Below are 57671 nucleotides of genomic sequence, written 5' to 3' on the forward strand. Positions count from 1 at the left end.
CCTGTACTTTCCCATTTTCGTAGTGTTACTGGGTCTGTACCAAGTAAACGAGCTGCCTCACCTATCTTCACTAATCTCTTATCCATTCTTGAGATTGTATTAGATAGTTTTAGATTATAATAGATTACTGCGAACTGTTTTTAACCCCTGACCCTGTGCGCTTCTGCCAAGGTTCATCAAACCTGTCCTCAAACTATCCTGACGCTGTGCTGCCCCTTCCCGGACGGTATTGGCGGCGACAATACTGGCACCGTTCCAGCTCAATGACCTCATGCGCTCCCGGGCCTGTTTCTGCGCCCCTGTCAGTCCGGCACCATTCTTACGCATCACCTGCCCGGCAAAATAACTTGAGCGCATCAGGGCATCGGGAATGTCGTGAACTTTTAAGCTAAAACAGAGTCTATCTTCCAGAATCAATTTTGAATATCGCTACTCACCAAAGTGAAATAATAACGATTGAAAAACAAACTATGAATTCCATAAAAAACCTTTCCTGTTTTGGTACTTCACTCCCATCAACACCGGATCAAGCTCGATCAGAAAGAACCAGTGGTACCGCTATGGGCAGGAACGTCATGGTACGTGACAATAAAGAGTTTTCATTATTGCTCGACTTACCAGTGGATATACAATCCAAAATATATTCCTATTTGCAGGCTCATGATATTACCCGTTTAACACGGGTAAATTCATACATGAACAGTACAATCAAAAACGATACTTCAATAGCAAGGGCCTGGTATCGCCAATTTCCTTCATCACAGCAGGCTCTGATGGAGACAATCGTCACTGCAAAAGATAAAGATCAACTCGAGGATTGGTTGAGGCGCTTTACAAAGGATGAGGCATTAATCAAGTCAATCATGGATTGCCAAACGAGTGTTTATTTTCCTGCGCTGTTCTTTTCCTCTATCACTAAACTGATGTCTGAATGTAAAACATTTAAATTGGAGACAAAAGCCACTCTCCCCATCTTTGCTACACGGAACTTGCACACCACTGCTACAAAGAAATTGGCAAGCTTCGGCCTCGATAGTCGCCATATTTTGATCGTCAGTGACAATAAAACGTTGAAAATCTATTGCTGTGAATCATGGACAGTAAAAGGCACTATTTCCCATGATAACACTATCAATGAGGCCACCTTCAGTGCCAGTGGCCGCCATGTGGTGACCGCAAGTAACGATAAAACCGCAAAAATTTATGCTCTGAAGACCGATGGATCATGGGAAGAAAAAGCCACTATTACCCATGATGAGACAGTCTCCTCAGCTACCTTCAGCGCCGATGAGCGCTACGTGGTGACCGCCAGTAGAGATGGCAAGGCGAAGATCTATGGCAAGCAAGACGATGAGTCATGGGTAGAAAAAGTCATTATTTCCCATGATAGACCTGTCAAATCAGCCACCCTCAGCGCCGATGATCGCTATTTATTGACTGCCTGTATGGATGGCAAGGCGAGAATTTATAGCATAGAGGACGATGGGTCATGGGAAGAACAAGCCATGATTTCCCATAATAAACCTGTCTACTCAGCCACCTTCAGCACCGATAACCACCATGTGGTGACCGCCAGCTTCGATCAGGCGAAAATCTATAGCCTGGAGACCGATGGATTATGGGAAGAAAAAGCGATCATTACCCATGAGGATCTGCTCTTCTCAGCGGCATTCAGCGCCGATAACCGCCATTTGGTGACCGCCAGTGTGGATGGCAGGGCGATAATCTATGGCAGGAAGGACGACGGATCATGGGAAGTAAAAACCACTATTTCCCATAATAATAATCTGGTCTTCTCAGCCACCTTCAGCCCCGATAGCCGCTTTGTGATCACTCACGGTCGCGATGAAAAGTCGAGAATCTATGGCCAGAAGGACGATGGATCATGGGAAAAAAAAACGACCATTTCCTATTATTTTGCGGGCATTAAATCAGTCACCTTTAGCGCCGATAGCCGCAATGTGATCATCCACAGTGGAGATAAAAATTTGAACATCTATGGCCAGAAGGACAATGGTTCCTGGGGAAAAAAAGCGACCATCTCCCATGTTTTTGGTGTCGCATTAGCAGCCTTTAGCGTCGATGGCCGCCATATGGTCACAGCCAGAGGAGACGATAATAAGGCAAAAGTTTATGGCCAGCTACGTGATGGATCGTGGCAAAAAAAAGCCACCATTTACCATCATTGTGTGATCAAATCAGCCGCTTTCAGTCCCGATGGCCATGTGTTTACCATACACGACGATAATACGGCGAAAATCACTGAACTAAGGATGGATGACTGATTATTTGCTGTCACTTATTAGCCCGGGCCCACATTATTCTTATGCATCACCAGCTCGACAAAATAACTTGAGCGCAACAGGGCATCGGGAATGTCGTGAACTTTTAAGCTAAAACAGAGTCTATCTTCCAGAATCAATTTTGAATATCGCTACTCACCAAAGTGAAATAATAACGATTGAAAAACAAACTATGAATTCCATAAAAAACCTTTCCTGTTTTGGTGGTTCATTCCCATCAACACCGGATCAAGCTCGATCAGAAAGAACTAGTGGTACCGCTATGGGCAGGAACGTCATGGTACGTGACAATAAAGAGTTTTCATTATTGCTCGACTTACCAGTGGATATACAATCCAAAATATATTCCTGTTTGCAGGCTCATGATATTACCCGTTTAGCACGGGCAAATTCATACATTAACAACCTACTCATAAATGATAATTCAATAGCAAGGGCTTGGTATCACCGGTTTTCTTCATCACGCCAGGCTCTGCTAAAGAGAATCGTGACTACAAAAGATAAAGATCAACTCGAGGGTTGGTTGAGGCGTTTTACAAAGGATGAGGCATTAATCAAGTCAATCATCGATCGCCAAAAGAGTATTTATTTTCCTGCGCTGTTCTTTTCCTCTATCGCTAAACTGATGTCTGAATGTAAAACATTTAAATTAGAAACAAAAGCCACCCTCCCCGGTGGTAAAGCTATCTACCGCCGTGATGGTCGCCATATTTTGATCTTTAGAAACAATAAAACGTTGAAAATCTATTCCCGGGAGGACGATGGATCATGGACAGCAAAAGCCACTATCTCCCATGATAACAAAGTCAACAAGGCCACCTTCAGCATCAATGGCCGCCATGTGGTGACCGCAAGTAACGATAAAACCGCAAAAATTTATGCTCTGAAGACCGATGGATCATGGGAAGAAAAAACCACTATTTCCCATGATAAGCGAGTCTCCTCAGCGACCTTCAGCGCCGATGACCGCTATGTGGTGACCGCCAGTGCAGATGGCAAGGCGAAAATCTATGGCAAGCAAGACGATGAGTCATGGGTAGAAAAAGCCATTATTTCCCATGATAGACCTGTCAAGTCTGCCACCCTCAGTGCCGATGGTCGCTTTTTATTGACTGCCTGTATGGATGGCAAGGCGAGAATTTATGGCATGCAGGACGATGGATCATGGGTAAAAAAAGCCATAATTTCCCATGATAATCCTGTCGAGTCAGCCACCTTCAGCATCGATGGCCGCCATGTGGTGACCACCAGCTTCGTTCTGGCGAAAATCCATGGCCTGGAGGCCGATGGGTCATGGCAAGAAAAAGACATCATTACCCATGAGTGTCTACTCAACTCAGCGACATTCAGTGCCGATAACCGCCATTTGGTGACCGCCAGTGACGATGGCAGGGCGATAATCTGCGGCAAGAAGGACGACGGGTCATGGGAAGAAAAAACCACTATTTCCCATAATGGTGCGGTCTACTCAGCCGCCTTCAGCCCCGATAGCCGCTGTATGATTAGCCGCAGTGGAGATAATAAGGCAAAAATCTATGGCCAGAAGGACGATGGATCATGGGAAAAAAAAACGACCATTTCCTATTATTTGGCAAGCATCAGGTCAGTAACCTTTAGTGCCGATAGCCGCCATGCAGTCATCCAAAGTGAATATAATTTGAAAATCTATGGCCAGAAGGACAATGGATCCTGGGAAAAAAAAGCGACCATTTTCCATGTTTTTGATTTCAAATCAGCAGCCTTTAGCGTCGATGGCCGCCATATGGTCATAACCGGAAACGATAAAACGGCGAAAATTTATGGCCAGTTAAGCGATGGATCGTGGCAAAAAAAAGCCACTATTTCCCATCATCGTGTGATCAGGTCAGCCACCTTCAGTGCCGATGGCCATGTATTGACCACCCACGACGATAATACGGCGAAAATCACTGAACTAAGGATGGATGACTGATTATTTGCTGTCACTTATTAGCCCGGGCCCACATTATTCTTTCTCATCACCTGCTCGGCATAATAACTCGAGCACACCAGGGCCCCGGCGAGCCACTTAACGTCCAATGGGTAAATGGTTTTTGGTGGGCTGCAGTTACTGATCCGGAAGGGCCATTCTGCATGTGTTGAAAGACAGCATTGATCATTTTCCCGGATCAAAGTCCTGCCTTCTTGTTAGTTACGATTAGATCAATATTGTGAACTTTCATACTAAAACCGAGTCTAATTCGCAGAATCAATTTTGAATATCCCTGCCAACCGGGGGAAAACAACAACTTTTAAGAAACGAACCATGGACTGCATAAATAACCATTCCTGCCTTGGTGAGCCACTCTCATCAACACCCGATCAATCTCAATCAGAGACACCCATTGCTACCACTATGGGTAGGGACGTCATTGTGCGTGACAAGAGTGAGTTTTCATTATTGCTCGATTTGCCCCCGGGAATACAATGCAAAATTTTCACCTATTTGCGTGCTCATGATATTAGCCAATTAACACGGGCAAATTCATACATTAACAACACGCTCAAAAATGATGCTTCAATGGCAAAAGCATGGCATCGCCGGTTTGCTTCATCACACCAGGCGCTAATAAAAACAATCGTCACCGCAAAAGATAAAGATAAACTCCAGAAATGGTTGAAGCGTTTCACAAAGGATGAGTCATTAGTCAAGTCAGTCATGGATCGTCATGAGAGTATTTACTTTCCTGCTCTGTTCTTTTTCACTCTCACTAAACTGATGTCTGAATGTAAAACATTTAAATTAGAGACGAAAGCCACCCTCCCTGTTAATAGTCGGAATTACCCCTCTTCCTTGAGCCCCGATGGCCAACATGTGATGCGCGAAATTGACGATAAAACCCTGAAAATCTACGGCCAAAAGGGCGATGGATCATGGAAAGAAGAAGCCACTATCTCCCATGAAGACAGAGTCAACTCAGCCACATTCAGCATCGATAGCCGCTATATAGTGACCACAAGTGGCTATAAAAAAACAGCGAAAATTTATGGCAAGCAGGACGATGGGTCTTGGGCAGAAAAAGCCACCATTTTCTATGACTACTCCATCGTCTCTGTCTCCTTCAGCTCCGATAGCCGCCATTTGGTGACCCACAGTGACGATTACAAGGTGAAAATACACAGCCAGAAGGACGATGGGTCATGGGCAGAAAAAGCCACTATTTCCGATGATGACAATATCCTCTCAACCACCTTGAGTGCCGATGGCCGCTATTTGGTGACCGCCGGTTTAGACGGCAGGGCAAAAATCTATGGCAAGCAGGACGATGGGTCATGGATAGAAAAAGCCATTATTTACCATGATAAACATGTCTACTTAGCCACCTTCAGCGCCGATGACCGCTCTGTGGTGACCATCAGTCGCGATCAGAAGATGAAGATCCACGGCCTGGAGGCCAATGGTTCATGGGAAGAAAAAGCCACCATTTCCCCTATTAAAGACGTCAACTCAGCGACAATCAGCGCCGATAACCGCCATTTGGTGATTTCCGGTAAAGATGCCAGGGCGATAATCTACGGCAAGAAGGACGATGGATCATGGGAAGAAAAAGTCATTATTTCCCATAAATACTGGGTCTACCCACCCACCTTAAGCCCCGATAGCCGCTGTGTGATCACCCGTGGTAGAGATCAAAAGGTGAAAATCTATGGCCAGAAGGACAACGGATCGTGGGAAGAAAAAGCCACCATTACCCATGGTAATTATGTCATATCAACAACCTTGAGTGTCGATGGCCGCCATGTGCTCACCGCCAGCGACGATAAAAAGGTAAAAATTTATGGCCAGCAAACCGATGGATCCTGGGAGGAAAAAGCCACCATGTCCTATAACAGTGAGATATTGTCAGCCACCTTCAGCGACGATGGTCATGTGTTGACGATCCATCGCGATAAAACAGCAAAAATCATTGAACTACGAATGGATGGATAAATGACTGATTGTTGCAGCCGCAGAATCAATTTTGAATATCTATGCCAACCAGGGAAAACAACAACTTTTAAAAGACGAACTATGGACTGCATAAATAACCATTCATGCCTTGGTGAGCCACTCTCATCAACACCCGATCAATCTCAATCAGAAACACCAACTACTAGCACTATGGGTAGGGACGTCATTGTACGTGACAAGAACAAGCTTTCATTATTGCTCGATTTGCCCCCGGGAATACAATCCAAAATTTTTACTTATTTGCAGACCCGTGATATTGCCCATTTAACACGGGCAAATTCATACATGAACAACACGGTCAAAAATGATGCTGCAATGGCAAGGGCATGGTATCGCCGGTTTGCTTCATCACACCAGGCTCTTATAAAGACAATCGTCACTGTAAAAGATAAAGATGAACTCCAGAAATGGTTGAAGCGTTTCACGAAGGATGAGCCATTAGTCAAGTCAATCATGGATCGTCATGGGAGTATTTACTTTCCTGCTCTGTTCTTTTTCACTCTCACTAATCTGATGTCTCAATGTAAAACATTTAAATTAGAGACAAAAGCCATTTTCCCCGGTACTGGTGGGGGGAACTCAGCTGCCTTCAGTGCCGATGGCCACCATGTGGTGAGCACCATTGGCGATAACAGGTTGAGAATCTTCGGCCAAAAGAGCGATGGATCATGGCAACCAAAAGGCACTTTCTCCCATGATGACTACGTCATAACGCTCACCTTCAGCACCAATGGCCGATACCTGTTGACCACCATTAGCGATTACAAGGCGATAATTTATGGCAAAAAGGACGATGGGTCATGGGAAGAAAAAGTGACCATTTCCCATCATCGCCATGTCTACTCAGCCAGCTTCAGTGCCGATGGTCGCTATGTAGTGACCGCCAGTGGAGATTGCAAGGCGAAAATTTATGGCCTGAGCGACGATGGCTCATGGGTAGAAGAAGCCATTATTCGCCACGATCGTCCCGTCGAATCGGCCACCTTCAGCGCCGATAGCCGCTATGTGCTGACCGCCAGTAATGATGGCAAGGCGAAAATTTATGGCCGAGGGGACGATGGGTCATGGGCAGTAGAAGCCACTATTACCCATGACGACGAGGTCATCTCGGCTAGCTTCAGCCCAAGTGGCCGCTATGTGTTGACCTGCAGCAGAGATAACAAGCTGAAAATCTATGGCCTGGACGATGGTTTATGGGAAGAAAAAACCACTATTTCTTTCAACAACTGGTTACACTTAGCAGCCTTCAGCACCAATGACCGCTGTGTATTGACCGCCAATCTCGATAACAAGGTGATAATCCATGGCCTGGCTGACGATGGGTCGTGGGAAATAAAAGCGACTATTTCCCATAATGACAGGGTCAACTCGACCACCTTCAGCCCAGATAGCCGCCATGTATTGACTGGCAGTGATGATGGCAAGGCGAAACTCTATGGTCAAAAAGACGACAATGGATCATGGGAGGAAAAAGCCATCATTTCCCATGACAAAACAGTCTTGTCAGTCAAATTCAGCGCCGATAGCCGCCATCTGATCACCCGTAGTGGAGATAATACAGTGAAAATCTACGGTCAGAAGGACGATGGATCATGGAAAGAAAAAGCCATCATCTCTCATACTTGGGATATCAGATCAGCCACCTTTAGCGTCGATGGCCGCCATGTGGTCACCGCCAGTTTCGATGGAACTGCGAAAATTTATGGTCAGAACAGCGATGGATCATGGGATAAAAAAGCCACCATTTCCCATCCTGATGCTACTCGATTAGCCATCCCCAGCGCCGATGGCCATGTTTTGACCATCAATCAAGATGATCCGACGAAAATCACCGAACTAATGATGGATGACTGATTGTTTACTCTCACTCATTAGCCCGGACCCACATTATTCTTATGAAACATTTACTCAGCACGATAACTTGTGCGCACCAGAGCACCGGCCATGACTTCGACAAAACCTCTTTTGACATCCTCCCCGCCGTAAAAAGGGTGTCGCAAAACTCTCTCCAGCGTGGGAACGGGGTGACTTCCTTCATTCCCGGCTTCATTCCGATCTTTTGTTTGCGATACTGACGGTTCTCTTTGGCTTCAATGGCCGAATTGACCAGCCCAAAACCACGGGCACCCCCCCAGCAAAAGCATCTGTGCTTTGGTAATTCATTTTGATTCCCTTCTGTTAATTGCCTACAGTGACAGGGCTATGGAGGTGATTTATGGAAAACTTGTATGACACTGATTTTTACACATGGTCCTACCAACAAGCCGAGCTTATCAGGCAAGGCCGTTTCAATGAACTTGATATGGACAACCTGATCGAGGAAGTAGAGGACATGGGCAAAGCTCGTTACCGTGCCCTTGAGAGTTGTCTCGAACAGCTTTTGTCACATGCGCTTAAATGGCAGATGCAATCTGGCAAGGACGATCTGCATGACATGGATCAGTGGTTCCGTAGTTGGTCGATCAGCATTGGCAAACAGCGGATTGCTATTTTGAAGGAATTAAAAAAGAATCCTGGCTTGCACAACAAACTGGATGAAATTTTTCTTGATGCTTACGATTATTCCCGAAAGCTGGCCGCCAACGAGATGCAGTGCAAACCCGACGTCTTCCCACCGCAATGCCCATGGACCTACGAACAGATCATGACAGAAGACTGGCTGCCGGAGGCGGACAATGACTGATCTTTACCAAATCGATTGATGGCCGCCATCTTTTGAGCATCTGTGATAGTAAAACGCTGGAAATCTATGGCCAGGAGAGTGATGGATCATGGCAAGGCGAAAATCACTGAACTACGGATGGATGACTATTTCTCTACTTTGTCACCTTCATCACTCTTGCCGTCATATCCTGCCTGATGTTAGTTACGCTGACATCAATGTTATGAACTTTCATGCTAAAACCGACTCCGACTTTCAGAATCAATTTTGAATAGCCTTGCCAACCAGAGATAAATTACAACTTTATAAGAAACGAACGATGGACTGCATAAATAACTATTCCTGCCTTGATGATCCAATCTCATCAACACCCGATCAATCTCAATCAGAGACACCAGTTGCTACCACTATGGGTAGGGACGTCATTGTACGTGACAAGAATGAGTTTTCATTATTGCTCGATTTGCCCCCGGGAATACAATCCAAAATTTATAGATATTTGCGGGCTCATGATATTACCCAATTAACACGGACAAATTCATACATTAACAACACGCTCAAAAATGATGATGCAATGGCAAGGGCATGGTTTTGCCGGTTTGCTTCATCACATCAGGAAAAAATGAAGACAGTCCTCACTGCAAAAAATAAAGATCAACTCCAGAAATGGTTGAATCGTTTCACAAAGGATGAGGCATTAGTCAAGTCAATCATGGACCGCCATGAGAGTATTCATTTTCCTGCTCTGTTCTTTTCCACTCTCACCAAACTGATGTCTGAATGCAAAACATTTAAATTAGAGACGAAAGCCACCCTCCCCAATCATGGCATGATCAACTCAGCCACCTTCAGTGCCGATGGCCAATATCTGGTGAGAGTCTGTGATAATAAAAGGGTAGAAATCTACGGTCAGGAGAGCGATGGATCATGGCAAGCAAAAGGTACTATCTCCCATGATAAGGAGGTCAAATCAGTCACCTTCAGTGCCAATAGCCACTATGTGGTAACCAATGGTATGGATGGCAAGGCGAAAATTTATGGCAAGAAGGACGAACGATCATGGGAAGAAAAAGCCACTATTTCACACAGACGCTGGGTTAAATCAGCCACCTTCAGCCCCGATAGCCGCCATGTGTTGACCCAAAGTAACGACGGCAAGGCGAAAATCTATGGCAAGAAGGACGAACGATCATGGGAAGAAAAAGCCACTATTTCCCATGATGATCATGTCAATAACGCCAAATTCAGCCTGGATGGTCGCTATGTAGTAACCACCAGTCCAGATCACAGGGCGAAAATCTATGGCCAGATGGACTATGGGTCATGGGCAGAAAAAGCCATCATTCAACACGATGACATTCTCTACAAAGCTACATTCAGCCCCAATAGCCGCTATGTGGTGACCGCCAGCCTGGATGGCAAAGCGAAAATCTATGGCAAGAAGAACGACGGGTCATGGCTAGAAGAAGCCATTATTTCCCATTTTGTCTCAGTCACCTTCAGCTCCGATAGTCGCCATATGTTGATCATCAGTGATGATGACAGGGTAAAAATCCATAGCCTGGATGCAGATGGATCATGGGAAGAAAAAACCATCATTTCCCATAATGAAGAGATCGACTTAGCCAAATTCAGCCCCGATAGCTGCCATGTGGTGACCTACAGTAACGACGGCATGGCGAAAATCTATGGCAAGAAGGACGATGGATCATGGGAAGAAAAAATCATCATTTCCCATAATAGAAAGATTAACTCAGCCAAATTCAGCGCTGATAGCCGCCATTTATTGACCTACAGTAACGATGCCAAGGCGAACATCTATGGCAAGAAGGACGAACGATCATGGGAGGAAAAAGCCATCATTTCCCATAACGACAGAGTCTTCCATGCCACATTCAGCCCCGATAGCCGCCATGTGTTGACCTGCACTGAAGATAAAACGGTGAAAATCTATGGCCTGAAGATCAATGGGTCATGGAAAGAAAAAGCCATCATCACCCATGGTAAGGGTATTGCGTTAGCAACCTTTAGCCTCGATGGCCGCCACATGGTCACTGCCAGTTTCGATGGAACGGCGAAAATTTATGGTCAGAACAGCGATGGATCATGGGAAGAAAAAGCCACTAGTTCCCATCCTGGAAATATCCATTCAGCGCACCTCAGTAACGATGGCCATGTTTTGACTATTGGTGGTACGGCGAGGATCACCGAACTAAGATACTTCCCAGACTCTTTGGGAGTCTCATGTAACATTCTATAGGTAAATGGTTTTTGGTGGGCTACAGGTACTGACCCGAGGCAGGATAACGCAATCAATAACCCTGAGAGACATTCTGCATGTGCTGAAAGACAGAAACCCGCTTTCTGGTTATTGATCATTTTCCCGAATCAACGTCCTGTTTTCCTGTTAGTTTCGCTGACATCAATGTTATGAACTTTCATGCTACAACCGACTCCAAGCCGCAGAATCAATTTTCAATATCCTTGCCAACCAGGGAAAAGAACAACTTTTAAGAAACGAACTATGGACTGCATAAATAACTATTCCTGCCTTGATGATCCACTCTCATCAACACCCGATCAATCTCAATCAGAGACACCAGTTGCTACCACTATGGGTAGGGACGTCATTGTACGTGACAAGAATGAGTTTTCATTATTGCTCGATTTGCCCCCGGGAATACAATCCAAAATTTATAGATATTTGCGGGCTCATGATATTACCCAATTAGCACAGACAAATTCATACATTAACAACACGCTCAAAAATGATGATTCAATGGCAAGGGCGTGGTTTCGCCGGTTTGCTTCATCACACCAGGCGCTAATAAAAACAATCGTCACTGCAAAAGATAAAGATGAACTCCAGAAATGGTTGAGACGTTTTACCAAGGATGAGGCATTAATCAAGTCAATCATGGATCGCCATGGGAGCATTCATTTTCCCGCTCTGTTCTTTTCCACCCTCACTAAACTGATGAATCAATGTAAAACATTTGCATTAGAGACAAAAGCCACCCTCCCCTCTTATGGTGAGACCGGCTCAGCCACTCTCAGTAATGATGGCCGCCATCTGGTGAGTGTCAGGAATTATAAAACGCTGGAAATCTATGGCCAGAAGAGCGATGGATCATGGGAAGCAAAAGGCACTTTTTCCCATTGTGGTCTCAGATCCGTCACCTTCAGTGCCGATGGCCACTATGTAGTGACAGCTGGTGTAGATGGCAAGGCGAAAATTTACGGCCAGAAAGACGAACGATCATGGGAAGAAAAAGCCACTATTTCCCATGATAACTTCCTCATATCAGCCATCTTCAGCGCAGATAGCCGCTATGTGATGAGCTGGAGTAAAGACGGCAAGGCGAAAATCTATGGCAAGAAAGACGATGGCTCATGGGAAGTAAAAGCCATCATTTCCCATAACGCCGGAGTCATTTCAGCCACCTTCAGTGCCGATAGTCGCTATGTAATGACTGCCGGTGGCAGTGGAGACGGCAAGGTGAAAATCTATGGCAAGAAAGACGAACGATCATGGGAAGAAAAAGCCATTATTTCCCATAATGACTTGGTCGCTTCAGCCTCCTTCAACACTGATGGCCGCTATGTGGTGACCGCCAGTGGAGATGGCGTGGTGAAAATTTATGGCCGGGAGGACGATGAGTCATGGGCAGAAAAAGCCATCATTACCCACAGGCTTTTAGTAGTATCGGCCACCTTCAGTGTCGATGGCCGCTATGTGGTGACCGCCAGTTTTGATGGCAAAGCGAAAATCTATGGCAAGAACAACGATGGGTCATGGATAGAAAAAGCTATTATTTCTCATGACGGTTGTGTCAGGTCAGCCACCTTCAGCGCCGACGGTCGCCATGTGATGACGACCAGTAATGATCACAAGGTGAAAGTCTATGGCCTGAATGACGATGGATCATGGGAAGAAAAAGCTATCATTTCCCATAAAAAGGAGGTCAACTCAGCCACATTCAGCCCCGATAGCCACTATTTGCAGACCTCCAGTGATGATGACGAGACGAAAATCTATGGCCTGAAGGACGGTGGTTCATGGGAAGTAAAAGCCATCATTTCCCATGACGATATTGTCAACTCAGCCACATTCAGCCCCGATAGCCAACATGTGATCACCGCCGGTTACGATGGCACGGCGAAAATTTATGGTCGGCAGAACGATGAAGCCTGGAAAGAAAAAGCCATCATTTCAGATCATGGTAAAATCGATTCAGTCACCTTCAGCATGGATGGCCATGTGTTGACCATCCAGACCATCCATAGCGTTAGTACGTTGAAAATCACTGAACTACAGATGAGTGACTGATGGCTTGCTGTCACTCATTGGCTCAGACCCACATTATTCTTCTGCAATACCTGCTCAGCACGATAACTTGAGCGCACCAGGGCACCGGCCACGACTTCAACAAAACCTCTTTCCAGGCCCCACTGACGATACTTCTCGAACTCTTCGGGCGTCACGTAACGTTCAATTGGCAAATGGTTTTTGGTGGGTTGCAGATACTGGCCCAGAGTCAGGATATCGCAATCAATGGCCCTGAGATCATTCATAGTCTCAATGATTTCGTCCTCGGTTTCACCCAGACCCAGCATCAGGCTGGTTTTGGTGAGTACGTCGGGTCGATATTTTTTGGAGTGAGCCAGAACATCGAGCGTCTGTTCATAGCTGGCACGCGGGTCACGAACAGGATGTGTCAGTCGTTTAACGGTTTCAACGTTCTGAGCGAAAACGGCAATACCGCTGTCAACCACAGTTTCTACATCTGCCAATACACCCAAAAAATCCGGTGTCAGCGCTTCAACGTCGGTTGCAGGATTAACTTCCTTCACACGTTTTACGACGGCGGCATAATGACCGGCACCGCCATCTTCAAGGTCATCACGGTTAACAGAGGTCAGAACCAGGTATTTCAGGTTCATCAGTTTTACGCTGTTGGCCGTGTGGTCCGGCTCCTCCTTATCCAGCCAGCCTTTAGGGTTCCCGGTATTCACCGCACAGAAGCGACAGGCACGGGTGCAGACATCGCCCATCAGCATGATAGTGGCGGTACCGGAACTCCAGCACTCATTGATGTTGGGGCACATGGCCTCTTCACAAACGGTACTCAGTTTGTGCTCATGAACAGTCTCTTTGACTTCTTTGAACTTGCTGCCGTACCTGGGCTTGATTCTCAACCAATCCGGCTTGCGCATAAAAGGCTGAACCGCTTCATCGGAGCGATTGCTGGCCTTGATGCCATTCTTGATGGCGGTAATGCCTTTTTCATTGACAAATTTCTCGCCACTCTGAATGGTAACAGCCGGAATCTGGACGGTTGGAATCAGGTTGCTATCGGTCATAGAATCCCAGTTATGTCGATCAGTTGTACCGTTTGTGAACCCGTTCGTTCACTAACTTGAATTTGGAGACAGATTGTTCAGGCCTCTTGAGCCAGATCAAGCTCTGCTTCTTCCTTTAGTGTTTGCGCCTCATTATACCCAAGTTCCTCCATGAGACACTCAAGTAAGCGACTGCTCACTTCATCCCATTGTACAGGATTTTGAAACTCCCTGAGCTGGGCAACCTGTAAACCCTCATAACCGCAGGGGTTGATGCGGGTAAACGGCTCCAGATCCATATCCAGATTGATACTCAGTCCATGATAACTTCTCATCTGCCTGAATCGCAGCCCCAGAGCCGCAATTTTGGCACCATCGATATAAACACCGGGGGCGTCAGGTCTGGCGCAGGATTCGACACCATAGCTTGCAAGCACTTTGATGATGGCATTCTCAATAGCTGACACCACTTTTCTGGGACCACTGCCTGAGCGGCGAACATCCATCAGCAGATAGACCACCAGCTGACCCGGACCGTGATAAGTAACCTGACCTCCGCGATCCACCTGAACCACGGGAATATCTCCGGGTGCCAGAACATGCTCGGGTTTGCCTGCCTGCCCCTGAGTAAAGACAGGATCGTGCTCGACAAACCAGAACTCATCAACCGTCTGCTCATCTCTCTGTTCGGAAAATGCCTTCATAGCCTCGAACACGGGCTCGTAGGGCTGCCTGCCCAGATAGCGGATATTCAGCTTCATCAAAGTACCATTTGCACCCGGCCAGTAGCTTTAAGGTCTTCGAAGATCGCTTTCAGCTGAGACTCTCCGGTGGCGAGAATAGTCACCATGACAGAAGTATACTTGCCGGTACGGCTCTCTTTCAGCCGGAAGTTGCCATCGTAATCCGGAGCATGCTGCTTAACGATAGCGCAGACAGCTTCCTGAAAATCCGGAGCAGCATTACCCACGATACGGATTTCGTAATCGCAGGGAAATTCAATTTTTAGCGCTTCTTGATCGGTCATTTTTTACACTGTTGATAAATGAAATACCTTCAGACTCATCAAGCCTGAAGATATTAGTATTTCACTCACTGGACACTGCCACTGAACGCTCAGGACAACCCCCTGAAGAACAGCACGATACTGTCCCAGAGACGCTTGAAGAAACCACCACGCTCTATCGCAGTTTCTGCTCTGAGAGGGACTTCTTTGACGATCTCATCATCGATAGTCACTTTCAGTGTACCCAGCTGCTGGCCAGCTTCGACTGGCGCTTCAATAATGGGATCAATATCCATGGTCGCTTTCAGTTTCTTACCGGTATGCCTGGGAACTGTGACAATCAAGTCCTTATCGATGGCAATGTCTACCTGATCCTGTGTCCCCTTCCAGACCGGGACAGTTTCAAGCGTTACGCCACCTTTTTTGACATCCACATTTTCGAAGAAACGGAAGCCATAGGTCAGTAGTTTCTGTGCCTCAGCAGCACGCTGTTTCTCTCCATTGGCACCCAGGATAACAGTAATCAGACGACGTCCATCGCGTTTTGCAGTAGCCGCCAGACCATATCCACTGGCTTCAATATGGCCTGTTTTTAAACCGTCCACATTGGGGTTACTCCATAAAAGACGGTTTCTGTTTGCCTGACGACGCAATGGCTTGCCGGTTTTCTTGTTGGTACCGTATTGGTAATACTTCTGAGCATAAAGCTCATAATACTCCGGGTAATCTTTGACAATGTGACGAGACAGTATCGCAAGATCCCTCGCAGTGGAATAGTGATCAGACGCAGGCCAGCCGGATGCATTCATAAAATGGGAGTTAATCATCCCCAGTCGTTTGGCCGTATTGTTCATAAGCTGGACAAAGGCGTCTTCACTGCCGGCAATGTGCTCAGCTATCGCGACACTGGCATCATTACCGGAGACAATAATGATACCTTTTAACAGTTCCTGCACCGGAACCCGCTCACCCACCTCTACAAACATGGTCGAGCCGCCCATTTTCCAGGCTTTTTCGCTGATCAGAACCTCATCATCGCGATGAATATTGCCAGCAGCCAGCTCAACCTCGGCGATGTAAGCGGTCATCATTTTGGTCAGGCTGGCGGGGTGAGAGGTGTCATCCGCATTATCGGAGGCCAGAATTTCTCCACTGTCAGCATCCATCAATACAAAACTGTTAGCAGCGATCTTGGGTGCAGCAGGAATCAGGGCAGCAGCCTGAGCCCGAACGGTTCCGGTCGCCAGAATAAACACCATGAACACCCATCCAGCTACACTTTTCAATCGCTCATGGCTGGCCCGGACAGGATTTAATCGTTTGATCATTATAGAAATTAGCTCTGAAATTCACTGTTGTCGGCCATTATAATGTTACCGACTAATGAGTTTAAGGGAAGCATTGAAAATAGAATGTAATGTGTTCATGGTCTGCTCAGTTAAAGTCTACCAGCCCCCTGTTGGAACATAGGCCTGACCGACTAAAAAAACCTGACTCAGACTACTCCCTGATGGCCTCAGATGCATCTTCGTAAATCAGGTATGGCACGTCAAAATCACCTTCATCGAGCTTATCAAGGAGTTCCTCCAGATGCTCGATCGTTTGAATCGGTCCAATCCTGACACGGTAAAAGGGATCAGGCTCCTCATCCCCTTTCACCACCTTGATATCACTGCCTATGGTTTCAGCCACCTGCCGACGCAATACCTGTGCGTAGTGGTAATTTTTTAGCGCTGCCAGTTGCACAAAGAGCAGTTGATTATTATCACCCCCATTAGCTGCTTCAGTGCTTTTAGCGGCAGCAAGGGATCTCACATCTATCCCCTCTATCAGCACATCAGTCACTCCCTTTTTCGCGAACCCCAGCTTGACGGCAGCGGCATAGGAGAGATCAATAACCCGATCACCATGGAAAGGCCCACGATCATTGACCCGAAGTACAACCGACTTGCCATTGTGACTGTTGGTGACCTTGACATAGGAAGGCAGAGGCAAAGTCTTGTGCGCCGCAGTCATACCATAAAGATCGTAAATTTCACCGTTAGCCGTCTGCTTGCCATGAAACTTGGAGCCATACCATGAGGCCTTGCCTTTTTCCTGATAGCCTTTGGCACTCTTCATGGGGGTATAGGTCACATCATTGAGTTCATAGGGAGAATCCTTGAACTGACCATCATGGGTGACAGGAATGGCATCAGGGATCTGGCTGACATCCCTTTTCTCTGTGGGAGGCCCGTCCTCAACAGTCACACAACCACTTAACAGAAGAAAGGTCAGTCCCAGAAGGCTTCCTGCTATAGATCTTGCTCTGATTATCAATTTCATAGGATATGGCGCTTTAACGTTATTCTGCCTTAGGCTACAGAGCCTGAACGAATATCTGTGACAAAAAAAAAGAAAACCGCTTTTACGCCCGAAGCATAAAAACGGTGCCTTTGTTCATGAACCAGAAGGCTCAGACTATTTAGATTGCTTTCCGGCTAATGTCCTTCCAGACTTTGACACTGATGTTGTATAGCCGGTTTTTACATCCCTCGCTAGCTGATAAACGGCCATTGCATAAAGTTTGCTGCGGTTGTACGTCGTAATGACATAGAAATTATGCATCCCCAGCCAGTACTCCGGCCCCTTTTCACCTTCAAGCTTGATGGCAGCTGCCTTGGCAGTGTCTGGTACAGGGGCCTCTGGACGCCAGCCAGAACCTTCCAGCTGCTTCAGGGTTTTTTTCGGCCTGACGGAGTCAGACACCGCTTTCTCATATTGGCTTCCAGTAACCTTCGCCTTGCTGGCAATAGGCTTGCCGGCTCTCCAGCCATTTTCGCGGAGATAATTGGCAACGCTGGCGATAGCATCTTCTTCCTGCTTCCAGATATTTGACTGACCATCACCGGTATAATCTACCGCGTAAGCCCTGTAACTTGAGGGCATAAACTGGGGTATACCCATGGCGCCAGCATAAGAGCCGGTCAGATCTGAAGCATCCAGTTCCTGCTCGCGGGTCAGAATAAGAAATTCTTTCAGCTGCTGGGTGAAAAACTTGCTGCGCGGAGGATAATCGAAGCTCAGAGTAGACAGCGCATCGAGAACCTTAAAGCCACCGGTCTGGCGACCATAGTAAGTTTCAACGCCGATAATGGCCACAATCACATCCGCAGGGACACCATACTCCTTTTCAACTTTGGAGAGCGTTTTCTGGTGCGCCTCCCAGAAGGTCACGCCAAGGTCTACTCGCTCCGGGGTCATAAAAATCTTTCGGTAGTCCTTCCACTCCAGACGCTTCTCAGCTGGCCTGCTGATTAACTCAAGTACTCTGTCAGACTTGTTAGCCTTACCCAGAATGTCCTGCAGCTCCTTGCGAGAAAACTGTTCGTTCTTGACCAAGTCATCAATAAACGCCTTTACTTCTGGTTGAAGCGCATAATCAGGCTTATCATCGACTGCCTTTTTAGAATCAGCAGCCATTGCCGGTGCCGCTAAAAGACAACCACTGAACAATACACCTGCAACCATGAGTCGAAATGGCGGCAGTCCTAAAAATTCTTTTACCCTTCTTAAGGCCATATGCCCTCCCTGCTACTACTCAGATGAATGCCGTTAGCTGATTGAACTTCATACGGGATAATGTCTACTTTACAGCAGTCACGGAGAGACAACTAGCGTACCGGCTTTATTTAAGTTAAATGTTGCTTTGCCCAATGCAGAGAAACCTGATGTAAAAAAGCCCTCTTGTGAGAACGAACGGATCTTGTGATATCGTTTAAGCCCATACGGCGCTCCTAAACTGCGTGAGTTCGCCAGTGCTTTAACGACGTATGAACAATTGGGGTGTTGGTCAAGATTGCACCTAAACCTTTCCAGCAGCCGGAACCCGCTGTCGTCTTCCTGCTTGCAGACGACTGATATTGGGGGGAGCATTTTGTGAAGAACATCGAACTGACCGGGGGGCAGGGTAGTTGCTGCCCGCAGGATGCCCTGAAACTGAACAGGTTGCATGACAAACACTCAACGTTTAGCGACTGACTGAATGCCTGTGAGTATAGCTCATGCGAGCAACATTTAACCTAAACGGAGGCTGTCGCCTGCGTAATCATTTGATAGGGAACGAACTTATGAAAAAGAGGGTTTTCCCTGCAATTACCGACTTTGCCCCAGAAATGTTTTATGAGTCTGTATCGACATCAACAGACCAAACCCTGCCATCAGGGTAACCAGCGAGGTTCCTCCCCGACTCACCAGAGGCAAAGGCACCCCGACCACAGGTAGCAGGCCGCTCACCATACCAATATTGACAAAGATGTAGACGAAAAACGTCAGGGTAATACTACCTGCCAGCAGTCTGCCAAACAGAGTCTGAGCCCTGAGTGTTATAAACAGGCCTCGACCGATAATCAGAGCATATAATGCCAGTAGAATCAGGCATCCCATCAGGCCAAACTCTTCCGCCAATACCGCAATAATAAAGTCAGTATGACTCTCCGGCAGAAAGTCCAGATGCGACTGGGTTCCCAACAACCAGCCTTTACCATATAGCCCACCCGATCCAATGGCAATTTTTGACTGGATAATATTCCAGCCTGCACCCCAGGGATCACTCTGGGGATTGAGAAAGGTCAGCACCCGCTGCTTCTGATAGTTAAGCATGACAAAATGCCAAAAACCCCAGATAGAAGGAACGGCCAGCATAATCGCAGAAAAAATCAGTCGCTTCCTCAACCCCGCCAGCAGTAATATAAACAGGCCTGAAGCACCAATCAGCAGGGAGGTCCCCAAGTCGGGCTGCCTGGCAATCAGCACGACTGGAATACCAATCAAGATCATTACAGCGACAATATTTTTTAAAGAAAGCGGCAGCTGTCGCTTTGAAACATAAGTCGCCACTACAATCGGCATAACCAGCTTGATGATTTCAGAGGGCTGAAAGCGAATAAAAGGTAATTGAATCCAGCGCTGTGCCCCCTTGGAGTGAATCCCCATGATCAACACAGCGATCAGGAGAGCGACACCGCCAATATATATCCACGGTGACAGCCGCATCAGCAGTCGAGGTGAAATCTGGGCAATGATAATCATGCCAACAAACCCAATGAGCATATAGATGGCTTGTCGAATGACAATGCTCATATCTTGCCCACTGGCACTGTATAAAATAAACAGACCGGCTCCGCAGACAATGACCACAAAACCTATCAGCATAAAGTCGATATGCAAGCGCTCTGACCAGTCAGGTGCCTTGTGAAAGCCCTGCCCTTCATCTAGCTGGCGAACAAAATCCTGACCGGTCATTGTGTGGTCCTCTTGTTGTCAGCACTGGTTTTCTTCTGTTCGGCTCTGGCGAGTCTGGGGAGGAGATAAAAGTCCATCACATCCCTGGCTACGTTGGCTGCACCATTGCTGTTCTCCAATACCACAGCCATCGCTATCTGGGGATCTTCAATAGGCGCAAAAGCCACGAACAGACTATGATCCCGCTCGAACTCCTTGAGTTTTTCAGCATCATATTCTTCACCCTGAGGAATACTGACCACCTGAGCGGTACCGGTTTTGCCTGCCATTCGATACTTCAAGTCACGGCCAATTCGCCAATAAGCGGTGCCCCGATTGTAACTGACCACTTTCTCCATGCCACTGATGACCAGATCCCAATAATGGTTATCCAGCTCAATATCGTGCCCCCATTCGGGGCTTTGTAACTCTGGAATGTCTTCCTTCACTAGGCGAGGTTGTACATGTTTACCCCGGTTGGCAATCAATGTAACCGATTCAGCCAACTGCATGGGAGTCGATAACATGTAGCCCTGACCAATAATGGCAATAACGGTTTCTCCGGGATACCAGGGCTGTCCATAAGCGCCCTGCTTCCACTCTGTTGAAGGCAGCAGACCGGTTCTCTCTTCATGAATATCAATACCGCTTTCTCGCCCCATACCGAACTGACTGAGAAAATCATGGAGACGATCAATCCCCATTTTTTCAGCCATTTTATAGAAAAACGTATCATTGGAGCGCAGGATCGCCTGACTCAGATTAATCCAGCCATCACCCTTTCGATTCCAGTTACGGAAACGGTGATCACTGCCCGGAAGTTGGAACCAGCCTTTGTCGTAGATTTTTTCATTCTTATCCACTACGTTATTGGCCAGCAGCCCCAACGCTACCAGTGGCTTGATCGTGGAAGCCGGTGGGTACTCACCCAATGTCGCACGATTATAGAGCGGCTTTTCAATGTCCGTATTCAGATCATTAAATGTTACGTAATCGATTCCGGTCACAAACAGGTTGGGATCGAACGCCGGATTGCTCACCATAGCCATCACACCACCGGTCTTGGGATCAAGCACTACGACAGAACCTCTTCTTCCGTCCATCGCTTTGATAGCGGCATTTTGCAAATCGGTATCAATATACAGCTGAAGATCTTTTCCGGGTGTCGGGTTGACACGGCTCAGTACCCTGGTCACCCGCCCGCGGGCATTGACTTCAACCTCCTGATAGCCAGGCCTCCCTATAAGTGCAGGCTCATAAAAACGCTCCAGACCGATCTTGCCGACGGTGTAAGTACCGGTGTAGAGAGCCGGATCAAGATTCTTTAACTCACGTTCGTTGATTCGTCCCACATAACCGACGCTGTGGGCGAAGGAGCTACCTTCAGGGTATTCACGAACCAGCTCGGCATTGATCTCAACACCCGGCAGGCGAAACTGGTTTACAGCAATCAGAGCAACCTGCTTGTCGTTCAGGCGAAACTTGAGGGGGACCGACTCAAAAGGCCTGCTTCGTGTTATCTGCTCGAGGAAACGGCTGCGCTCATTCTCGGTCACAGGAATCAACCGGGCAATATCGTCGAGCAGTTGATCAAGATCTTCTACACGTTCCCGAACAATAGCCAGCGTTTGACTGGAGCGGTTAGTCGCCAGCAAACGGCCGTCGCGATCATAGATAAGCCCACGAACCGGAGGCACGGTCTGCAATAGAACACGGTTTTCTTCGGATTGGGTGGCCAACTCATCGTATTTAACCACCTGAAGATAGAAAAGTCTGGAAACCAGCAACATGACCAAAAGGATCATGAACACCAGTGCCAACCAGACTCGAATACTAACAATCCGTTGCTCTGCTTTGTGGTCCTTTAAGGTATTCACCGGCATCAGTTTTACTGTCTATTTGTGATAAGGGTGATTCTTGAGAATACTCCAGGCACGATAGACCTGTTCAGCAACAACCACCCTCACCAGGGGATGAGGTAAAGTCAACGGCGATAAAGACCAACTGAGATCAGCCCGGACCAACACACTGGAATGAAGCCCTTCTGGCCCTCCGACCATCAGGCTGACATTGCGGCCAGAATGCATCCACTCACCCATATTGTCTGCCAGCTTCTCCGTCGACCAGGGCTTTCCCATGATTTCCATGGCCACTATCAGGTCTCCCTGCCCTGCTGCCGCCAGCATTTGCCCGGCTTCTCTTTCCTGCAGGCGGCTGACGTCAGCTCCCTTGCTGCGCCGACACAGCGGAATCTCAACCAAATCAAGCCTGAGGTCAAAGCCCAGGCGCCGACTGTATTCCCTGTAGCCCTCATCGACCCAGGCTGGCATTTTTGAGCCAACAGAGATTAGGCGAACACGCATCAGGACTGCCCGGTAGCCTGCTGTTCCTCGCTGGGCTCCCAGAGACGTTCAAGGTCATAGAACGCACGAGTAGCCGGCATCATGACGTGTATCACAACGTCACCCATATCGACCAGGACCCACTCGGATTTTTCCTGACCTTCTGTACCCAGAGGACGGACACCATTTTGCTTGCACTTGTCAATTACATGGTCTGCTACAGACTTCACATGACGGTTGGAAGTACCGCTGGCGATAATCATGTAATCAGTTACGCTGGTCAGTTCAGAAACGTCGAGACAGTTAATGTCGTTGCCTTTCATCTCTTCAATAGCATCAATGACCAGTTGTTTCAGTTGTTCAGATTGCATATATCTCTTTAGAACTCAATAAAAATCAAAAGCCTGAACATGAATTGTACAGGCTTTTTTCATAGTTGTTTGCTGATTAAGTACCTAAGTACATAACCAGTGACCACTGTGTGCGATCATTAACTGCCACTGTGATTGATGGCAATTTTTTTGAATAAACGCAAAAACCCTTACTTTGAGAGGCTGTCAATTCCGGATATGACCGTCGCCCAATACTACATATTTTCGGGATGTCAGCCCCTCCAGCCCAACAGGGCCACGGGCATGAATCTTGTCCGTAGAAATACCAATCTCAGCTCCCAGGCCATACTCAAAACCGTCTGCAAACCGGGTAGAGGCATTGATCATGACGGAGCTAGAATCCACTTCTCTGAGGAAGTCACGGCCCCGAGTATAACTCTCGGTGATCATCGAGTCGGTATGATGAGAGCCGTAACGATTAATATGCTCAATAGCTTCACTCATATTACCGACCAGTTTAATGGACAGCACCGGTGCCAGATATTCTGTCTGCCAATCCTCTTCGGTGGCAGCCAAAACACCCGGAATAATATCACAGACCTCCGGGCAGCCTCTGAGTTCAACCCCCAATATCTGGTAGCGCTGAGCGAGTTCCGGCAGCAAGTCAGCAGCGACGGCTCTGTTGATCAGCAAGGTCTCCATAGCATTGCATACACCGTAACGGTGCGTTTTGGCATTCACGGCAATGGCCAGAGCTTTCTCCCGATCAGCCAGATCATCAATATAGACATGACAAATGCCATCCAGATGTTTGATAACAGGAACTCTGGCATCACAACTGATGCGTTCGATCAGGCTTTTGCCACCCCTTGGAATGATGACATCAACATACTCAGGCATACTGATCAGAGTCCCGACGGCTTCACGGTCAGTCGTTTCCACCACCTGAACTGCTGCTTCCGGCAAGCCAGCCGACACCAGGCCCTTGCGGATGCATTGAGCGATCGCCTTGTTAGAAGCAATCGACTCACTGCCTCCACGCAGAATCACAGCATTACCCGATTTCAGACAGAGACCGGCGGCCTCAATGGTTACATTGGGTCGAGACTCATAGACAATGCCAATAACTCCCAGCGGAACACGCATTTTACCCACCTGAATGCCACTGGGAACATACTTGAGGTCGTCAATGGTACCCACCGGATCAGGCAATGAAGCCACCTGACTCAAATTCTCGATCATGGTATCAATACGGGCATCCGTCAGTTCCAGTCGATCCAGCAACGCTGAATCCAGCCCTCGGTCGAGACCGTTTTGCAGATCAATAGCGTTAGCTTCACGCAGCAACGTCCGAGTCGCTTCCAGCTCATTAGCAATCGCCAGCAGAGCCTTGTTTTTCAGACCTGTATTCGCTCTAGCCACCTCTGCACTGGCTTCCCGGGCTTTTTTGCCCAGTTCATGCATATACTCTGTTACCTGTTCAGTCACTGCGTGCTCCTTGTAGACCCGTCATAAACTCAGAATATTTCTCAGGGCGGTCACAACATTGCCGGACCAGACTTTCCGATTTTGCCCCCATAAAAACAGCGGTTAACTGAATACAGCCGTTTTTCCTCAGTTGGGCATTATAACCTGCCGACGGTTATACAGGAATGATGGCATGCCTGCATAGTGCCACTGAACAGCAAAATTTCTGAACCTTTCCCGTTTCGCCTCAGCGCGTCGCCCCGTAGCACTGCCTTCGCTACTGGCTGCGATCGAAGCGGCTTTGATGCTGAATGCAAAGTGACCCGAAGCCTTCGGATGTCGAAAGAGCAGAATTGTGAGGTTCTCCCGATTAATGGTCACAGCGCAAATATCTGCTATTTTGTTGGTTTCAGACCGAGGGAGCATGAAAATATCAAAGCTATTTTTTTATTATTTACATTATTCATACAGCCTGCTTTATCAGATACGGTTTTATGTGAACTGAGAATCTTTCATCAAGTGAAGGAGAAGCAATATACCCTTCGATATGTTCAGAAAGAAAGAGGCAAATATCCGTGGATCCGGTCACGCCCCGATGGCAGTTACTGTTGCAGACCGTCGTATGTTTCCCCCTTGATCGGCGGTTATATTTATTTATGCTTCAAAGATGACTGCAGTTATTATGAAGTTCTCTCATACAGTTGCCCCATCGAGGGTTCATATTATCCTCTTACTCACCCGTCATTTGGTTGTCGTTTAAGTGATGGAGCGGGAAGCGTCAGGCAATCGGCATTGTGAACTCAAAAATAGTGCCTCCCTCAGGGTGACGACTGAACGTCAGTCGACCACCATGAGAATGAATAATAGAGTGGCAAACTGTCAGACCAATCCCCATACCATCTGACTTGGTGGTATAGAAAGGCGTAAACAGTTTTTCTTCAGCATCGTCAGCCAACCCATACCCCCGGTCTATCACAGATACCTTGACGAACTGATCATCAACCTGCCCTGCCTTAACCCAGATCCCCATGTCCCGGGTGTCCTGATCTCTCATGGCCTCCATACCATTGCGAATCAGGTTCAAAGCCACCTGCTGAATCTGCACCGGATCCACTTTCACTTCCGGCAGGTTTTGCGCTACTTCAGTATGAATCTCCATACTGTTATTTCGAGCATCCACTTCAGCCAGTTTAACGGTATCACTAATCAGCTTGATCGGATCGACACAACCCAGAACATGATCAGGTTTCTTAACAAATGAGCGAATCCTGGCAATGATCTCACCAGCACGACGAGCCTGGATATTAATCTTGTCCATGGCTTCATAGAGCGAGTCGTAAACATCGTCGTCTTTATGTTCAAGCCTGACCATCATGCGCTTGGCCACCTGTGCATAGTTGGAAATGGCAGTCAGGGGCTGGTTCACTTCATGGGCAAAGCCTGCGGCCATTTCCCCCATAATACTCAGACGGGAAACATGGGTCAGTTTTTCCTTCTGGGTTTCCAGTTCGTCGAGAGCCTTTTGCAATGCTGCCTGCCCACGTTTTTTACTACTGATGTCAGTAAAGACGACTACGGCACCATTGGGTTGACCGTCCTCCATAATCGGAGTGCATGAATAACTGACCGGGAATGAGGAACCTTCTTTGTGCCAGAAGAGTGCATCATCCACTCTTATACTGACTCCTTTGTTCAGTGCCTCCTGAATGGGAGCCAGGTGCTGACTGCGTGCTTCATCTCCCGCCTCACCCAGCATCAGTTCAATCAGACCACGGTGGATGAGGGTGTCCATTGGCCAGCCCGTCATAATGGAGGCTGCTGCATTGGCAAAGGTAATCTGCCCCCGGCTATCCAGCCCGAAGATGCCTTCGTTCATGCTTTCCAGAATACGGGCCTTGTCAGCCTCTAGCTGACGATTGCGGGCAGAAAGCGCCTGCTCCAGTCGATGTATTTTGAGCTGGGTTTCTACCCGGGCAATGACTTCTTCGGCCTGAAAAGGCTTGGAGATAAAGTCAACGGCACCGGTTTCCAGACCACGAACCTTATCTTTGGTGTCATCAAGGGCTGATAGAAAAATCACGGTAATGTCGCTGGTAGCCGGATCTTCTTTCAGTTGACGGCACACTTCATAGCCGTCCATACCAGGCATCATGATATCCAGTAAAACCAGCGCTGGCCTGGCCTTGTGAGCAATCCTCAGGGCGCTTTCACCGTTTTTCGCAATAAGAAGCTTGTACCCCCTTCCACTGAGGGTCTGCAGCAGCACCTGCAAATTAGTGGGATTATCATCCACCAGAAGAATGCGCTCTACATCATCAACCGTTTCCGGAAGCGTGTCTGCCACGTACATAGTGTTCGCCAATTCGTTAATCACAGCTGGAAAAAGCATAGTCGAAGAAGCGAGCCATTCTGCCAGAATTTACCCCGCAGGGCATGGTGTCTTTACATATTTCGCGACGTGTTTTTACGACACTCAACTAGGAGCCGAAACCTATTCATGCTTCAATAGTCTCTTAATCATTAAGCCCGTGATATTGGAATGCAAGTATGAAAGTACTGGTCATCGGTCAAACCGGCCAAGTCGGCCATGAAGTCTGCAAGACCCTGACAGATAAGGGTATTTCCTGGTACGCACCGGACAGAGTGGAGCTGGATTTGTCCAAACCCGGGCAGATTCAGACCTGTTTCAGCCGCTACCAGCCAGACCTGGTCATTAATGCTGCTGCCTATAACAATCCAGTCAAGGCTGAGAATGAGCCTTCCCGCTGTTTCAGTATCAATCGGGATGCGGTCGCAGAATTGGCCGACTGCTGCCAGCGTCAGGGCATTATTCTTTTTCAGCTCTCAAGCTACAGGGTATTTGACGGTACCAAGCAAGAACCTTACAACGAAAAAGACCCCACCAACCCGACCGGTGTTCTTGGTAACAGCAGACTTCAGGCAGAGCAGCAAATCCGTGAACGGTGCGAGCGACATATTATTCTGCGCCTGTCGTGGATCATTAGTGAGCGTCGTCCCAACATTCTCAGAAGACTGGCAGAACAGATGCTGGCTAACAGGGAAGTGTATGTGACTCCGGATCAGCTCGGTTGCCCGACACCCGCCGACGATGCAGCCCGGACCATTGTCGCCATCGTTCAACAACTCGATTGTGGTGCCCGGACCTGGGGAACTTACCACTACTCCACCACTGAATCCGTTTCTGAAAGCAACTTTGCTGAAATTCTTATTGCTGAAGCGTCCCAGCACCGCAATCTGAAAGTCCGTAAGCTGATCATGGCCAATATCGAATCCAGAGAAGGTATCAAACCACCCGCCAATGGCACTCTATCCTCCAATAAGGTGCTGAACACTTTTGGCATTCATGCCCGTCCATGGAGAAGTGCCGTGGCCCGTATTGTCCGGGAAGTGTGCGACCTGACATCTTCTTCACCGTAAAGCCGAAAGAGGGTGTTAGTCAATTCTGTACAAATCAGTCATTGTCAACCTCCGGTAGCCATCCTCTTTGCATGACCTGCTCATAGCTCCAGGGGCATTGCTCTGGAAAGCTGTTTTTGTTCAGCCGCTTGGCTTTGATACTGATATATTCATTTAATTCGTCAATGGCCCGCCGTTTAGCCTTCGGGTAAGCTTTTTCAAGTGATTCCTCAAAATGGCTGCTCAATGAGGGATTTTCTTCGACATGTATCTCGATCTCTCCTCTCGGGTTGTTAATACTGGGCATCCAAGTGTAAAGAACTTTGTCTTTCACCCAAGGGTCTTTCAGTACTCGATTTTGGTAATCGTACTTCAGCAAGTGAACCAACAATATAACCAAGTGAGAGACTAACTCACGTATATGGTCTTTAATACCCAACTCTAGTTCCCCCAACAAATTCTCTATGTCGAGCTGGTCAAACTGCCGCTGAGCCAGCAAATCCCGCTGCTGGCGTAGCCACTTGTGGTAGTCAGTGTCATACAAACTCTTCATAATTCCTCCTGAAAATCCTGCTCAAGTTCGTAAATCCCGGCCCTGCTAAGCTCTTCATCCTTCGGCTCAACGCCGGGCACTTCCTCATAGGGTAAATTAATAAGCACAGTGCCAAGACAACCAAAGCTGTTTATAAGTAAGAATGTCCTTGCCCTTTTTCTCAAAATCCTCATACCGACTTAAACCAAGAAATAGCATAAGAGGTTTGCCCTGCATGCCGGGTTTACCCATCTCACATGTCAGCGGCTTGCGTTACAGGAACAGGTTGGGGGTCTGATAGCTCGTCAGATAGCTCATTAGATAGCTCATTAGATAGCTCCCCGGGAACCATACCAAAGATCAAAAACATACTATGTATAAATTTTTCTTTTTTTTCTGGCTCAGCAGCTTCTAAAAGCTTAACAAGCTGTTCGTTGGCTTTAGTGCTAAAGTTTTCTAAAAGCTCAAGTTGTTCACTGGGTACACCTTCAGCAAAACTGACATGCGCAGGGAACATATCTCTTAAACGTTGTCCGTGCATTGATCTTATAAGAACCATAGCAGTAAACATATCTTCGGCATGTTGAAAATATCCGGAATCATTGATAGTAACTCTTAACCCCAGAAAATGAAGTGTTTCACTGGCAAATTTACCTAAATACTTCCTGTTATATGGAGTAATAAAAGAATATTCACCACAACTACCACAGCCCCACATAATAATTTCTGATAATTCATAATCTTCCAAACCATGATTATTCGGAAGACCAAAACCATACTTGGCATAAACATCCCTGGCTAATTTATTTAACATTGCTATTGTTATAAATCTCGATGGGACTGTTTCATTGTTTAGCCGAAAACCCGTTTCAGAAAATATTCCATAGATAAAATTAATTAATTCTGCTTTCTCTCGCTGACCTAATCCTGAATAAAAAACTTTGCCCGGGGCATCAGAAGCCAAAAAATTGTTACTCGTTAAGTAGTTCAGCAATTCGTTTCTGAATTCTTTCAAACTGGTTTCGTTCTCAAACTTATCCCTGACAACAGCGAGCGCTTTAACAATCCTCGTCACCTCATCATAATCTTCAACTCCCCGGGATTTTGCCAGTTCACCGACTTCTGAAATAAGATGATAAAGTGACAGACCACCATTTAAAAACCTGACCCATTTCGAATTAAATTGACTTAACGTATTTTTATCTGACTCAAGACTTTGAGTTAAAAGTTTATAGAGTTCCGGCAACTTATAGTAATCATTGATGCGAAAACAATCTCCTCTCTGCCTTTCATCTGACTCCAAAGTTTTGAACCATTGAAATACTTGGATTGCTGAAGGATCAGCCTCATTTGGCGCTTCACTGCCTTGCTCCATTTCAGGAGGCCGTTCTTCAGTCGGTTCCTGCTCATCTTCACTCAATTCCTGCTCAACGACACCGGTTTCTTCCCCATCTTGTCCAGGCTGTTTTCTATTCAGTTCCTGCTCAAGTACACTGGATTCACGATCCAGACATTCTTTACATTTATTAAAGGCGAGTACCGGTTTATTGCAATTTTGACATAACCCACCACTGTTTGGTGAACCACCTGACCCATCATCTCCATCACTTCCATCGCTCTCACTTCCACGGCGACTGCCTTGATTTTGACGACCGTTATCTCGTTGAGACTGAGCATAGGAAGATGGTCCAAGGTCGCCCTTCTGATTTCCAGCCTGACCGATTCCTCCAGAATGGCCGATCCCTATGGGGACGTGGCCCGGAAAAACGGACACGCTGCGTAATTGTTCAGGACTTAAAATGAACCCTTGCTGTGCATGACGACGGTAGTCTTCTGTTTGTAGCGGTTGCGCCGGGTTGCTGCTCAGGTAATGATCAATTACAGCTTCCGGATTATCGGGGTTTCTGGACAATGCCAGAAAGAGTCCTGAACTTCTTTCAAGATTTGCAGCTCTTATTTTATCCCAAAGTTCCTGAGAAATAATGATGTCCTGCTCATTCCAACCCTGCTTGATTTTAAGCACAACCCGGGTATCCCAAATCTGTTTTTTTACAATCCGACCATCAATACCAGGCACCAGAATCACGCTGTTGACCAGCTCGCTCATCCATTCAAAGGAGTAAAGGGGGCCCATTCCGCCACCCGGCCTTTTCTTGAATAAATCGTCTAAATCATCGCCACTGCCAAAACCGCCACCACCAGAGCTTGTGAATGGTTCACCATTACCGGCCGTAATAGGGAGTCCGGGTATTGCCAAAGGCCCACTAAAACGACTTTTGTCGTCAGAATGACCAGACCCGTTTTTTTCAGCCTGTTTATTGCGGTAAAAAATATCGACCGATGATGTTTTTTTGTTAACTGATGTATTACTGCCTGATGATGACGGTAAAGCAGCGCTTTCTGAAAAAATACCGCTACATTCCGGTTCTATAACCCATCCGTTATCATTATCTTCAATGGCCAAAACCAACGATTGATGACCCGCCGGTAAACGCCAACTGGCTGAGTATTCATGCTGCCAGCGGCCAGTGTCGGGTGTCGATGAAACCTGTCTCACTTTCCCGTTTTGTATATCCGGCATAGCCTGACCCGTTACTGGCTTTTTAAATACCGGGGGAGAGGGAAAATGTCCTGTCGACAATGCGGGGGGCGTCCTGAAACAAAAATTAAATTGATCGCCCGGTTGGCTATCGAGGATGACATAAAACTGATTGTTTTCCAGTTCAGAAACTGTTCCACCGTTCTCGTCAGCCGCCTTGCGATCATAACTGAGAAGGAGGGGCGGATTGTTCCCTCTAAACGACAGTTTGCTAATCTCCCCCGATGGCTCTGCCCACGCCTCAGTGGCTTTGGAGGAACTCATCCAACCCGTCCAGCTCAACAGGCTGGTATAGGCAGCACAGTGGCCTGAAAAAGGCGCAATGACAGACAAGATGAATACAAAAAACAGGCGAACCATGGTCAAAAGCTCTACTGTTTTCATGATCGGATCTCTCTGAAGATTTTATTGATAAAGCATTAAAATAGACCTTAAATTTGAAAATGTTTTATTTTTTTCTATCCCAGACTTGGGGTACTTACCGCAACTCCGCCATAGAGTCTGTACCTAAAAGCAACTTTGCTGAAATTCTTATTGCCGAAACTTCCCGGCACTGCGATCTGAAAGTCCAAAAGCTGATCATGGCTAATATTGAATCCAGGGAAGGTATCAAACCACCGGCTAATGGCACTCTGTCTTCCAATAAGGTTCTGAATACTTTTGGCATTCATGCCCGTCCATGGAGAAGTGCCGTAGCCCGTATTGTCCGTGAAGTATGCGACCTGACATCTTCTCGGCCGTAAAGGAGATAGTAAAATAGCATAAGAGGTTTGCCCTGCATGCCGGGTTTACCCATTTCACATGTCAGCGGCTTGCGTTACAGGAACAGGTTGGGGGTCTGATAGCTCGTCAGATAGCTCCCCGGGAACCATACCAAAGATCAAAAACATACTATGTATAAATTTGTCTTTTTTTTCTGGCTCAGCAGCTTCCAGAAGCTTAACAAGCTGCTCGTTAGCTTTAGTGCTAAAGTTTTCTAAAAGCTCAAGTTGTTCACTGGGTACACCTTCAGCAAAACTGACATGCGCAGGGAACATATCTCTTAAACGTTGTCCGTGCATTGATCTTATAAGAACCATAGCAGTAAACATATCTTCGGCATGTTGAAAATATCCGGAATTATTCATAGCAACTGTTAACCCCACAAGATGAAAGTCTTCACTGGCAAATTTACCTAAAAATCTCCTGTTATATGGAGTAATAAAAGAATGTTGACCACAATTCCCACAGCCCCACATAATAATTCTTGGTAATCCATAATAATCCAGATTCGGAAGACCAAAACCATACTTGGCATAAACATCCCTGGCTAATTTATTTAACATCGCTATTGTTATAAATCTCGATGGGAATGTTTCATTATTTAGCCGAAAACCCGTTTTAGAAAATATTTCATAGATAAATTCAATTAATTCTGCTTTCTCTTGCTGACCTAATCCGGAATAAAAAACTTTGCCCGGGGCATCAGAAGCCAAATGATTGTTACTCGTTAAGTAGTTCAGCAATTCGTTTCTGAATTCTTTCAAAGCGGTTTCTTTCTCAAACTTATCCCTGTCAACAGCGAGCGCTTTAAGAATCCTCGTCACCTCATCATAATCTTCAATTCCCCGGGATTTTGCCAGTTCACCGACTTCTGAAATAAGATGATAAAGTGACAGACTACCATTTAAAAACCTGACCCATTTCGAATTAAATTGACTTAACGTATTTTTATCTGACTCAAGACTTTGAGTTAAAAGTTTATAGAGTTCCGGGAAATTATAGTAATCATTGATGCGAAAACAATCTCCTCTCTGCCGTCCATCTGACTCCAAAGTTTTGAACCATTGAAATACATGGACTGCTGAAGGATCAGCCTCATTTGGCGCTTCACTGTCTTGTTCCATTTCAGAAGACAGTTCTTCAGTCGGTTCCTGCTCATCATCACTCAATTCTTGCTCAACAGCCTCGGTTTCCTCTCCATCTTGTCCAGGCTGTTTTCCAGTCGGTTCCTGCTCAAGTACACTGGATTCACGATCCAGACATTCTTTGCATTTATCAAAAGCGAGTACCGGTTTATTGCAATTTTCGCATAACCTACTGTTTGGTGAACCACCTGACCCATCATCTCCATCACTTCCATCGCTCTCACTTCCACGGCGACTGCCTTGATTTTGACGACCGTTTTCTCGTTGAGACTGAGCATAGGAAGATGGTCCAAGGTCGCCCTTTTGATTTCCAGCCTGACCGATTCCTCCAGAATGGCCGATCCCTATGGGGACGTGGCCCGGAAAAACGGACACGCTGCGTAATTGTTCAGGACTTAAAATGAACCCTTGCTGTGCATGACGACGGTAGTCTTCTGTTTGTAGCGGCTGTGCCGGCTTACTGCTCAGGTAATGATCAATTACAGCTTCCGGATTATCGGGGTTTCTGGACAATGCCAGAAAGAGTCCTGAACTTCTTTCAAGATTTGCAGCTCTTATTTTATCCCAAAGTTCCTGAGAAATAATGATGTCCTGCTCATTCCAACCCTGCTTGATTTTAAGCACAACCCGGGTATCCCAAATCTGTTTTTTTACAATCCGACCATCAATACCAGGCACCAGAATCACGCTGTTGACCAGCTCGCTCATCCATTCAAAGGAGTAAAGGGGCCCCATTCCGCCGCCCGGCCTTTTCTTGAATAAATCGTCTAAATCATCGCCACTGCCAAAACCGCCACCACTAGAGCTTGTGAAGGGTTCGCCGTTATCGGCAGTAACAGGGGCTCCGGGTATTGCCAAAGGCCCACTAAAACGACTTTTGTCGTCAGAATGACCAGACCCGTTTTTTTCAGCCTGTTTATTGCGGTAAAAAATATCGACCGATGATGTTTTTTTGTTAACTGATGTATTACTGCCTGATGATGACGGTAAAGCAGCGCTTTCTGAAAAAATACCGCTACATTCCGGTTCTATAACCCATCCGATATCATTATCTTCAATGGCCAAAACCAACGATTGATGACCCGCCGGTAAACGCCAACTGGCTGAGTATTCATGCTGCCAGCGGCCAGTGTCGGGTGTCGATGAAACCTGTCTCACTTTCCCGTTTTGTATATCCGGCATAGCCTGACCCGTTACTGGCTTTTTAAATACCGGGGGAGAGGGAAAATGTCCCGTCGACAATGCGGGGGGCGTCCTGAAACAAAAATTAAATTGATCGCCCGGTTGGCTATCGAGGATGACATAAAACTGATTGTTTTCCAGTTCAGAAACTGTTCCACCGTTCTCGTCAGCCGCCTTGTAATCATAAGTAAAAAGAAGGGGCGGATTGTTCCCTTTAAACGACAGTTTGCTAATCTCCCCCGATGCATCCCTCCATGCCTCAGTGACTTTGGGGGAACCCACCCAACCCGTCCAGCTCAACAGGCTGGTATAGGCAGCACAGTGACCTGAAAAAGGCGCAATGACAGATAAGATGAATACAAAAAACAGGCGAACCACGGTCAGAAGCTCTGCTGTTTTCATGATCGGATCTCTCTGAAGATTTTATTGATAAAGCATTAAAATAGACCTTAAATTTGAAAATGTTTTATTTTTTCTATCCCAGATTTGGGGCACTGACCGCGACTCCGCCAGCTTGCCCTGGAAACCGGACTTATAGTTTTCAAAATTTATGACGCTTATTTAAATCGTACATAAGATCCCATCGTCCGATTTCTGAAAAAACCTCCAATAAGTCATCGTAGGTAATCTGACCTTTTATTTTTTTCCATTCTTCCATCATTGCCCTTACCTTACTTTCAAGCCCAGCGTTACCAGCATCAATATCTCTTATATGAGTTTCATTAAGAACACCGGTCTTTTTGGCAAATTTTTGCCAATCAACGCCTACTTTAGAACCAATATTCAGGAGTTCCTCTTGCGTTACGATAGAGTCCAAAGTTACAGACTGTGGTTTTTTTTCGAACCATGGGGAAAAATCCAAGCCTGGTTTAGAACAAGCTTCCAGCATTTTCACTGTATCAGAGTCCAAAGCTAAAGGCCGTGACCTGCTTATTTCTGATTGCTGGCACTGTGGATCTACGGCCGCGTGTGCAACGGCTTGTGTTAACTGAACAGGTTCAGGATCCGATAGTTCATCAGCCGGTTGATCTGATAGCTCATCAGATGGTTGCTCCGATAACTCATCAAACGGTTGATCCGATAGCTCATCAAATAGCTCCTTAGGAGCAATACCAAAGATCAAAAACATGCTATGTATAAATTTGTCTTTTTCTTCTGCTCCCTTGTTTTCCAGAAACTTAACAAGCTGTTCACGGGCTTTTAAGGTGAAGGTTCTTAAAAGCTGAAGTTGCTCACTGGGTACATCTTTCGCAAAACGAACATTTTTAGAGAACAGATCATTTAAACGCTGTCCGTGCATTGACCTTATAACAGCAAGAGCAGTGAGTATAGCTTCAATATCATGAAAATCTAAAAATTGATTGGCAGTAATATTAAATGCCAGAGCATGAAGTGATTGACTATTGACTCCAATTAAAAAACGTCTGTTATGTGGAGTAATAAAAGAACATTCACCACTACCAGGCCTCTCACTGCCCCACGTAAGAATTTCTAATAACTCCTCACGATCAATGTACGGATTCGGAATACCAAAACCATACTTAGCATTAACATTTCTGGCGAATTGATTTAACATTATTATTGTCAAAAATTTTGACGGGAATATTTCATCTTTTAGCCACCAACTCGTTTCTTTAAATGTCTGAAAAATATAATTAATCAACATTACTTTCTGTTGGCGACTTAATCCTGAATAAAGAACATGCCCCGGGTCATCAGAAGCCAGGAGGTTGTTACTCGTTAAAATGCTCAACAAATCGTTTCTGAATTTTTTAAAACCGGTTTCGTTCTCAAACTCATGCCTGTGATGAGCAAGTGCTTTAACAATTCTTTTCACCTCAACGTAATCTTCAATTCCCTGGGACTTTGCCAATTCACCAACTTCTGAAATAAGGTGGTAAAGAGACATACTGCCGTTTAAAAATTTAACCCATTTCAGATAAAACTCACTTAGCGTATTTTTATTTGACATAAAACTTTGAGTTAAAAGTCTATAAAGCGCTGGAAAGTTATAGTAATCATTATTGCGAAAACAATCTCCTCTGTGCCTTTCATTTGAATCCAAAGTTTTGAACCATTCAAATACACGGATTGCTAAAGAATCAGCCCCTTCTGTGCCTGACTCAAGTAGTTCCCTTTCTTGTTCAGTCAGTTCCTGCTCAATTAGACCGACTTCACGAGCCAGACATTCTCTGCATTTATCGAAGCCGAGTACAGCAGGTTTATTACAAATCCGGCATGACCCTCTGTTTGGTGACCCACCTGACCCATCATCTCCCCCACCCTCTCTTCCACCACCGCTGCCTTGATTTTGACGACCAGAGCCTTGTTGAAACTGAGTATTCGCTGGCGAGGTATTATCAGTGTCGCCCATTTGATTTCCAGCCTGACCGCTTTCTGTGGAATAGCCGTTCCCTGCGGTGACCAAGCCCGGAATAACAGACACGCTGCGTATTTGTTTGGGACTTAAAATGAACCCTTCCTGTGTATGACGACGGTAGTCTTCTGTTGGTAGCGGTTGTGCCGGGTTACTGTTCAGGTAATGATCAACGACAGCTTCCGGATTATAGGGGTTTCTGGACAATGCCAGAAAAAGCCCTGAATTTCTTTCAAGATTCGCAGCTCTTATTTTATTCCAAAGTTCCTGCGAAATAACGATGTCCTGCTCATTCCAGCCCTGCTTGATGTTGAGCACAATCTGGGTATCCCAAATCTGTTTTTTGACGGTCCGACCATCAATGCCAGGCAGCAGGATGAAGCTGCTGACCAGCTCGCTCATCCATTCAAAGGAGTAAAAGGGGCGCATTCCGCCGCCCGGCCTTTTCTTGAATAAATCGTCTAAATCATCGCCACTGCCAAAACCGCCACCACCAGAGCTTGTGAAGGGTTCGCTGTTATCGGCAGTAACAGGGGCCCCGGGTATTGCCAAAGGTCCACTAAAACGACTTTCGTCGTCAGAATAACCAGACTCGTTTTTTTCAGCCTGTTTATTCCCTCTAAAAGACAGTTTACTAATCTCCCCCGATCGATCCTCCCACGTCTCAATGGATTTGGATGAACTCCCCCAACCCGCCCAGCTCAACAGGCTGGTATAAGCAGCACAGTGACCGACAAGCGGCAAAGTGACAGACAAGATAAACAAAAAGAACAGGCGAACCACAGTCAGAAGCCCTGCCGCGTTCATGGTCGCATTTCCCCAAACATTTTATTGATAAGGCGTAACAATAGACTTTATATTTGAAAATGTATTATTTATTTCTGTCTATACAGGGCCTGCCAAAAAAACCATTAAAAAATGCACAGCTAATCCTGGTCAGTTATTCCCGACGAACAGACGCTTTAAGACGTATGCATCTTGTTCGACTGAACCATACTGGAGCACCCCTGCCAGTTGTTGTTCTCACTTCGTGCAACACACCCATTCACTGGCAAAGCATCTTAAAATCTCTCTTGGCTGGCATCAATCCCGCATTGATCTTATTGCGCTGGTTATTTTTGGCCTCATCCAGATGGGGTCAGTCAACCTGTCCCGTATTGCCCGAACTGTGGGGCACGGTACCGAGATCGACTCCAGGCGTAAGCGTCTAAAGCGCTTCTTTGCCCTGAGTAGCAGGGAGCTTGATGATATTGCCAGAATGGTCGTTGACTGGATGGTGCCCGAAGGGAACCAGGTTGTCTGTCCGGATCGCACCAACCGGGACTTTGGCCTGTTCAAAATCAACATCATGATGGTCGCTAAGCAGCAGGTCGTCATTCCCGCGAAGGAGGCTGTCGCAAAGGCGGGAACCATTCAGCTTGAGTTAATAAGCTTGCAGTTACACCTGAGTCCCCACTCTCCTTTTATATCAAGATTCGTTACGAAATTGTCCCTTACTGAGCGCTCTGGCTTAGTCCGCAATCACGCCAGAATTGAAAGTGTTGCTGCCACTTCTCTCTGAGGCAGTGCCCGGGTGACCTATTTGCCTCCTTGTAGACTTGAGGCTTATGATTTATCAGTGGGGATAAGAGTGGTAGGGCGTGGGTTTTGGATGCGCTTACTCTGAAAAAGCTCGTCCTCAGGACACTTCAGACAAAATCACGATCCGTTGATATTAAAATATTAATGGAAATCCCCGAGACAGATTAATGAGTTCCTATTTAAGACGAACAAGGAGTTCAAAATGCCACGCCCACTCTATCCTGCAACCCTGACAGCCAAGCATCAGCTCAGCGAGAATACTGTGCAGTTAGACTTCAGACTGGAGGCCGGGTTCGACTATCAGCCCGGACAATTTGTGCAGTTGCACTTTTCTTTTCAGGGTCAGGACTATAAAAGAAGTTACAGCATCAGCAATTCGCCCGAGTCTTTTCGAAGCTCTCAACAGCTTGAGATAGCCATCAGCTTTGTGAAGGGAGGGACTGCCTCTGCTCTGTTCAGCGAAGCAGAACCGGGTCTGGAATTGTCCATTGGTGGGCCTTTCGGGGTTCTCACTGCACCGGAAAAGTACGATGGTCGAATCATACTCGTTGGTACCGGAACAGGCGTTGCTCCGTACCGGGCTATGATACCTGCACTGAAAAAGCTGGCCGACGAAGGCACCCGAATTCTGGTCATGATGGGTGTAAGACACAGGGCCGATATGATTTACGAGCAGGATTTTCGGCATCTTGCTGACTCATCCGGATCCATAGAATACAGGGCCTGCTACAGCAGAGAAAAGTCACTGGACACCTCCGCCAACGAATACCCGGGTTATCTCCAGAACCAGTTCCCACAACTGAATCTTTCCCCGGAAAAAGACCTCGTTTACTTGTGTGGCAACCCTGCCATGATTGACGACGCATCCGCAGAACTGACAGCGTTGGGTTTTGCTCCAAGACAGGTGAAGCGGGAAAAGTATGTTTTTTCCAGTTGAACCTTCTCGCGTTTAAACCGGTAGGCCTTCATTTCAGTTTCTGTAAACTGTTTGTCATCTTTTGCCTGAAACACCCACAAGTTAATACACACTCACTTAAAACCTGTGTATGATCACATTGCACCCTTTTGAAACACAATGACAATCGTCAAGATTCAATTGTGGGTGAAACAACATAAAAATAATAAAAAAGGTAACTCAATGTCGAAACGGCTAGTTAAGCTGCTGGTTCTCAATCTGGCACTGTCTCTCTTCCCACTCCATTCCCTCGCATCCGAACAGCCACTGTTTCAGTTTGCTGCCGGATTGCTGAACAATGGACAATTTCCAGAGTCTGACCGCTACACCACCGATGATGATATTGTCATTCTGACCAATGATGGTACAGAACTGACTGCTAATATCTTTGTTCCCACCTCACTAAGCGGGTCCGCCCCCGCTGTCGTATTTATTAATAGTTGGGGGATGAATGAGTACCAGTACCTGCAGCAGGCTGCAACGCTCGCTGAACGGGGGTATATCGTTCTTAGCTATTCTACCCGGGGCTTTGGCAAGTCTACCGGACGAATAGATACGGCTGGCCCTCAGGATATTGCCGACTACAGTCAGGTGATTGATTTTCTTCTCAATAATTACCCTGTAAATCCCAATGCTATTGGTACCGCTGGTATCTCTTACGGCTCAGGTATCAGCCTGATCGGAGCAGCTCATGATGAACGGGTCAAAGCCGTTGCCGCCATGAGCAGCTGGGGAAGCCTGCTGGAAGCACTTTACGGTAATCAAACCCCCAGACTGGCCTGGGGAGAAATACTCACTTTGACGGCCGACCTCATAGGCAACCCTGAGCCGGTCATTGCTGAAAACTGGGACATCATTAAAAACCAGAAGCTGGATCAGTTACCAGCCGTTATAGAGTGGGCAGAAGAAAGATCCCCGATCAACTATGTCGAGCTGCTGAATCAAAATAATACCGCCGTCTATCTTGCCAAAGCTTATGGCGATAACCTCTTCCAGCCAAACTCTCTGCTTGAGATGTTTAGCCAGCTAAGCACTCCCAAACATATGGACCTGCTGACCGGATCCCATGCCACAGCCGAGCTGCTGCCTTCCCTGCTGGGCATTGGTGAAGACAGGGTCTGGAATAACGTCTACCGATGGTTCGACATTCATCTGAAAGGAGAAACGAATGAACTGAGTCAAGCAAATCCTTTGCAGATGAAAGTGAAGTTCAAAGACCGCTTTGAAGGGTTCGACAGTTTTCCAATAAAAGAGGCTTCCGCACAGAAGTACTATCTTCACCCAAGGTCTGCATTTGATAACGGCGATTTGGAAGCCCATCCCTACAAACCGCCGTTCTGGCTGACAAAAGACAATACGATCAATTCCTGGACGGGTACTTTATTCAGTACTCAGATTCCTGTTCTTTCACAACTTTTGGAGCAGCTTGAAGTCCCGGTCGTCACTAACATTTATGCCGCATCCGATTTCAGAGGCATTTATTTCAACACCGATAAGCTTCAGAACGTCATGAAAATAAGAGGTAATCCGACTGTTAACCTTGTGGTTCAACCACACTACGACAAGGCACAGCTGGTGGGCTATCTCTATGACATGGACTCATTGGGGAATGCAAGATTGATCACCCACGGCGTATCAACCTTACCCCAGGCTGAATCAGGAAAAAAAATCGAAATATCCTTCGAGCTGGTCACCACAGCCTACGATGTGCCCCAAGGACACCGGGTTGTATTGGCTATAGATACTATGGACCCTCAATATAAGAGGCCTACAAGCGACAATTACTTTATTGATTTCGAGTTCAGTAACCAGAAGCAATCAACACTCTCAATTCCAGCCCTGTAAGAAAACTGAATTAAGAGTTTCTTCTTTTGAAGATAATCGCCCGGAACCATTCCGGGCGATTTTTGTCATGACATTTGAAGCTTGGGAACTTTATTGTTGAAATAAACTCTTTCCGCAACCACCGCTGCACTGAACCAGATACTTCCCAGCAGCAAACCTGCCAGAACATCCCCAAACCAGTGGGCTTCATAGACAAGCCTCGACAGTGCCACCATAAGGGCGATCATCACAGCACAACTGTAGGCACAGAACTTAACAACGCCTCTCTGCGCTGCCGTCAGGTACAGGGCAACCATTAACCAAACGAAGGTTGCCTGAGTTGTATGTCCGGAAGGGAAAGAAAACTGATCCAGACCATCAAAGTCAGCCGGTCTGGGTTTATCGATACCCCACTTCATTAACCAGAGTGTGACTTCCATACCTGCAAGACACGTCAACATAATCAATAATTTTCTATAGCGCCTGATCCAGAGAAAGTAGACAGCAAACAACACCAGTGGCACCCAGAGAACAACCGCACTTCCTAACCAGTTCACCAGACCAAACATAGGCTCAACTATCGGTAGAGACATGCTGGCAATAGAAGAATGTATCATGGCATTGTAGTCATCCAACTGACCACTGACGTCCATAACAGTCAGAAGTAATAAACTGACATGCGCCACCACAACAAAGCTGACCGGTAACAACAGTATCAACTTTTTCCTGCAGAACCTGCGATCCAGAATCAGTCCTGAATAAGCAATCAGCAACGAAACAAGAGTTAAACCGGCCAACAGATAGTAGAAGGATTGCGGTACCTCCAGCTTCAAGGCTGCGCCGGTCAGGTAGCCTGGCACGGTATAGGCCACCGCCCAGGGCGCCGTCGAGAGCAGGTTGATGATATAAAAACGCAGGGGGGACATATCCATCATCCCGGCAACGGCTGGAATAACTGGACGGATAGGGCCTATAAAACGTCCCAGTGCAACACTGAAACCACCGTACTTTTCAAAAAATCGTTCGCCTTTTTCCAGCCAACCGGGATGCCTTGAAAATGGCCAGTAGTCTCGAATCCGACTATGCAGACAATGGCCCACCTGAAAGCTGATACCATCCCCCAGGGCCGCACCGAGAAAAGCCCAGGCCAACATAGGCAAGGGTTCCATCAAGCCACTGCCAGCCAGAGCCCCAAGAGCAAACAGCAGGGCAACACCAGGAATAACAAAACCGACAGCCACCAGCGATTCCACAAAAGCAGCCAATGCTATAATCGGGCCCAGCCAGTGCCCATGATGTTGAAGCCATGCATGTAATGCTACAAAGCTATCAGATTCCACAAAAAGCCTCTTTCGATATCACCATGATGTAAAATGCTTCCTTCATATCCGTAAGTAACACCACACAATGCCACATTGAGAGCAGAACCATGACACCGGAACGTTACAAAAAATTTAAAGATCTGCTGGATCGACGTCAACCCGACCTGACGGTGCTCACGGATCAAGTTCATAAACCCCATAATCTCTCAGCTATTATCCGAACCTGCGATGCAGTGGGCATTTCCGATATCCATCTCAGCCAGCCAAAGATGGGCTATCGAAATTTTCGGGGCAGAGCTCTGGGCAGCCATAAATATGTTAATGTTCATCATCACAGCAGTGTAGAGGAAGGTATATCACAACTGAAAGCCAGCGGCTTTAAAGTTTATGCTGCGCATTTTTCCGACAGTGCAATCCCCTATTCAGATGTCGATTACACTTCGCCTGTAGCGGTTATGATGGGCGCGGAGAAAAAGGGTATCAGTCCTCAGGCGGCAGAGCTGGCTGATCAACATATTATTATTCCCATGCAGGGCATTGTGGCTTCTTTCAATGTCTCGGTTGCAGCAGCAGTCATCCTGGTTGAAGCTCAACGACAGCGCCTGTTGAAGGGGATGTATGATAAACCCAGCCTGCCTCCGGAGATCTACACTCCTACCCTGTTTCGCTGGGGATATCCCGAACTGGCTCGATATTGTGACGAACGGGGACTGAAATACCCACAAATGGATGAAAACGGGCAGCTTATAGACCCATCCTCCTGGTACATCCGGGTCCGGGCTAACGCCTGAGCCATAGAACAGGCTCTCCCATTGAACCTAATCTTTTGAATTCAACTTGCATTGCTTGCCAAACATACCGTAAATGTCTTAGTTTCGAAGCTTGAAACTCATCACAAGCGTCTCCTATGACTCACCTTACTTTAGCAACAGAGGCTCCATGAACCCCCGCATAGCTTCCCGCATTCAGCAAATCAGCCAGCTTGCCTCCCGGCCTTTGAAAGGATTACTGGCCGCTGCGGCATTCATACCTTCTGTGGCGATGGCGGCAGATAGTGCAGTGTTCCTGCAATATCACCATGTCAGCGATAAGACCCCTGCTGTCACCAGCATTACACCAGAGATGTTCAGGCAACATCTGGATTATCTGGATAAAAATGACTTCAATGTAGCGCCCATAGAGACCATCATCAAAGCCATTCAAAGTGGCCGGTCAGTGCCCGATAAAACGGTAGTGATCACTTTTGATGATGCTTACAAAAACATCTATGAAAATGCCTTCCCAATGCTGAGAGATAAGGGTTGGCCGTTTACAATTTTTGTCAGCACTCAGCCAGTGGATCGTGGCTTTGGCAACTTCCTGACCTGGAAGCAGATTCAGGAGATGAGCCGCTCAGGCGCTACCATCGCCAACCATACCACCAGCCACCCTCATATGCCGGAAAAGCTACCCGGCGAATCCGATCAGGCCTGGCTGGAACGCTCCGGAAAGGAGATCACCGACACAGAACAACGCATCAGGAACGAAACCGGTCAGGATGTCAAAATGCTGGCCTGGCCTTTCGGCGAGACAGCCCCAGAACTGAGAAAGATGATCAAGGAGATGGGCTACATTGGGTTTGGTCAGCAGTCTGGCGCTATTGGCCCACTGTCAGACTTTACCCGCCTGCCCAGATTCCCTATGTCCGGGAGTTATTCCGATATGAGTGGTTTCAGAACCAAAGTAAACAGCAGACCCCTGCCAGTGACGCAACAGGAGCCCGATACCGCTATCATTGACCCAAAGAACCTGACGCCCTCTCTAACCCTAACTTTGGCAGACGGCAACTATCAGAAACAGCAACTCAACTGTTATGTCTCCGGTCAGGGCAGAGCAGAGCTGAAATGGCTGGATAAAGAGAAAACCCGATTCACAACTCAGGCCAAATCGCCCCTGCCGGTCGGTCGCAGTCGCTACAATTGCACGGCCCCCTCGATGGATGGACGTCATTATTACTGGTTTTCTCACCAATGGCTTCGCTTTACGGAAGATGGAAAAGCTATTGATTAGAGTCACGTAATCAGGACTTGCTGTCTTCCGACAGAGAGTGTTTCAAATGCTTAATCCGATTCAGCCACTCAGATATAACTGAATGGCTGAAACAGGATTAAACGAATATTAAAGTGATTCTCCTGGACATAGCAGCCTTTGATGTGATTCTTCTAAAAATCTGGTTATGTAATCTACATTTGATCATACTAATAAATTAATGACTAGTTTATATAAGATGGTGTGAATGACTGTAAAAAAGGTGTTTTTTGAAGCCTGCTTTGGCGAATACTATCTTGAATTTCTTTTTGCTTAGCATTAAGTATTTCACATAAGATATTCATCACAATTCGTGAAATATCAGACTCCGAGCTTACACAAGACATAATTAAACCGCGTATATCATTGGAAATTTTACATCCGTTGAAAAGACACATTACATCGTAAAGGTCCAAGTTTTTAATCAGCTCCATCCACGATGGAGCTAATAGAATTTTACCTGTAGTGTCCATAGTTGTTGATTCAGAACCCCCCCCTTCAATAAAAAACACAATTCCATCTTTCCTCTGGCCTGCAATAGTCCATTGTTCACCTGACCATGGTTTAATATCACAATTATAAAATACTACAGAGCGAACAAGATTTATTTCGAATCTATCAATTGGACAATATGAAAGCAAACCAGATAGTGGTATTCCTCTTATAGTAAACCATTGACCATCATGAACTACATCTTCCTGCAAACAATTTGATAATCCATCAATCCAGACTGTTTCTGGAACAAAAGGAAAATCAATATGGCTAACTTTATCGGCTATATCATTAGTGATCAGCACTATAGCTCTTTCCATACCTTCCAAGTTCTGAATTGCCTCGAGAAGATTTACTTCTTCCGGACAACTTAAATATTTTAAAATAATTAAAAGCGGTACATCATATTTAAAAATATCTTTTAATTTAATGGCTACTGCACCTTGTACGTTTAAAAGAGAAGCAGCTATTACAGCAATCAATATTTTTTCAATCAAGTTCATAGCATAACACTTACAAAAGCATCTTGATTTTAAGACTACCCACAGTACCACATGGCGTATTCTCAATAATATATATCCGAGGCCTTACATTGATTCTCATTCCTTTAGTAATAGGCGAGGTGAATAATCTGTGCATTCCGGGCTTATAAACTTCGTCACAAAATCCACCTCTAAAAAAAATACCCATACTTCCTTCCGGTACTGTATATAAAAAAGAATCCAACTGTATAACCAGTGAACTGAAATCTTATCAGTGATGGTAGATTCAGCAAAGAGCAACGAAAGTATCCAAGCAGCTATTTGATTCATCACTCAACTCTTCAAAATTTTTTACTTTTGCAGCTACAGTTGTAGCAGAGTTGGTATGACACATCTCCTTATTTAAAAATGGTTTACATTTCATTCGCGAAAGGAATGGCACCCATGAAGCACTGGCAAATAAGCAAAAGAAGCTGGAACGCATGATCGCCAACCTGATGACTAAACATAAAGAGGAAGCCTGAGGTCAACCCTCAGCATCGTCAGGAAGACCAGCAACGCATAAATTCCCTGCTCAAAGCAGCAAGTCGTATCAAACTTTTTTTAAGATCCAACCGGAGAAACGCAATAGCGATAATCAGTCACTGAAAAGCAATATGGCCGACCGGATGAAAATCTCTAAAGGAGTCATTCAGGGCTACATTGCCACCTTCCGGGCGACACCCGCAATGTGCAGAGAGCGGTTTCCAAAGCAGGTGAATCTTCAGAAGTTAATGGATCGGGACGTCAGTATTTCAAAAGCTCAGTCCGACTCAAACGCTTTGATATAATTGGAACAGAATTAAATAAATATTAAAGTGAGTCTCATGGAGACAGTAGCCTTTGAGGTGGTTTTTCTACAAACTCGTTAACTGGCAGAATAGGAGAGAAATCTCTGCAACCAAAAAGCAAGCAAGCAAGCAAGCAAAACGAAAAAATAAATCATTATATCTGTGGAAGACTGGTAAGATTATTATATTCTTCAAAAGTAAAATCTAAACCCAAGAGTTTAAAAGTCATGCGGATTTTCTCTACAATTTTCATTTCGTTCATATTAATTTTTCCATCCCCCAATGTCTTTGCAATCAAAATAAGCAAAGAAACTATAGATCAAGGACGACAGCTTATAGGCGACATAAACAGTAGAGGAACTCAATTTCTGGAACTGGCTGAAAGAGTCCAGACTATCATAAAAAGTCATGGGCCTCAGTCCATTTTTATCATCATTCCTCACTTAGTATCTATGAATGAATCTATAGAAAAAGTTGTATCATCGTTATCAATCAGCCAAGCTTATTTAACTTCGCTTAGAACAACAGTCGAGAGTGATCCTGAATGGAAATTTAAAAAGGCTCTTAAGGCGATAGCATTACCCACTGGAACACCAGGGCAATCAATAGCAGTAGGTAAATTGGGTGACATTGCTGGCTTCCCGGTAGACACAGGTATTTTAGCCGTTTTTCAAGAACAGGACGATGGCCTAACCGAATTAGCCAAGAAGACAGATAAAGATCATTTTGAATTTATACAGAAAGTTTTATCATACAAAACTTTAAACGAAAGTCTAAAAGAACATATTGATCAACATGGCATCGATGACGTATCAAAGATTTGGTGTCATCTGGAAGAAATAAATAAACTCCTGGATGAATTAATTACTCTCACTAAGTCTTTCCCAATGAACTTTAAATTGTTTTTAGAACAAGCTTTTACTCATTTTAGTAGTCCCTGAATTCAACAAGCTGTTGGACAAACCAGCTAAATCGGGTAGCTGGAGGTTCCTGACCTGCTACCCGCATCACCACGACATGTGGGTCCGCACTTTGCAGTCAGACTGCCTCAGCACAACCCCTCAGGAGATTGTACTTGCTTTATGCTAGTGGTTATTATCAATCGCAGGATCCGATGCTGGTTTACCCGCAGGGGACTTTCACCCCATAAGTTCATGCCCATGCCGGGCGTACTACCTGGCTCTTATCTCCATTGGGTGATTTAGAGAGGTCTCTTGGGAAACATTATGAACATTAAGCCCTGGCTGCCAATCAGTCTGTTCTCTGCTGTTCTGCTGGCCGGGTGCGACCTGTCAGGAAACAAAAGCTCTGAATTTCGTCCGGTTGAAATGACTCCGAGACTGGAAGCTGCGAAAAATAAGGCCCTGGCTCTATGCTCCGGATGCCACGGCCCCAGCGGCATAGGCACGGCTGACATCAATCCTAATCTGGCCTGCCAGAAGAAAGTCTACATGGTGAAGCAGCTGAATGATTATCGGAAGGGTCAGCGTGGCAATCATATCCCCATGATCAATATTGCCAGGATGCTGACCGAGGAAGAGGTAGACGCCATTAGTGAGTGGTATTCGCTGCAAAGATGCCCCAACGACTCCTTGTAGGAGCCTGATAAAAGGCTCCCTCTCTCTTCAGGGAAGAAGTTAGCCATACTGACTTATCGGTCAGTGACCTGTCTTTTCACCCTATGCCATACTTTTCGTCGTGAAAAACCAACCTACTCATGGATTATCAAGGAGGTATGCCATGACTCACGGAATAGAGGCAAAGTGTTCACCGCCACCAGCGCTTCAGGCTCGCGTGATAAATGAAAAGCTCACTGATCAGCTGGCGGAAAAAACCGCTAATGCTCTGATTTCGGCTGGAGGCAAAGCGCTTGAACAAGTGGGGGCAAGAGCCAAAAAAACCTTTATGGGGCTGTCTGTGGACAGTATCAAAGTCCCGACCTTCATAAAGGACAAGATTCAATCCATCGGAACCTCCAAAGCCTGGAAGAGCCTCACGCAGTACTGTGTACGCATTAATGAATCCTGGGGCACCGTTGCCCGCTGGGGCATGGGTGGAGCACTGATCGGGAGCTTGCTCTTTGGATCGACGTTGGGAGCTGCGTTTGGCATGGGTGCGGGCGGTGCGGTCGGACTTTATAACGCCACCAGTACCTGGTTAGACGTTACCAAACAACAGGAGCAGGCCGACCAGGACGCCGCCAAACTGCAAAGATACATGGATCTTTATGGAGATATTAATCCTGATGAGCCTTACCAACTGATACCAGAGCATGTTCACAATTAAAAGGATAATGCGTGGCATTTTGCCAATGCCACGCTTACCCCTTCAAGAGTGACATTTCACACTGAACCCGTGAACTTTTTTTCCCGTTGATTGTCCAAATGATCAACCTGTCAACGAGTGAGTTATTATGAGTTTCGGATTAACACCAACAAGCGCTGCTAAAAACAGTACGACACCTCAACCGCAGCTGTATTCTGTGGCTGAGCTCAATTCAGAAACGACAACGAATCAATCTGCCTTGAAACAGGAGGTCACAAGGTATGTTTCATCCGCTGAATATTCTCATGCACATGCGCAATCAGGCCCAAATATTAGAGACCGGAGAGCAACTTCTGCCAAGGTGTCTTTTGCTCAAGCGTTTCAGCACCCGACAGAAAACACGGGAAGTGCGAATACTCCGCCAACTGGCTCAATCAATGATTTCAATAGGGTTTGTGAGCAGATCATAAAAGATTGTCCGGATTCAAGGAAAGATGACCTAACGAAGGCCTTTCAGCGTCTGAAATCACTTATGGAAAATGCTCCCCCGAGCTCGGAAGCCCTTTTGCAAATGGCAAATTGTCTCAGAATGATCGGCAAAAGTGAGCAAGAGTGTGAGGCGTGGTTCGAAAAAGCACTAGTCCTTGCCCCCAGCGTCAGACAAAAAAACTGGGAAGTGAGTTTTTCGCAAAACAATGAATCGGCAATCCTTCAGATATTGCGCGGTTTCACTGAACAACCATGAACTTTCAACCTTTGAAATCAGGGAGTCTCTGTGCTCCCTTTCTTGCATACCCCTGTCTCAATTAACCGTTATAAAAGATCCTGCTTTACTTTGACCGAATTTAACCGATCTACACTGAAGATAAGAAAACACACGAGCTGAGGAAGTCCCATGAATGATGATACCGTCAAGAAACTGGCCCTGATGATTGCCGCTAACTGCACCCGTAATTCGGTCCTGGAAGAGGCTGAAAAAGCCAAAGCTATCTCAGAAGAGCAGATGACACAGTTTAACCATCAAATGTCCAACCGTATCTATACTTTCCTGACGTATCTTCTGAATAAACCGGCCGAAGAGTATTCGGTCATGATTAAAGAACTCTCAAAAAACTATCCCGAAGCCTGGGCCCTGCCCGATCTGGATAAGAGCCTGATCAATGCGGTAGCGCAGTCCTCTCTTCCGTCTTTACCCCATTGAGCCACAAACTGATCTATCTTGAAATGTTTTAAATAGATACAGAAATGGCCATGAACCTCAGCTCTTATCAATGTTATAAGCCCTCGCTGTCGGGGCTTGTACTAAGTCTCCTCCTGACTGCCAGAGCTCTGGCTGCTGACCCGGCATTAAGCCAGCAACAGCTGGAATCACTGTCGGCTCTGCTCTTAGCAACAGGCACTCCCCACAGAAAAGAATTTAACTCTATGGTCGAAGCCACACAGCAGTGGCGGAGAAAACCCGGGCAGGAGCGCTGGGAGGTGGGAGACCTGAAGCTTTCTGATGAACAGAAAAAAAAGGTGATGATGCACCTGAAAGCCCTGGGCTTAATCTATAAGCAGAAACCCGATAAAAAGCATTTTGATTACGCTCTGTTGCTGGGTGCAACAGCACCACGAATGAAAAGTCGTTTTCAGCATCTTGTCTCGCTCTGGAAGGAAGGCGTCCGATTCGACAAAATCATTTTTTTATCAGGAGAGCGCCCCATTCAGGACAACATCGACCTGACAGAAATACTGGTGTCTGAAGTGATTGGCCAAGAGGCTTCCAAAGATAAAAAACAAAAGGCCCGTCCTGCGACGGAAAAAGAGGCCGCCAGGATGGTCTATATGGCCACTGAGATGCCTGATGACATGAGAGCAATCCCTGTCGAATTCTTCTCAACAAGCCGAACCTGGCTGGTGGATCGATGGCAGCGCGGCAACACCAGAGACAGTTTCAAAAACTGGGCGAACAGTAACCCCAGACCCGGCTCTGCCCTGATCGTATCGAACCAGCCTCATCTTCTTTATCAGCAGGAGGTCATCCGACAGGAATTACCTGAAGGCTTTACTACCCAGGGAACGGCCCAAGAGGCAGATCCTGGTGGCCAGATCGTCATGTATCTGGATGCTTTAGCCCTCTGGCTCCAAAACCTGAAGATCAGAACAACCCGGAGAACAGACTAACTAAACCACTTTACTTCCCGGCCGAAAAATTCTTGTGCAGCTTTTAGTAATGCTTTAGCACCTGCCTTTTCGCACTTCTGACTGAATCCATGGAAGGACTCTATGCACCGACATAACCGTACCTCTGACAGTTCGCTTCTGGATCATGCCACGGTCATTAACCCCGTAAAACTGTCAGACTTGGCCACTTTAATGGACGAAGTCGGTATCCCTCACTCCTATTCCCTTGAGTCACTGATCTCTGCTTCTCAACAATGGCGCCGACAACCCGGTCAGGAGCGCTGGGAAATGCAAGACCTGCCTTTATCAGCGGATCAGCATGAAACGATCATGGATCACCTTAAAACGCTTGATCTCGTTCAGGAATTGCTCCCTTCTTCCACAAATTATGAGTACAGCTTAATTCTGGGTGCCACCGTTCCCGGAATGGAACGAAGACTCAACCACCTCTCCAGACTCTGGCAGGAAGGTGTCAGGTTTAACAAAATCATTTTCCTGGTAGGACAACGTCCATTGAAAGAGGACATTGATAACATTGACAATCTGGTGACCAGTGGCATTGGCAGGCAGGCTCAGGGAAAAAGTGCCGATGCAGCCCGTCCCATCACAGAGACTGAAGGCGCGGTTCAACTGTTTGCAACCATGAAACTTCCGGAGGAGATGAAAAAGCTACCGGTAGAATTTATTGACTCCCCCAGGGTCTGGAAACAGCGTCACTGGCACAGAGCCAACACGCGGGACACCCTGATTCAATGGCTGAAAGCCTCACCGGCTCCCGGCAAAACACTGGTCATTTCTGACCAGCCCCATGCTCACTATCAACTGGAAGTGGTGAAACAGGAACTTCCTGAAGCCTTCCAACCTGAAGTGACCGCTCAGACAGCGGATGAACAGACCCGGATAATACTTTATCTTGATGCACTGGCTCTCTGGCTTCACAACCTGCGGCTGCGAGTTAACTGATATACGACTCTCCCCACCTTGGCATCAGTGACTGTTCGATGTCCAACTGGCTTAGTATTCTGGCCACCACAAAATCGACCAGATCTTCCACGCTTTCAGGCTTGTTATAAAATCCGGGTGATGCTGGCAAAATCACTGCCCCCATTTGGGTCAACTTAAGCATATTCTCAAGATGAATTTCTGAATACGGTGCTTCTCTGGGCACCAGAACCAGTTTTCTGCGCTCTTTCAAAGCGACATCTGCCGCTCTTTCGATCAGATTATTGCTCGCTCCATAAGCTATAGACGACAAAGTACCTGAACTGCAGGGACAGACAATCATCTTGCTGGGCGCGCCACTGCCTGAGGCTACTGGCGACATCCAGTCTTCATGACCCAATAATCTGATCTGTCCGGCTCTGGCTTGGCAGTAATCAATAAGAACAGCCTCAGCTTCACGATCACCGTCAGGCAGATGAAGAGACGTTTCGGTTTCAATCACCACCTTTGCGGCTCTTGAAATCATACAAAAAATCTCTGCCCCGGAAGCGACAAGACACTGCATCAACCTGAGTCCGTACTGGGCTCCGGAAGCCCCGGTGATAGCAAGAGTTATTCTCTCAGCCAATGTATTAACCTTTTTCTATTGCTGCTTCGTTAAGCGCCACCAGCAGACGCTGATGAATTCCCTCAAAGCCACCATTACTCATGATGACCAGATGATCACCACTCTCAGAGGTTTCGATCAGATAGTCGATAATCTCCTCAGTGGACGACATTACACGGGCAGGTACAGGGCTTTTATCAATGAAATCACCCTTCAGCCACGCAATATCTTTGGGCTGAAACCAGACAACTTCGGACGCATTCTTAACACAATCCGACAAAGCATTGCCATGAATGCCCATTTTCATGGTATTGGAACGCGGCTCGATAATAGCCCGGATGCGGTTATTCTGATGTCGGGCACGTAAGCCATTCAAAGTGGTTTCAATAGCCGTCGGGTGATGGGCAAAGTCATCATACACTTTGATGCCTTCTATATCTGCCAGCAATTCCATTCTGCGTTTGACCCCCTTGAACAGGCCAAGTGCTTCACAAGCCAGAGCAGGCAATACCCCAACGTGCCGGGCAGCGGCCATTGCAGCCAGACCGTTGGCAACATTATGATCACCCGTCAGCGACCAGTCTACCCGGCCGACCACCTTCCCCTGGTACAAGACATCAAAAACACTGCCGTCAGGCTCAATCAGGCGGGTCGTCCACTCGACTCCCAAGTGCTCCCGTTCCGACCAGCACCCCATTGTCAGAACTTTGTTCAGGGCTTCGCAGTCCGCCGGAGAAATAATCAGGCCATCGCCTGGTATCGTTCTGACCAGGTGATGGAACTGCTTCTGGATGGCATCCAGATTGTCGAAGATATCAGCGTGGTCAAATTCAAGGTTATTCAGAATGGCTGTTCGGGGATGATAGTGTACAAACTTGGAGCGTTTGTCGAAGAAGGCCGTATCATACTCATCAGCTTCGACCACAAAAAACGGAGTCTCTCCCATTCTTGCCGAAATACCAAAGTTAGCCGGGATGCCACCGATCAGAAAGCCCGGCGCCATGCCGGCATGTTCCAGAATCCAGGCCAGCATGCTGCCGGTTGTGGTTTTGCCGTGAGTGCCAGCGGCTGCCATCACCCATTTGTCTTTGAGAATGTGCTCGGCAAAAAACTGAGGACCCGAGGTGTAAGCAAGCCCCTCGTTCAGAACATATTCCACAATGGGGTTCCCCCGGCTCATGGCATTCCCTATCACGACCAGATCCGGCTTATCGTCCAGATGTTCGATATGATAGCCCTGCATCAACTGAATGCCCTGTGCCTCCAGCTGTGTGCTCATGGGGGGATAGACATGTTCATCGGAACCACTGACCCTGAAGCCAATATCCCTGGCCAGAAGTGCAAGGCTTCCCATAAATGTGCCGCAGATTCCCAGAATATGTATGCGCATATCATCCTTACTCATCATCGGTCGCTGGCGGCTCTGGTGGCCGCAAGCGGTTCTGAAAACGGTATGGCCACTGTAAAGTCGTTTTGGCCGTTCTTTTAAGACTCTTTCCTTACCTTTTTACAGAAAAAATTCCGCTAAATAAACGGACAAACAGGCTTGTTTTAAGTATTATTCGGAGCGAAACCCGCTTTACCTTAGAACAACAGAAACATACAAAGTCAAGATTACTATTCAGCGAGAGCCACTCAGGATGTCAATCAAACATGCATTTTATGCGCAGTCAGGGGGCGTAACAGCGGTTATCAACGCCAGTGCCTGCGCCGTTATCGAGACTGCACGTCGCTATCCGGACCAAATTGGTAAGGTCTATGCGGGCTATAACGGTATTCTGGGAGCGCTGAGGGAAGAGCTGATCGACACCAGCTATGAATCCCACGAAACCATCGGAGCGCTTCACCGGACCCCCGGTGGAGCATTTGGATCGTGCCGTTACAAACTCAAATCATTTGAAGAGAGTGAAGCAGAATATCGCCGACTGATTGAAGTGTTTCAGGCACACAATATCGGCTACTTCTTTTACAACGGTGGTAACGACTCCATGGATACTGCTCTGAAGGTGTCCCAGCTCAGTGAAAAAATGGGTTACCCCATTACTTGCATTGGCATTCCCAAAACCATCGATAATGACCTGGCGGTAACCGACAACTGCCCCGGATTTGGATCAGCCGCCAAATACCTTGCGGTTTCCACCAAAGAAGCCAGCCACGATATTGCCTCCATGTGCGATACCTCGACGAAAGTCTTTGTCATGGAAGTGATGGGTCGCCATGCCGGCTGGCTGGCGGCGGCTGCCGGACTGGCAGCCCGTCAGAATGGTGATCCTCCTCACATTATTGTGTTCCCTGAAACACCACTGGATAAAGAAAAGTTTCTGGCCAAGGTCAAGAAAACCGTGGATGAAGAAGGTTACTGTGTGATTGTTGCCTCGGAAGGCGCCAAGTACGCAGATGGCAGCTTTGTCTCGGCCTCGACCACGGTCATTGACTCTTTTGGCCACCACCAGCTCGGGGGGGTGGCACCTGCACTGTGCACCATGATCAAGCGGGAACACGGATTCAAATACCACTATGCGGTGGCAGACTATCTGCAGCGTTCAGCCAGACATATTGCCTCAAGAGTAGATGTTGAGCAGGCTTATGCGGTGGGTAAAGCGGCCGTTGAACTGGCGGTCACTGGCAAGAACGCCGTAATGCCCTGTATCACCCGTGAATCCAATGCGCCCTATCGATGGTCTATCGGTGAAGTTCAGCTCGAAGAAGTAGCTAACTACGAAAAGAAAATGCCCATGGAGTTCATTGATGCTGAAGGCTTCGGCATTACCCCGGTCTGCCGGGAATACCTTGAACCTCTGATTGAAGGTGAAGAATACCCACCTTACCTCAATGGTCTGCCACGCTTCGCCAAGCTCAGGAAAGTCATGGTTGAGAAGAAGCTCAACAATACTTTTGATGGCTGAATAAACGACGCCCGGATAAGCAGTCACAATTTATGGGGCTGTTCCGGGCACACCACAGGCTCCCATACCAAAATACACCCTGCACAAGGCAGGCCGCTCTGCAACGATTTCTTGCCATGTTCTACCTTTGGTTTTCAACAGAAGGTCTTTAAAAAGCATTCGTGCTTTCCTGGTCTACACTTTCTGCTCCACAAACCAGAACGTGTAAATGATAAAACAACCATTCTTTGCAGTACTGCTGTTGCTTCTGCCTTTGTCTTTCACCTGTCAGGCACAACTGTTGACTGAACGCTATATTGTCGAGCTTCAACAGAATGGAGGTTCTCCAGACAAAATCTTTTCTATCAAGCCTGACCGACATACATTACCGGGCAATGCTTCAGGCATTAACAACAAAAACGGCTATGCGCGGTCAGGCTTTCTGGCAGATGACCCACCATTGGGACTCGGCGGTTATGGGGTAAAAACGGACATTATTGAGTCGATTTCATGGCATTTGCTCTATTCAGCCACTCTGCTGGTTGGTTACAAACTGACCCTGACCTTCAGTGACCACTCTCCGGGCGCCAAAACTGATTCGTGGCTGTTTGCAGGTGTGTTTATCAGCATCGGCTGGCTTTTAACAAGCTATTGGAACCCTGACTCGCCTATTTTCAACCCGATTGGACAACCAGAGGCGAATCAGGATTACCCGTTTGCGATCAACACTATGATGCTTAGCCCCGAACATAACTCAAAACAAGTTCAGCGATCAGACTCATCCGGCCAGCAAGCTTCAGGTTCAACCACCCAACTGACAGGCACTATCATCAGCCATCGGCATTCTGACTCTGGCGGCAGTAACCGAGACCCTGAACAACGCCAACATACTTTCGGTTTAAACTGTTACGCAGATAACTGTAATGGCGTTTGTCAATTCCGACAGTCGCAACCGACACCAGAACAAAGCTCAAGACCCGATGAAGACTTCGATCAACGGAGCTACCCTTCCCCGGAAGTCAGATTCTCCTTTTCGCTCACCCAGTTAGCGTCAGCCTCGGTAGCAGGGACTTCACAAACACAACAAATAACCACACAAACAACGGAAATGCCTCAATTGGCGCACAGAAAACCTCATTGTTCTCAGGCAGGCAAGGTAAGAGCCCTGCCGGCTTACCGAAAAAGAAGCCACAACAGGCAATTAGCCTGTGACGTACAATTTCGCGATTTATCTGGTCGGCCGCATTCATGCGGGTCAGTCTTCAACAACGCTAATGCTCTGCTGGCTCATAAAAGTCAATACCACGGCAGGCCACAAATCTGTGACATACCAGAGATCGATGAGAATGGCCGGCAGCGACCCTGCGGTTGGCTCTTCAGAAATGCCAAAGCCCTGTCGGTTCACAGAAGCTCAAAACACACCAGACAACATATCTGTGAAGAGACCGTGGTAGGGGCGAATGGCCAGCAGCAACCATGCGGGCGACTCTTTTGGTATGTTCAAGACTTGGCGGAGCATATTAGAGAGTACCACAGACCCAGACCTGTTCATGTGAATCGGAGTAATCGAAGTGCAAGAGGATAAACAGCGATTTATCTGACACCCACTCTTTCAAAACCTTTTGGAAGGGTAGCTCAGCTTTGCCCACCGCTTTTGCAACAATTTCTTTGATGAAGTGTGCGGTTTTAGCGAAGCGGTCCCGGACTATCAAAAGACACCACTCGCCTAAAGAAAGATCTTTGGCAGAAAAATACGCTTAATTTCTTGGTCTATTCTTGCACTCTTTACACTAGAAAGTGCAAGGATACAATGATTAAACATTCACTCTTTGCGGCGCTGCTGTTGCTGTCGTTGTTTGTCACCTGTCGGGCTCAACTGTTGACAGAACATTATGTTGTCGAGTTTCAGCAGAGTACAGGATCTCCGGACAAAGGCTTCTCCATAAAGCATGACCGGAGCAGATTGTCGGGCGAGCCTTCAGTCATTGTCGACACCGACGGCTATGGAGGATCCGATTCCCTCACTGATGACAACCCACACCGATCCGGCGTTTTCGGAGTAAGGATATCCACTATTGAATCGCTTTCGTGGCAATTGCTCTACGCCACTGGTCTGCTGGTGGGTTATGAACTGATCCTGAAAACCAGAGACGGCCACCCAAGTGCTAACCCTTGTTCGTGGTTACCTATGGAAGCATTTGCCGCTGTCGGTTTGCTTTTGAAAAGCTACTGGAACCCCGATTCACCGATGTTTAACCCGAGCGGACAACACCCGTTTGCGATCACTACCATGATGCTTAGCCCCGGACATGGCTCACAACAAGGCCAGCCACGAAAATCATCCGGCCAGCAAGGCTCAGGGACAACCACCCAACATACAGGCACTATCACTAGCCTCCAGCATTCTGACTCTGACGACGGTAACGGACACCCTGAACAACAGCAACATACTTTGGGTTTAAATTGTTTCGTAGATAACTGTCATGGTGCTTGTAAATTACGACAATCACAGGCAACACCCGAGCAAAGTTCTATGCCCAATTTGGACAGTG

General features: G+C 46.9%; 48 protein-coding genes (1 of these 48 running past the window's edge). 25 read left to right on the top strand and 23 right to left on the bottom strand.

Going from position 1 to position 57671, the window contains the following annotated elements:
• Positions 1-114: 114 nt before the first annotated feature.
• Complete coding sequence (locus tag KBW69_RS17360) at positions 115-417, bottom strand: hypothetical protein (RefSeq protein WP_257281667.1); 303 nt, start codon at positions 415-417, stop codon at positions 115-117.
• A 53-nt stretch (positions 418-470) separates the two neighbouring features.
• Here KBW69_RS17360 and KBW69_RS17365 point away from each other — a divergent pair, with 53 nt between their 5' ends.
• The 7 genes from KBW69_RS17365 (at position 471) to KBW69_RS17395 (ending at position 13265) form a co-directional block, all read left to right on the top strand.
• Complete coding sequence (locus KBW69_RS17365) at positions 471-2285, top strand: F-box/WD40 repeat-containing protein (protein ID WP_257281668.1); 1815 nt, start codon at positions 471-473, stop codon at positions 2283-2285.
• 190 nt (positions 2286-2475) lie between these two features.
• Complete coding sequence (locus tag KBW69_RS17370) at positions 2476-4254, top strand: WD40 repeat domain-containing protein (RefSeq protein ID WP_257281669.1); 1779 nt, start codon at positions 2476-2478, stop codon at positions 4252-4254.
• A 333-nt stretch (positions 4255-4587) separates the two neighbouring features.
• Complete coding sequence (locus KBW69_RS17375; RefSeq protein WP_257281670.1) at positions 4588-6252, top strand: WD40 repeat domain-containing protein; 1665 nt, start codon at positions 4588-4590, stop codon at positions 6250-6252.
• A gap of 81 nt (positions 6253-6333) precedes the next feature.
• On the top strand, positions 6334-8127 hold the full coding sequence (locus tag KBW69_RS17380; protein WP_257281671.1) for a WD40 repeat domain-containing protein: 1794 nt from the start codon (positions 6334-6336) through the stop codon (positions 8125-8127).
• Positions 8128-8488: 361 nt separating this feature from the next.
• On the top strand, positions 8489-8956 hold the full coding sequence (locus KBW69_RS17385; protein WP_257274691.1) for a DUF29 domain-containing protein: 468 nt from the start codon (positions 8489-8491) through the stop codon (positions 8954-8956).
• A 298-nt stretch (positions 8957-9254) separates the two neighbouring features.
• On the top strand, positions 9255-11195 hold the full coding sequence (locus KBW69_RS17390) for a WD40 repeat domain-containing protein (protein WP_257281672.1): 1941 nt from the start codon (positions 9255-9257) through the stop codon (positions 11193-11195).
• Positions 11196-11459: 264 nt separating this feature from the next.
• Complete coding sequence (locus KBW69_RS17395; protein ID WP_257281673.1) at positions 11460-13265, top strand: WD40 repeat domain-containing protein; 1806 nt, start codon at positions 11460-11462, stop codon at positions 13263-13265.
• Between the two features lie 14 nt (positions 13266-13279).
• On the opposite strand, the gene lipA is transcribed toward KBW69_RS17395, so the two are convergent.
• From lipA to KBW69_RS17465, 13 genes are all read right to left on the bottom strand, one after another.
• The gene (gene lipA / locus KBW69_RS17400) at positions 13280-14299 is read right to left on the bottom strand and encodes a lipoyl synthase (RefSeq protein ID WP_257281674.1); all 1020 of its coding nucleotides are present in this window, start codon (positions 14297-14299) and stop codon (positions 13280-13282) included.
• A gap of 77 nt (positions 14300-14376) precedes the next feature.
• Positions 14377-15039 (bottom strand): lipoyl(octanoyl) transferase LipB, encoded by a 663-nt coding sequence (gene lipB, locus KBW69_RS17405; protein ID WP_257281676.1) that lies wholly within the window; start codon positions 15037-15039, stop codon positions 14377-14379.
• The gene (locus KBW69_RS17410) at positions 15039-15305 is read right to left on the bottom strand and encodes a YbeD family protein (protein WP_257281677.1); all 267 of its coding nucleotides are present in this window, start codon (positions 15303-15305) and stop codon (positions 15039-15041) included. The genes lipB and KBW69_RS17410 overlap by 1 nt, the downstream gene beginning before the upstream one ends.
• Before the next feature lie 89 nt (positions 15306-15394).
• Positions 15395-16612 carry a D-alanyl-D-alanine carboxypeptidase family protein gene (locus KBW69_RS17415; RefSeq protein ID WP_257281678.1) on the bottom strand — a complete coding sequence of 406 codons (1218 nt, stop codon included), beginning with the start codon at positions 16610-16612 and terminating at the stop codon, positions 15395-15397.
• 172 nt (positions 16613-16784) lie between these two features.
• Positions 16785-17609: a septal ring lytic transglycosylase RlpA family protein gene (locus KBW69_RS23540; RefSeq protein ID WP_306670803.1), complete on the bottom strand. Its 825-nt coding sequence runs from the start codon at positions 17607-17609 to the stop codon at positions 16785-16787.
• Between the two features lie 135 nt (positions 17610-17744).
• Positions 17745-18845 (bottom strand): lytic murein transglycosylase B, encoded by a 1101-nt coding sequence (gene mltB / locus KBW69_RS17430; RefSeq protein ID WP_257276214.1) that lies wholly within the window; start codon positions 18843-18845, stop codon positions 17745-17747.
• 78 nt (positions 18846-18923) lie between these two features.
• Positions 18924-19277 carry a hypothetical protein gene (locus tag KBW69_RS17435; protein ID WP_257276215.1) on the bottom strand — a complete coding sequence of 118 codons (354 nt, stop codon included), beginning with the start codon at positions 19275-19277 and terminating at the stop codon, positions 18924-18926.
• Between the two features lie 141 nt (positions 19278-19418).
• Positions 19419-20567 carry a rod shape-determining protein RodA gene (rodA, locus tag KBW69_RS17440; RefSeq protein WP_257276216.1) on the bottom strand — a complete coding sequence of 383 codons (1149 nt, stop codon included), beginning with the start codon at positions 20565-20567 and terminating at the stop codon, positions 19419-19421.
• Complete coding sequence (gene mrdA, locus KBW69_RS17445; RefSeq protein ID WP_257281679.1) at positions 20564-22429, bottom strand: penicillin-binding protein 2; 1866 nt, start codon at positions 22427-22429, stop codon at positions 20564-20566. The genes rodA and mrdA overlap by 4 nt, the downstream gene beginning before the upstream one ends.
• Positions 22430-22441: 12 nt before the next feature.
• Positions 22442-22909, bottom strand: coding sequence for a 23S rRNA (pseudouridine(1915)-N(3))-methyltransferase RlmH (gene rlmH / locus KBW69_RS17450; RefSeq protein ID WP_257281680.1), 468 nt, complete (start codon positions 22907-22909; stop codon positions 22442-22444).
• Positions 22909-23259, bottom strand: a complete 351-nt coding sequence (gene rsfS, locus KBW69_RS17455) for a ribosome silencing factor (protein WP_257281681.1) — start codon at positions 23257-23259, stop codon at positions 22909-22911. Before rsfS ends, rlmH begins: the two co-directional genes overlap by 1 nt.
• Positions 23260-23445: 186 nt before the next feature.
• Positions 23446-24708 carry a glutamate-5-semialdehyde dehydrogenase gene (locus KBW69_RS17460; protein WP_257281682.1) on the bottom strand — a complete coding sequence of 421 codons (1263 nt, stop codon included), beginning with the start codon at positions 24706-24708 and terminating at the stop codon, positions 23446-23448.
• Positions 24709-25465: 757 nt separating this feature from the next.
• On the bottom strand, positions 25466-27061 hold the full coding sequence (locus KBW69_RS17465) for a response regulator (RefSeq protein ID WP_257281683.1): 1596 nt from the start codon (positions 27059-27061) through the stop codon (positions 25466-25468).
• Positions 27062-27234: 173 nt separating this feature from the next.
• Between KBW69_RS17465 and KBW69_RS17470 the strand changes: the two genes are divergently transcribed.
• Positions 27235-28125, top strand: a complete 891-nt coding sequence (locus KBW69_RS17470) for an NAD(P)-dependent oxidoreductase (RefSeq protein WP_257281684.1) — start codon at positions 27235-27237, stop codon at positions 28123-28125.
• Between the two features lie 34 nt (positions 28126-28159).
• On the opposite strand, the gene KBW69_RS17475 is transcribed toward KBW69_RS17470, so the two are convergent.
• Both KBW69_RS17475 and KBW69_RS17480 read right to left on the bottom strand, forming a co-directional pair.
• The gene (locus tag KBW69_RS17475) at positions 28160-28657 is read right to left on the bottom strand and encodes a DUF29 domain-containing protein (protein WP_257281685.1); all 498 of its coding nucleotides are present in this window, start codon (positions 28655-28657) and stop codon (positions 28160-28162) included.
• Between the two features lie 232 nt (positions 28658-28889).
• Positions 28890-31619 carry a hypothetical protein gene (locus KBW69_RS17480; protein ID WP_257281686.1) on the bottom strand — a complete coding sequence of 910 codons (2730 nt, stop codon included), beginning with the start codon at positions 31617-31619 and terminating at the stop codon, positions 28890-28892.
• A 59-nt stretch (positions 31620-31678) separates the two neighbouring features.
• On the opposite strand from KBW69_RS17480, the gene KBW69_RS17485 reads away from it, so the two are divergent.
• Positions 31679-31978 (top strand): NAD(P)-dependent oxidoreductase, encoded by a 300-nt coding sequence (locus tag KBW69_RS17485; protein WP_257281687.1) that lies wholly within the window; start codon positions 31679-31681, stop codon positions 31976-31978.
• 54 nt (positions 31979-32032) lie between these two features.
• On the opposite strand, the gene KBW69_RS17490 is transcribed toward KBW69_RS17485, so the two are convergent.
• Both KBW69_RS17490 and KBW69_RS17495 read right to left on the bottom strand, forming a co-directional pair.
• Positions 32033-34726, bottom strand: a complete 2694-nt coding sequence (locus KBW69_RS17490; RefSeq protein WP_257281688.1) for a hypothetical protein — start codon at positions 34724-34726, stop codon at positions 32033-32035.
• A gap of 139 nt (positions 34727-34865) precedes the next feature.
• On the bottom strand, positions 34866-37508 hold the full coding sequence (locus KBW69_RS17495; protein ID WP_257281689.1) for a death domain-containing protein: 2643 nt from the start codon (positions 37506-37508) through the stop codon (positions 34866-34868).
• Positions 37509-37731: 223 nt separating this feature from the next.
• Between KBW69_RS17495 and KBW69_RS17500 the strand changes: the two genes are divergently transcribed.
• The 3 genes from KBW69_RS17500 to KBW69_RS17510 all read left to right on the top strand — a co-directional run bounded on the left by KBW69_RS17500 (position 37732) and on the right by KBW69_RS17510 (position 41082).
• The gene (locus tag KBW69_RS17500) at positions 37732-38262 is read left to right on the top strand and encodes a hypothetical protein (protein ID WP_257281690.1); all 531 of its coding nucleotides are present in this window, start codon (positions 37732-37734) and stop codon (positions 38260-38262) included.
• A gap of 222 nt (positions 38263-38484) precedes the next feature.
• Positions 38485-39219, top strand: a complete 735-nt coding sequence (locus KBW69_RS17505; RefSeq protein WP_257253461.1) for an FAD-binding oxidoreductase — start codon at positions 38485-38487, stop codon at positions 39217-39219.
• A gap of 201 nt (positions 39220-39420) precedes the next feature.
• Positions 39421-41082, top strand: a complete 1662-nt coding sequence (locus KBW69_RS17510; RefSeq protein WP_257281691.1) for an alpha/beta fold hydrolase — start codon at positions 39421-39423, stop codon at positions 41080-41082.
• Between the two features lie 65 nt (positions 41083-41147).
• Here KBW69_RS17510 and KBW69_RS17515 read toward each other — a convergent pair whose 3' ends face one another.
• Positions 41148-42401: a bifunctional DedA family/phosphatase PAP2 family protein gene (locus tag KBW69_RS17515; RefSeq protein ID WP_257281692.1), complete on the bottom strand. Its 1254-nt coding sequence runs from the start codon at positions 42399-42401 to the stop codon at positions 41148-41150.
• A gap of 89 nt (positions 42402-42490) precedes the next feature.
• On the opposite strand from KBW69_RS17515, the gene trmH reads away from it, so the two are divergent.
• Together trmH and KBW69_RS17525 are read left to right on the top strand one after the other, a co-directional pair.
• Positions 42491-43174: a tRNA (guanosine(18)-2'-O)-methyltransferase TrmH gene (gene trmH / locus KBW69_RS17520; protein ID WP_257281693.1), complete on the top strand. Its 684-nt coding sequence runs from the start codon at positions 42491-42493 to the stop codon at positions 43172-43174.
• Between the two features lie 148 nt (positions 43175-43322).
• On the top strand, positions 43323-44432 hold the full coding sequence (locus KBW69_RS17525; RefSeq protein WP_257281694.1) for a polysaccharide deacetylase family protein: 1110 nt from the start codon (positions 43323-43325) through the stop codon (positions 44430-44432).
• A 203-nt stretch (positions 44433-44635) separates the two neighbouring features.
• Here the strand turns inward: KBW69_RS17525 and KBW69_RS17530 are convergent, their stop codons facing one another.
• Both KBW69_RS17530 and KBW69_RS17535 read right to left on the bottom strand, forming a co-directional pair.
• Positions 44636-45445 (bottom strand): hypothetical protein, encoded by an 810-nt coding sequence (locus tag KBW69_RS17530; protein WP_257281695.1) that lies wholly within the window; start codon positions 45443-45445, stop codon positions 44636-44638.
• A gap of 265 nt (positions 45446-45710) precedes the next feature.
• The gene (locus tag KBW69_RS17535) at positions 45711-45908 is read right to left on the bottom strand and encodes a hypothetical protein (RefSeq protein ID WP_257254960.1); all 198 of its coding nucleotides are present in this window, start codon (positions 45906-45908) and stop codon (positions 45711-45713) included.
• A 184-nt stretch (positions 45909-46092) separates the two neighbouring features.
• On the opposite strand from KBW69_RS17535, the gene KBW69_RS17540 reads away from it, so the two are divergent.
• The 8 genes from KBW69_RS17540 to KBW69_RS17575 all read left to right on the top strand — a co-directional run bounded on the left by KBW69_RS17540 (position 46093) and on the right by KBW69_RS17575 (position 51648).
• Positions 46093-46254: a hypothetical protein gene (locus tag KBW69_RS17540; protein ID WP_257281696.1), complete on the top strand. Its 162-nt coding sequence runs from the start codon at positions 46093-46095 to the stop codon at positions 46252-46254.
• Between the two features lie 227 nt (positions 46255-46481).
• A complete protein-coding gene (locus KBW69_RS17545; protein ID WP_257281697.1) occupies positions 46482-47195 on the top strand; it encodes a hypothetical protein in 714 nt (237 codons plus the stop codon).
• 285 nt (positions 47196-47480) lie between these two features.
• Entirely contained in the window at positions 47481-47852 is a 372-nt protein-coding gene (locus KBW69_RS17550) for a c-type cytochrome (protein ID WP_257253175.1), read from the top strand.
• 142 nt (positions 47853-47994) lie between these two features.
• Positions 47995-48540: a hypothetical protein gene (locus KBW69_RS17555; protein ID WP_257253173.1), complete on the top strand. Its 546-nt coding sequence runs from the start codon at positions 47995-47997 to the stop codon at positions 48538-48540.
• 127 nt (positions 48541-48667) lie between these two features.
• The gene (locus tag KBW69_RS17560) at positions 48668-49264 is read left to right on the top strand and encodes a hypothetical protein (RefSeq protein WP_257281698.1); all 597 of its coding nucleotides are present in this window, start codon (positions 48668-48670) and stop codon (positions 49262-49264) included.
• Between the two features lie 150 nt (positions 49265-49414).
• A complete protein-coding gene (locus tag KBW69_RS17565) occupies positions 49415-49720 on the top strand; it encodes a hypothetical protein (protein ID WP_257255397.1) in 306 nt (101 codons plus the stop codon).
• Between the two features lie 50 nt (positions 49721-49770).
• The gene (locus tag KBW69_RS17570; protein WP_257255396.1) at positions 49771-50685 is read left to right on the top strand and encodes a hypothetical protein; all 915 of its coding nucleotides are present in this window, start codon (positions 49771-49773) and stop codon (positions 50683-50685) included.
• 102 nt (positions 50686-50787) lie between these two features.
• Positions 50788-51648, top strand: coding sequence for a hypothetical protein (locus tag KBW69_RS17575; RefSeq protein WP_257255395.1), 861 nt, complete (start codon positions 50788-50790; stop codon positions 51646-51648).
• Here KBW69_RS17575 and KBW69_RS17580 read toward each other — a convergent pair.
• The gene (locus KBW69_RS17580; protein WP_373690706.1) at positions 51641-52192 is read right to left on the bottom strand and encodes a flavin prenyltransferase UbiX; all 552 of its coding nucleotides are present in this window, start codon (positions 52190-52192) and stop codon (positions 51641-51643) included. The two genes, KBW69_RS17575 and KBW69_RS17580, sit on opposite strands and share 8 nt — an antisense overlap.
• Before the next feature lie 67 nt (positions 52193-52259).
• Positions 52260-53624: a UDP-N-acetylmuramate:L-alanyl-gamma-D-glutamyl-meso-diaminopimelate ligase gene (gene mpl / locus KBW69_RS17585; RefSeq protein ID WP_257255393.1), complete on the bottom strand. Its 1365-nt coding sequence runs from the start codon at positions 53622-53624 to the stop codon at positions 52260-52262.
• Between the two features lie 250 nt (positions 53625-53874).
• On the opposite strand from mpl, the gene KBW69_RS17590 reads away from it, so the two are divergent.
• The 3 genes from KBW69_RS17590 to KBW69_RS17600 form a co-directional block, all read left to right on the top strand.
• A complete protein-coding gene (locus KBW69_RS17590; protein ID WP_257255392.1) occupies positions 53875-55140 on the top strand; it encodes a 6-phosphofructokinase in 1266 nt (421 codons plus the stop codon).
• Between the two features lie 208 nt (positions 55141-55348).
• Positions 55349-56704 (top strand): hypothetical protein, encoded by a 1356-nt coding sequence (locus tag KBW69_RS17595; protein ID WP_257281699.1) that lies wholly within the window; start codon positions 55349-55351, stop codon positions 56702-56704.
• Between the two features lie 225 nt (positions 56705-56929).
• Positions 56930-57671, top strand: partial view of a hypothetical protein gene (locus KBW69_RS17600; RefSeq protein WP_257255390.1) — the 5' portion only. 734 nt of this gene lie beyond the right edge of the window; 742 of the gene's 1476 nt are visible here — the first part of the coding sequence; its start codon is at positions 56930-56932; its stop codon lies beyond the right edge, outside the window.

The organism is Endozoicomonas sp. ISHI1 (genome assembly GCF_024606225.1).
GTDB lineage: Bacteria > Pseudomonadota > Gammaproteobacteria > Pseudomonadales > Endozoicomonadaceae > Endozoicomonas_A.

Excerpts from the sequence above, each read along its gene's own strand:
- KBW69_RS17365 (WP_257281668.1), top strand. The coding sequence starts at position 471 with ATGAATTCCATAAAAAACCTTTCCTGTTTTGGTACTTCACTCCCATCA.
- KBW69_RS17370 (WP_257281669.1), top strand. The coding sequence starts at position 2,476 with ATGAATTCCATAAAAAACCTTTCCTGTTTTGGTGGTTCATTCCCATCA.
- KBW69_RS17375 (WP_257281670.1), top strand. The coding sequence starts at position 4,588 with ATGGACTGCATAAATAACCATTCCTGCCTTGGTGAGCCACTCTCATCA.
- KBW69_RS17380 (WP_257281671.1), top strand. The coding sequence starts at position 6,334 with ATGGACTGCATAAATAACCATTCATGCCTTGGTGAGCCACTCTCATCA.
- KBW69_RS17385 (WP_257274691.1), top strand. The coding sequence starts at position 8,489 with ATGGAAAACTTGTATGACACTGATTTTTACACATGGTCCTACCAACAA.
- KBW69_RS17390 (WP_257281672.1), top strand. The coding sequence starts at position 9,255 with ATGGACTGCATAAATAACTATTCCTGCCTTGATGATCCAATCTCATCA.
- KBW69_RS17395 (WP_257281673.1), top strand. The coding sequence starts at position 11,460 with ATGGACTGCATAAATAACTATTCCTGCCTTGATGATCCACTCTCATCA.
- lipA (WP_257281674.1), bottom strand. The coding sequence starts at position 14,299 with ATGACCGATAGCAACCTGATTCCAACCGTCCAGATTCCGGCTGTTACC.
- lipB (WP_257281676.1), bottom strand. The coding sequence starts at position 15,039 with ATGAAGCTGAATATCCGCTATCTGGGCAGGCAGCCCTACGAGCCCGTG.
- KBW69_RS17410 (WP_257281677.1), bottom strand. The coding sequence starts at position 15,305 with ATGACCGATCAAGAAGCGCTAAAAATTGAATTTCCCTGCGATTACGAA.
- KBW69_RS17415 (WP_257281678.1), bottom strand. The coding sequence starts at position 16,612 with ATGATCAAACGATTAAATCCTGTCCGGGCCAGCCATGAGCGATTGAAA.
- KBW69_RS23540 (WP_306670803.1), bottom strand. The coding sequence starts at position 17,609 with ATGAAATTGATAATCAGAGCAAGATCTATAGCAGGAAGCCTTCTGGGA.
- mltB (WP_257276214.1), bottom strand. The coding sequence starts at position 18,845 with ATGGCCTTAAGAAGGGTAAAAGAATTTTTAGGACTGCCGCCATTTCGA.
- KBW69_RS17435 (WP_257276215.1), bottom strand. The coding sequence starts at position 19,277 with ATGCAACCTGTTCAGTTTCAGGGCATCCTGCGGGCAGCAACTACCCTG.
- rodA (WP_257276216.1), bottom strand. The coding sequence starts at position 20,567 with ATGACCGGTCAGGATTTTGTTCGCCAGCTAGATGAAGGGCAGGGCTTT.
- mrdA (WP_257281679.1), bottom strand. The coding sequence starts at position 22,429 with ATGCCGGTGAATACCTTAAAGGACCACAAAGCAGAGCAACGGATTGTT.
- rlmH (WP_257281680.1), bottom strand. The coding sequence starts at position 22,909 with ATGCGTGTTCGCCTAATCTCTGTTGGCTCAAAAATGCCAGCCTGGGTC.
- rsfS (WP_257281681.1), bottom strand. The coding sequence starts at position 23,259 with ATGCAATCTGAACAACTGAAACAACTGGTCATTGATGCTATTGAAGAG.
- KBW69_RS17470 (WP_257281684.1), top strand. The coding sequence starts at position 27,235 with ATGAAAGTACTGGTCATCGGTCAAACCGGCCAAGTCGGCCATGAAGTC.
- KBW69_RS17475 (WP_257281685.1), bottom strand. The coding sequence starts at position 28,657 with ATGAAGAGTTTGTATGACACTGACTACCACAAGTGGCTACGCCAGCAG.
- KBW69_RS17480 (WP_257281686.1), bottom strand. The coding sequence starts at position 31,619 with ATGAAAACAGTAGAGCTTTTGACCATGGTTCGCCTGTTTTTTGTATTC.
- KBW69_RS17485 (WP_257281687.1), top strand. The coding sequence starts at position 31,679 with ATGTTTTATTTTTTTCTATCCCAGACTTGGGGTACTTACCGCAACTCC.
- KBW69_RS17490 (WP_257281688.1), bottom strand. The coding sequence starts at position 34,726 with ATGAAAACAGCAGAGCTTCTGACCGTGGTTCGCCTGTTTTTTGTATTC.
- KBW69_RS17495 (WP_257281689.1), bottom strand. The coding sequence starts at position 37,508 with ATGAACGCGGCAGGGCTTCTGACTGTGGTTCGCCTGTTCTTTTTGTTT.
- KBW69_RS17505 (WP_257253461.1), top strand. The coding sequence starts at position 38,485 with ATGCCACGCCCACTCTATCCTGCAACCCTGACAGCCAAGCATCAGCTC.
- KBW69_RS17510 (WP_257281691.1), top strand. The coding sequence starts at position 39,421 with ATGTCGAAACGGCTAGTTAAGCTGCTGGTTCTCAATCTGGCACTGTCT.
- trmH (WP_257281693.1), top strand. The coding sequence starts at position 42,491 with ATGACACCGGAACGTTACAAAAAATTTAAAGATCTGCTGGATCGACGT.
- KBW69_RS17525 (WP_257281694.1), top strand. The coding sequence starts at position 43,323 with ATGAACCCCCGCATAGCTTCCCGCATTCAGCAAATCAGCCAGCTTGCC.
- KBW69_RS17530 (WP_257281695.1), bottom strand. The coding sequence starts at position 45,445 with ATGAACTTGATTGAAAAAATATTGATTGCTGTAATAGCTGCTTCTCTT.
- KBW69_RS17535 (WP_257254960.1), bottom strand. The coding sequence starts at position 45,908 with ATGCGTTCCAGCTTCTTTTGCTTATTTGCCAGTGCTTCATGGGTGCCA.
- KBW69_RS17540 (WP_257281696.1), top strand. The coding sequence starts at position 46,093 with ATGAAAATCTCTAAAGGAGTCATTCAGGGCTACATTGCCACCTTCCGG.
- KBW69_RS17545 (WP_257281697.1), top strand. The coding sequence starts at position 46,482 with ATGCGGATTTTCTCTACAATTTTCATTTCGTTCATATTAATTTTTCCA.
- KBW69_RS17550 (WP_257253175.1), top strand. The coding sequence starts at position 47,481 with ATGAACATTAAGCCCTGGCTGCCAATCAGTCTGTTCTCTGCTGTTCTG.
- KBW69_RS17555 (WP_257253173.1), top strand. The coding sequence starts at position 47,995 with ATGACTCACGGAATAGAGGCAAAGTGTTCACCGCCACCAGCGCTTCAG.
- KBW69_RS17560 (WP_257281698.1), top strand. The coding sequence starts at position 48,668 with ATGAGTTTCGGATTAACACCAACAAGCGCTGCTAAAAACAGTACGACA.
- KBW69_RS17565 (WP_257255397.1), top strand. The coding sequence starts at position 49,415 with ATGAATGATGATACCGTCAAGAAACTGGCCCTGATGATTGCCGCTAAC.
- KBW69_RS17570 (WP_257255396.1), top strand. The coding sequence starts at position 49,771 with ATGAACCTCAGCTCTTATCAATGTTATAAGCCCTCGCTGTCGGGGCTT.
- KBW69_RS17575 (WP_257255395.1), top strand. The coding sequence starts at position 50,788 with ATGCACCGACATAACCGTACCTCTGACAGTTCGCTTCTGGATCATGCC.
- KBW69_RS17580 (WP_373690706.1), bottom strand. The coding sequence starts at position 52,192 with ATGCAGTGTCTTGTCGCTTCCGGGGCAGAGATTTTTTGTATGATTTCA.
- mpl (WP_257255393.1), bottom strand. The coding sequence starts at position 53,624 with ATGCGCATACATATTCTGGGAATCTGCGGCACATTTATGGGAAGCCTT.
- KBW69_RS17590 (WP_257255392.1), top strand. The coding sequence starts at position 53,875 with ATGTCAATCAAACATGCATTTTATGCGCAGTCAGGGGGCGTAACAGCG.
- KBW69_RS17595 (WP_257281699.1), top strand. The coding sequence starts at position 55,349 with ATGATAAAACAACCATTCTTTGCAGTACTGCTGTTGCTTCTGCCTTTG.